Raw genomic sequence first — 57315 nt, forward strand, 5'->3', positions numbered from 1 at the left:
CACTCCTTCTGCTTGCGCAGTTTCTAGTGTGTTGCATCCACCGGTTGAATTCGCAAGGCGCCTTTAGCTATTTAGCCGCGCTGCGCTCGACCACCTTGTTGATCCACCATTGCTGTGCAATCGACAGGATGTTGTTGACCACCCAGTAGAGCACCAGGCCGGCCGGGAAGAACACGAACATGACGGTAAACATTACCGGCATGATCATCATGATCTTGGCCTGCATCGGGTCCATCGGCTGCGGGTTGAGCTTGACCTGCAGCACCGAGGTAATGCCCATGACGATCGGCAGGATATAAAACGGGTCCGGTGCGGTCAGGTCGGTAATCCAGCCCAACCAGGGCGCGCCGCGCATTTCGACTGCCGCGAGCAGCACCCAGTAAAGGGCAATGAAAACCGGGATCTGGATCAGGATGGGCAGACAGCCGCCGAGCGGATTGATTTTCTCGGTCTTGTACATGTCGGCCATGGCCTGATGCAGCTTGGCGCGATCGTCGCCATAGGTGTCTTTCAGCTTCTGCAGACGCGGCGTCAGCGTCTTCATTTTGGCCATCGACTTGTAACCGGCTGCCGAGAGCGGATACAAGGCCAGCTTGAGGAACAGGGTCAGGATGATGATGGCCCAGCCCCAGTTGCCGACGACACGCTCGATTTTATCCAGCGCCCAGAAGATGGGGAAAGCAAGCGGTGTCAGCCAGCCGTAGTCGCGTGCCAGATCCAGTCCAGGCGCGGTTTGTTCGAGCACGGTCTGGGTTTGCGGGCCGGCGTAAAGCGGCACTGTGAATTCCTTCTGCTGGCCCGGCGCGAGCATCCCTTCTGCCAGAATCACCCCGGCCGAATACAGTCCGTCGGATGCGCGTACGTAAAACTCGCGCTTGATGCTGCCCTCGGGCAACCAGGCCGCAACGAAATGGTGCTGCACCATGCCGACCCAGCCGTTGTCAGCAGTTTTTTCGAAATCGGCCTTGCCGTCCGCCATGTCCTTGAAGGCAATTTTCTGGAATTTCTTGGCGTCGGTGTACACCGCCGCGCCGGTATAGGTCGGCAAAAAGAATTGCGACCCACGCGGCGCTTCGCCGTGGCGGGTGAGCTGGTAATAAGGCGTGAGGTCGACAAGCTGCGTACCGCCATTGATGACGCGCGTTTTGACGGCGATGTCGTAGCTGCCGCGCTTGAAAATATAGGTTTTCTCTACGCGCACGCCGCTGGCTGGGTCGTTCCATACCAGCGGAACCTCCAGGCGGGCAGCGCCTTTGGTCAACCGATAGGTGCCAGGATTGAGCTGGAACACGCTGCGGTGCGTCGGCATCCCTTTGCCCACCAAGCCGCTTTGCGCCATGTACGGCGTGGTCTGGTTGTCTTCAAACAGGGTGAAAACCTTGTTGCGATCGTCCGTTTCGCGATAAGGCAGCAATTCCAGCTGGCGCAGGTCGCCGCCGTTGGCGTCGATCACCGCATGCAGCACGTCGGTTTCGACGACGGCGCGCTGTCCCTTGCCAAAGCCGGCCTGGGCCGGCGCCGCTGCAGGCGCGTTCAATGCCTGGGAAGGCGCGGGGGCCGCATTGTGCGCCGACGCACTGACCGCGCTCGGAGCAACCGGTGCGGGCGCATTTTTATCCTGCCAGGCTTCCCACAACAACAACAGCGAAAAGGAAAAGACGATAAATAGAATCAGTCGCTGATTATCCATGGGGCGGAGTAGGCTTTAGGTAGGAAGAGGGTCAGGCGTTGTTTCACCTGCGGGGGCAGGGGCCCATTTTGCCACGGCTCGATGGCCGGCACGTTTAAAGGTGCGCGATAAATCCCGGGCTTCTTCGCCGGGAACCGGTCTGGCGATCAGGCGCACGACGAAATCGCAGGCTGGCAGTTCAGCCATCACCTGGCGGAAACTCTCGCGCACACAACGTTTGACACGATTGCGGTCAACCGCGCGTGCCAACAGACGTTTGGCAACGATCATGCCCAGACGGGGGTGCCCCACCTGGTTCGGGCGCACCATGACCATGACAAAGTCGGTCCGCGCACGCTGATTATCGGCAAAGACCCGATCAAAATCGGCCTTGTTGACCAGCCGTGCGTCATGGAAGCGAATGCTTCCCGCTTTTTCAGGATGCGTGTCGATCAGACTGCCAGGCGTGCGCGGCCTTTGGCGCGACGGGCGTTGATCACCGCACGGCCGGACTTGGTCTTCATGCGGGCACGAAAACCGTGGGTACGCTTGCGGCGGACGGTGGAGGGCTGATAAGTACGTTTCATGGCAGATCCTTTCAAAAGCTGCGCTGACCGCTTCCCGCTTGCCGGGCCGGGTCAAACACAAAAAAATATGTTGAAAAACCGCGCATTAGACCTGCCCATGCAGGGGTATGTCAAGCGTGCCGGGTGTGGCCCTTCGCCACCGGCCTGTGGATAACCTCGTCGAAGGAGAGTAAGATTCGGCCTCGAATCCTATGCCGCTATCCGCTCCCCGCCTTTCTACTATGGATTCCTTCTGGGACCTTTGCCAAGAGCGCTTCCGCGCCAATCTGACCCAGCAGCAATTCAGCACATGGATCAAACCCCTGGTGTTCGATGATGCGAGCGGCGAGGTGCGCATTCTTGCGCCCAACCACTTCGTGCTGGACTGGGTGCGCGAAAAATTCGCCGAACATATCGAAGTCTGGGCGCAGGAGTTTTACCCGGAGCCGGTTTCCATCACCTACGCACTCGGCAAAAAACCGGCCGCAAGCCGCCCGCCGACCGCTTCCGCGCAGGTGGAAACGCGCGCGGCGCCTGCCGATCGTCCTGCCGCGCCGGCGCAATCCGGCATGCGCATCAACCCGGCGTTCAATTTCGATAATTTCGTGTCCGGTCGCGCCAACCAGCTGGCGCGCGCAGCGGCCTTGCAGATTTCCAATAACCCTGGCGTCGCCTACAACCCCCTGTTTGTTTATGGCGGCGTCGGACTGGGCAAAACCCATCTGTTGCAGGCCATCGGCAACACGGTGCGGCAGGCCAACCCCGATGCCCGCATCAGCTACATCCACGCCAACGATTACGTCGACGATGTGGTCAAAGCCTACTTGAACAAACAATTCGACGACCTCAAGCGGCGCTACATGTCGCTGGATCTGCTGCTGATCGACGATATCCAGTTCCTGGCCAAAAAAGACCGTACCCAGGAAGAGTTCTTTTACGTTTTCAATTCCCTGATCGAAAACAAGAAGCAGATCGTCATCACCTGCGACACCTTCCCCAAGGAAATCAACGGCCTCGATGATCGTCTGAAATCCCGTTTCGCCTGGGGCCTGACGGTCGCAGTCGAGCCGCCCGAACTCGAAATGCGCGTGGCCATCCTGCTGGCCAAGGCCCAGTCTGAAAACACCAAGCTCGATGAAACCGTCGCTTTTTTCATCGCCAAACAGGTGCGCTCCAATGTGCGCGAACTGGAAGGCGCGCTGAAGCGCGTGATCGCTTTTTCCCGCTTCCACGAAAAACCCATCACGCTGGAACTGGTCAAGGAAGCCTTGCGCGATCTCATCGCCTCGACGTCGCGTATTGTTTCGATCGAAAATATCCAGAAAACCGTCGCCGACTTTTACAAGATCAAGGTCGCCGACATGTTTTCCAAGAAGCGCACCCGCAATCTGGCGCGACCGCGGCAAATCGCCATGGCCCTGTCCAAAGAGCTCACCAACCAGAGCCTGCCGGAAATCGGCGAATCGTTTGGCGGACGCGATCACACAACCGTCATTCATGCCTGCCGCAAAGTCGCTGAATTACGGGAAACCGAAGTGGATATCGGGCGGGACTATTTGACCTTGTTACAGATACTGACAGGCTGAGGATGAAATGTGGATAAAGCAGCCCCGATCCATCAGGCATCAAATTTATCCACAATGGGGCAAGCCTGCCAAGGTTTTACCCACAGTGAATTTTGTATAACAAGTTGTTGTTTTAATTAACCAATAAAGCTTACCCCCAGATTTAGGCTGCCTTTATTATTGTTCTCAGGAATATATAAATGCTATTAATACAAAGCGAACGCAACGCACTGCTCGCCTCCCTGTCTGCAGTTGTTGGGGTTGTTGAGCGCCGTCATACCCTACCCATCCTGTCCAACCTGCTGCTGGAAAGGAAAGCAGGCAAGTTGACCCTGCTGGCAACCGATCTCGAATTGCAGATCAGCACCCAGCTCGATGCCCAGCCTGGCGAAGACTTCGCCATCACCATCGCGGCCCGCAAGCTGTTTGACATCGTGCGTGCGCTTCCGGATGCAGCCAAGGTCAAACTGGATACCAAAGACAGTCAGGTCGTGGTGAGCGCAGGCAAATCGCGCTTTACCCTGCAAACCCTGCCGGCTGCCGACTTTCCCCGAGTGGAAACCGGCGCAGGACTGGGCGAAGCGATCAGCCTGCCGCAAAAAACGCTCAAGCGCCTGCTGCAACTGGTGCAGTTCGCCATGGCAAGCCAGGACATCCGTTATTACCTGAACGGCATGTTGCTGGTGCTGGAAGGCAAGCAGCTGCGGGTCGTGGCCACCGACGGTCACCGCCTCAGCTACGCCGAAACCACGCTGGATACCGATAGCGGTTCGCGCGAGATCATCATCCCGCGTAAAACCGTGGTCGAGTTGTCGAAACTGCTGGCCGACGTCGACGATCCCGTAGAACTGCGGATAGGCGCCAACCAGGTCACCATCACCCTGCCCGGTACCGAACTGGTCACCAAGGTGGTGGACGGCAAATTCCCCGATTACCAGCGCGTGATCCCGCTCAATCAGCCACGTCACCTCAAGGCCAACCGGCAGACGGTGATTCAGGCCCTGCAGCGCGCCGCCATCCTGTCGAACGAAAAATTCCGCGGCGTGCGTCTGGTCATGAGCGAAAACACCCTGGGCATCGTCTGCAACAACAACGAACAGGAAGAAGCGGCCGATGAAATCGAAGTCAGCTTCACGGGCGACCCGCTGGATATGGGATTCAACGTCACCTACCTGCTCGACGGCCTGGGTGCGGTCAACAGCGAGGAGATCACCCTGTCGCTGGGCGATGCCAACAGCAGCATGCTGCTGACTAGTGAAGGCGATCCGGGCTTCAAGTATGTCGTGATGCCGATGCGCATTTAAGCCGGCGCAACCTACGTACTTTGCATCCACCAACAGGACTCACCCAAAAGGGTTAAACACGATGAGCGACAAACCCGAGAACACCGCACCCGGCGACGCAAACGGCGGTTACGACGAAGACAGCATCCAGCAGCTCGAAGGTCTGGAAGCCGTGCGCAAGCGCCCCGGCATGTACATCGGCGATACCTCCGACGGCACCGGTTTGCACCACATGGTGTTCGAGGTGCTCGACAACGCCATCGACGAAGCACTGGCGGGTTGGTGCGACGACATCAAGGTGATCATCCATCCCGACAACTCGATTTCGATTTCGGACAACGGCCGCGGCATTCCGGTCGGCGTCAAAATGGACGACAAGCACGAGCCCAAGCGCAGTGCGGCCGAGATCGTGATGACCGTGCTGCACGCCGGCGGCAAGTTCAACCAAAACAGCTACAAGGTATCGGGCGGCCTGCATGGCGTGGGCGTGTCGTGCGTCAACGGCCTGTCGAAGTGGCTCAAGCTGATCGTCCGTCGCGACGGCAAGAAATACGCGATGACCTTCAATCAGGGCAAGGTGCTCGACCGGCCGATCGAAGTGCAGAACGGCGTCGAGGTCTCGCCCATGCAAGTCGTCGGCGATACGCAGAACCGCGGCACCGAAGTGCACTTTCTGGCCGACGAGGAAATTTTCGGTGTCGGTCAGGTCGTGTTCCACTTCGATATCCTCGCCAAGCGCATCCGCGAACTGTCCTTCCTCAACAACGGCGTCAAGATCGAACTGATCGACCACCGCGACGGCAAGACCGAAAACTTTGCCCACTCCGGCGGCGTCAAGGGTTTCGTCGAATACATGAGCCGCCTCAAGAATCCGCTGCATCCCAAAATCTTCACCGCGATCGGCGAGAAGGATGGCATGACCATCGAAGTCGCGATGCAGTGGAACGACAGCTACTCCGAAACCGTACAGTGCTTCACCAACAACATTCCGCAGCGCGACGGCGGCACCCATCTCACCGGCCTGCGCATGGCGATGACCCGGGTGCTGAACAAGTACATCGAAGAAAACGAAGTCGCCAAGAAGGCCAAGGTCGAAACCACCGGCGACGACATGCGCGAAGGCCTCACCTGCGTGCTGTCGGTAAAAGTGCCCGAACCCAAGTTCTCCTCGCAAACCAAGGACAAGCTCGTTTCGAGCGAAGTGCAGCCGGTGGTGCAGGAAGTCGTCGGCCAGAAACTGGCCGAGTTCCTGCTCGAAAACCCCAGCGACGCCAAACTGCTGTGCGCCAAGATCGTCGACGCCGCGCGCGCCCGCGAGGCTGCGCGCAAAGCGCGCGAGATCACGCGTCGCAAGGGCGTCATGGACGGCCTCGGCCTGCCTGGCAAGCTGGCCGATTGCCAGGAAAAAGATCCGTCGCTGTGCGAAATCTATCTGGTCGAGGGTGATTCCGCAGGCGGCTCGGCCAAGCAGGGTCGCGACCGTAAATTCCAGGCGATCCTGCCGCTCAAGGGCAAGATTCTCAACGTCGAACGCGCGCGTTTCGACAAGGTCATCAGCAGCCAGGAAATCGCCACGCTCATCACCGCGCTCGGCACCAGCATCGGCAAGGACGACTACAATCCCGACAAGCTGCGCTATCACCGCATCATCATCATGACCGACGCCGACGTCGACGGCGCCCACATCCGCACCCTGTTGCTGACGTTCTTCTACCGGCAGATGCCGGAGCTGGTCGAGCGCGGCCACATCTACATCGCCCAGCCGCCGCTGTACAAGGTCAAGCACGGCCGCTCCGAGCGCTACCTCAAGGACGAGCATGCAATGAAGGAACACCTCATGGCCGAGGCTATGAAGGAAGCCGAACTCATCCCGATGGACGGCGCCATGCCCATCGTCGGCGATGCGCTCGAGTCCCTGGCGCGTGAATATTTTCTGGCCGAAGCCGTGTGCGATCGTTTGGCACGCCTGCTGCCCAGCGACGTGCTGCAGGCCCTGATGCGCATCCCGCGTTTGAACCTCGCCGACAGCGGCGCCGCCATGCAAAGCGAAGCCAGCCTGGGCGCCGCACTGGACGCGCAAAAATTCGAAGTCGCGGCTGAGTACATCAGTGAATCCGACAGCCATCGGCTGCGCATCACCCGCTATGCGCACGGCAACACGCACGTCAATTTCCTCGAAGCCGACCTGCTGGAATCGGGCGACTACGGCCAGCTGGTCAAAGTGGGCGATTTGCTGCGCGATCTGATCGGCCTGGGCGCGCGCGCCAAACGCGGCGAGAAGGAAGCGCCGGTGCAAAGTTTCCGCGAGGCCATGGACTGGCTGCTGGCCGAAGTGAAACGCGGCATGAGCATCCAGCGCTACAAGGGTCTGGGCGAAATGAACCCGGAGCAGTTGTGGGAAACCACCATGGACCCCAAGGTGCGCCGCCTGATGAAAGTGCAGATCGACGACGCCATTTCAGCCGACCAGATTTTCACCACGCTGATGGGCGACGAAGTCGAGCCGCGGCGTAATTTCATCGAGACCAACGCGCTCGGAGTACGCAACCTGGACGTATAAATTTTAGGATCCCATTGAAATCTAGATTTTTTCCAAATCTTTAGATTTCGTGGGACAAGATGAAAAAGCCAACCCCATCGGTTGGCTTTTATTTTTAATAGAAATGTTTAGTCGGATTAAAAACGGACGGTCAGCCTATCCATTACAACCGTCCAGTTATCGGCCAAAGGCGACATCGGCCTTTCGATTGACCGCGTCCGCTGTCCTCGCAAGACCGGTCGTTGGCTCGCCTTTCGATCCTGAACGACAGTATTCGTTTCAGCGTCCGGTTCCTGACCCATAGCGATCAGTCAGGCTAAGTTCGTCCAAGTAAGGTGAACGCCGCAACCAGTCCGGATAGATCAGAATCAAACGAGGAAAGTTGTGTATTCAAAGGTAAGTTAGATATCCCCCAATACGACGAACGCATTTGGCTGGCACTTCGTGAACTCCATGATTAAGGCGTGGCAAAACAAACGCAATGTTTCAGTTTTATGAATGACATCATTGGCCGGCTGCAGGCAATCGAATATTGAATAGGTAAGATTGTCCCCAAATTCTGTGGATAACTGTGTTTAAAACAGCCTTAAATATAAACGACGTATACCGTATATTCTGTTGCCTAAATTGTGGGCGCGACTGTCGGTTTCAACGATAGGAGTTCGGACCAGAACGGACACTGGGAATGCGTCGTGGGGACTGACCCAAGTCCCGTAGACAAACTAAGGCCTCACGCCGACCCCTTTCAAAAGCCTCGGCACTGACATTACCTAGATGGCTGAGACGGCGGTTTCGATTGTACAAATATCCTTTTGCCATGCTCGACAGTGCTCACAATATTGCAGAGCGTATTACTGGAATCGATTGATACGTCCGCTGTCGGGTGGTGTTGAGGGTTTTGGTTTTAGCTGAGCAGGAAGTTCCCGATCGGCATGATCGGGCGGCGCCAAATTAAACTGCGTGATCTGTCGTATTCTGCTTTGAACTGCATAATCAAGCGGCGCGAATTCGATGCCTACAAAAGATTGTCCGGTGTGCGCAATGGCGCCGTTTACCTGGAATAGTATGTCCTCCTTCAAACTTAACACCCGCAGCACGCATCGGGTCCCGGGCACCGCATTCCCGACGGACGAGGCGTGGAACAGCGCCCCGTAGATCGAGATATCGATCAGCGTTCCAGGATAGGTTATCTCAGGGCAAATCATCCGAGCTTTCGAGAGAAAGGGATAGCGGGGGTGAGCGCGGCGTTCAAGGGTGAGCATGGCGTTCTGCTTTGAAGAGATGCAGGGGTTGATACTCTACCTTCCCCTCATTGCAGTCTGTTGTCAGTTAGGGTGAGCAACCACTCTACACATCGTGTCAGAGTTGCCTCCATCCGGGTAATGTCAAATTAGCGCCAAAATTGCAAAACAAGACTTCAAACCGTCACAAAAATGACCAAGGGTTTCGACATCATATGGGCATGAATTCTCACGATCATTCGTACTGTCAAGACTGCGCCTTCTATCGGCCTCAGGAAGAAAACAAGGGATCCTGTCACCGATTCCCCCCAGGTTTTGCTGGCGTCACCTCTCCAATAGATGCCCACCACTGGAAATTTCCCCTGGTGCTGTCCCACAGTTGGTGCGGTGAATTTCAAGCGGCAACCATCTCTGGTTTGGAATGACCCATCGGTGCTTGGCAACTCTACCCGCTTGTATTGATGTTCGCGGTTTCCGCCTCGTTAATGATCAGCAGGGCATTGCACATTCCGAAACGGTGAGATCTTTGCCGGACATAGGTGGGAAATCTCGCCAAACGGCAGATTTCTGAATTCCCAACGGTAAGGCGCGATAGCGGCCGCATGTCTCCAAGAGTCATAATCATTTAATAAGCTGGTGGCGAACCACCTGTTCAAAAAGCATGGATGCGGTAAGACCTAATGGACTCCCTGAAAGTCTGGAAAGCCCACGACGGTACTGTGCTGACATTGCGTCAGCTGAATGAACTGGACACCCAAAGGCTGATTGCTTTCGTCAAGGGCCTGTCCGTTTCCGCACGCTACTTCCGTTTCGGACAAGGTGACTATGATCCCGGGCTGGACGATGCCCTGCTGGTATGCAGGCTTGATCCGGAGCAGGGAGTGCATCTCATCGTTGTGACACCCGTGGACGCTGGAGAGACCGTGGTGGGATCCGCGCGGTATGTGATCCAGCCAGACCGATCAAGCTGCGAGTTCGCCGTCGTGGTGGCGGACAAATGGAATCACCACGGCATCGGGCATCAACTGATGAATACCCTGCTCAGTTGCGCAAAAAGCCAGGGCCTGCAAAAAATGTACGGACGCGTCCTGGGAAGTAATCTCGACATGCTCCAGTTCGTCAAGGCATGCGGGTTCGAGATTTCCGATAGCCCTGAAGGCTCTTGGCTAAAAATTGCCCGCATCGATCTTCAACCACTAACATAAGCGAGTGGTTGAATTGAAAGAAAGCACGGCGTCTATTTAGAACCTTTGGCAGGTCGCCCTGTCTTGATCACATCAAGTCGACGGACAGCTGCAAGCAGCGGGGTATCGCTCAATTTCACCAGATTGGCGACTGCCGCACGCAGGATTTCGCTTTTTTTCACCGAAATTCCGGCATCCAGGCAACGCTTCTTAAGCACCGCGATCTGTGCGTACTCAAGTTCGGGCATGGTGAAGCTGTCGCGAACCAGCTTGGCCTTTTTCGCTTTGGCGGTCTTTTCTCCCTTGCTGTTCTTGACTGCAAAAGGTGCAGGCTCATGGACGACTATCTTTGCCGGAGCCGGTTTCCTGGCTGCAGATCGTGTAACGGGTTTCTTTGCCGGGGATGTGACGGCCTTGGCAACAGTAACTGTCCTTTTTCTGGCGGGCTTCGCGGCCGCTGGCGCAGCAGGCTTGACTGGCCGTGGCCGCGGGGCTGGCTTGGCTGTTGGCGATAAGGAACGGGCTGCAGCGGCCGGGGTTACGGCGGGAGCCGCTGATTCAGTTGTGGCGGGCTTGTTGGTGTCATCAATCATGGTCATTCCCTTATTCCGTATAAACAGAATAAACAGTATATGTAATTAAAGGCGAAATTCAAGAATGCTGCACTTTGGCGTTTTGATAACGTGCGCGCATGGAATATCGATACGCTCGCACCTGTGTCATAAATATTTAATGAGATAGCCGTATCTTTTTTATATGACAGAAAAAACCAGAATTCTGGATTCGCTTAACGAACAGGCCTTGTTGTTGCCAAGCCTGGTCAATCGGGCATTGGCCGCCAATGACCGGGTCAAATACCGTTTCACTCTGCTGCAGGCTGCCCAGGCACATGCCGAGCGTCCAGATGCCGTGACATCAAGCTTGCGCGCCGAGCGGTTGGCTGCGGGGGTGCAGGATGGCGATTTGGACCGTGTGGTCGGGGATTCCGAACGGGTGGGCAAGGGGCGTTACCGCATACCGGATTCCGCGCGCATCGTCAGGGATGCCTTGTCCGATGTGGCCGAAATGCTGGATCCGCTTCGCGCCGCCGAGACCACCGAAAGTGCTGCGTTCGCGCAACGGCTGCAGGCGTTTGCCGTTCCCGAACCGAGCGACGACGAACTGGCAGCCGACACTATCCAGGTCATCACCTCGGGCGACCGTGCGGGCGGCGACAGCCTCCACCTGCTGGTGATGGACATGCACCGCGCCCTGAATGCACTGCAGGCGAATCTTGCCAGCGAGACCATCAGCGGCTGCCGCGCCTACGGCATCCGCGATGCCGACCGCGCGCTGATCGCCGCATTCATGGACGGCATCAACCGTACCGCGCCGCTCAAGTTCGACCATCCCGGACTGTCTGCCACGGCAACCCGGGTAGGTGACAAGCTGGTGCTGCAGAACGACATCGGCACGACCGATGCGCATGTGCTGGTGATCCATGTCACGGGCCGAACCGTGACCGTCACCTACACCGATGTCCACCTGCCGCGCCTGCTGTTTTTCCAGAGCCTGTTCGAAGGCTACGAGGTTCAGTGGCAGGACACGCGTTCGCGCAAGGACGCGGGCATGGAAGACGGCGTCTACCACCTCTGCGTCGGCAGCTACACGGCGCGCAGCAACGCCCAGTTGCGCGACTATCTCGGCCACCTCGGCTCGCGGCTGGTGTTTCTCATCGACTGGAACCGCGCGCGCAAGCGCCTGCGATTGTTCGTTCCGCGCAAGGCTGCCATCGACCTGCTCAAGTGGGCGGCCGACGGCAACATCGGTCACATGGCCTGGCTCAAGGCCGGCGGCGAGCAACTGATTTTTGATGCCATGAGTTTTGCTTACGGCGGGCAGCTCAGGCCGGGCGACCGGCTGGATGATCTGCTGAGCGAAAGCCGCGCGGTGCAGTTTCTGCGCTTCAACCTCAAGCAGGCGCTCGAAGGGCTGACGCAGGGCCGGCCGGCCTCGCTGGTGGCGGACGAGGTTCGCACCGAACTGGCGTCGCAGGTGCGCTCCACCGAAGACGCCCTGCTGGATACGGCGCTCGAACACGCTGGACTGATTGTCGAGTTGGCGGATACGGTGCGCGCCGCGCTGGAAGCGGCGCAGGCGGGACGTCAGAACGAAGTTGCGGCGATGGCGGAGCGGGCCAAGGATTGGGAGACGGCCGCCGACCGCGAATTGAACAGTGCCCGCGGCACCCTGCTGGAGGGCGACAACTTCATGCTGCAACTGATGAGCAAGGCCGACGACATCGCGGATGATCTGGAAGAGGCAGTGTTCCACATCACGCTTTCGCCCAATGCACACGCCGCCAGCCTTGCCGCGCTCGGCAAGCTGGTCGATCCGGTTGCCAACGCCAGCCGCGAACTGGTCAAGGCCCTGGCCGCATCGCGGCATGCGCGGCGCGGCGTGCCACGCGAGGACATGGACGATTTCCTGCAGGCGGTTCATGCCATTCGCACCATGGAGCACGCGAGCGATTTGGCCGAGCGTGAAGTCAAGCGCACCCTGGCGGGCGACCCGCGTCCTTTCGCTGATGTGTTCGGCGTCGTCGAGGCCGCACGCAATCTCGAAGAGGCCGCAGATGGGCTGATGCATGTCGCGCTGCTGCTGCGCGATCACGTGATGGGTAGGGTGATTCATGCCTAAGGCAAAACACAAATCCGCCGTGCGGCTTCCCATCTTCGACCTGACCGGCCGCGATGGCGTGCCGGAAGCGCAACTCGCCGGTTTCAAGGCTCACAACCTGATCCGCATGGCCGCCATGGGCCTGCCGGTGCCGCAGGGGTTTGTCATGGGCACGGACTGGTGCAGCGCCGTCCGCAATGGAGACAGCGTGAAGGCGCACTTGTCGGGCGCGCTGCAATCCGGCATCCGCGAACTGGAACGCACCAGTGGCCTGGGATTCGGCAGCGCGCGCCGCCCGCTGCTGGTATCGGTGCGCTCGGGGGCACCGGTTTCCATGCCCGGCATGATGGACACCGTGCTCAACGTCGGGCTCAACGACGTTTCGCTGGCCGGATTGTTGCGGCTCACCGGCGACCACCGGCTGGCATGGGATTCGTATCGCCGCCTGATCCAGGCCTTTGCCGAGATTGTTGCCGGCGTGCCGGCCGCGCCGTTCGAGGCGGCGCTGGATGCCACCCTGCACCGCACCGGCACCGACATCGCCCGGCAACTCGATTTTCGTGCGCTACGTGAACTTGCGCACACCTACCTTGTGCTGTATCGCGACCACACCAGCCAGGATTTTCCGCAGGACCCGTTCGAGCAACTGGCCGCCGCTACCCATGCCGTGTTTGCCTCCTGGATGTCGGACAAGGCGGTGGAATACCGGCGCCTGAATGCGCTGGCGGACGATCTGGGCACGGCGGTGACCGTGCAGCGCATGGTGTTCGGCAATGCCGGCGGCAACTCGGGCGCGGGGGTCGGCTTCACCCGCGATCCGTCAAATGGGGAAAACCGGCTGTATATCGACTGGCTGCAGCAGGCTCAGGGCGAAGACATCGTCTCGGGACGCCGCCGGGTAACCGCCGAAAACGATGTCCCCCATTGGCTCATGCAAAAGCTCGCCCAGGTCGGCGAATCCCTGGAGCAAAATTTTCGTGACGCCCAGGAGTTCGAATTCACCGTCGAAAACGGCGAACTGTTCATGCTGCAAACCCGCACCGCCAAGCGCACCGCGCTTGCCTCGCTGCGGATGGCGGTCGACCAGGTCGACAGCGGGCTCATCACCCCGGAAGAGGCGCTCGGCCGATTGTCCGGCATCGATGTCGACGCCATCACCATCCGGCGCGTCAAGTCCAGCAAGCCGCCCCTGGGGCAGGCCATCCCCGCCGGTACAGGTGTGGCCCAGGGGCCGGCTGCCTTCTCGGTCAAAGCCGCCCAGGCCTTTACCGAGCGCGGCACGCCCGCCATCCTGGTGCGTAACGATGTCGCCACCAGCGATATCGCCGGCATCGCGGTCGTCAGCGGCGTGCTCACTGCCAGCGGCGGGCGCACCTCGCATGCCGCCGTGGTCGCGCGCCAGATGGGCAAGGTCTGTCTCGTTGGCTGCGCCGACCTGCGCATCGATGAAAACGCCAAACAGGCCACGCTGGGACAAACCCACATCGCCGAAGGCGACCCCCTTTGTCTCGACGGCGATGCCGGCACGATCTATGCTGATTCCCCGAAGATCACCAGCGAACGCCCAGAGGCACTGATTGCCCGGGTCAGGGAATGGCGAGCGAACGTGCTCGGCAATCAGTAGTTGCGTGCACACCCTTTAAAATAAGATATCGTTGTCTATAATATCTTTCCGATAGTGGTTTGTGCGCGGATTCTCATGACAACTTCAACTCACATCGAACTGGAGCCACAACATCTCAGTGTCATCCAGGCGCTGGCTAACGAAACGCATCGGCCGGTGGTCGACGTCAACAGGATTTACGTTGAGACATTCGAAAGGCTGAATTCGGATGCGCGAATCAAGGATTATCTGGTCCTGCTTACGTCCAAAACTGTACGAGACGCGTTACGCCATTCAGGAACGGATGCGTAGCTTTCGAGTCGACAGGAATCCAGGGTACCCCCGATAAAAGGGAAGCAATTCCCTGATACTCCGGACAGCACAGCAGCGAACAGACAGTGGGCGTCTGCTTTTGCATCAAGATAATCTACATTCATCAGTGGTGCCGGCTTGATCGGCCTATCCAGTCTCCCGGAGGTGCACAGTGGGCAGGCACATTCTCTTGATTCAGGGCCATCCGGATGCCAGCCAACGTCATTTATGCCACGCGCTGGAGGATGCTTACGCCCAGGGGGCAAACGCAGCCGGTCATGAGGTCCAACGCATCAATGTGGCGACGCTGGATTTTCCAATATTGCGAAGTCAACTCGAATGGGAGCAGGGTGAGTTGCCACCCGGTTTGTCCCCTGCACAGGATGCCATCAAATGGGCTGAGCACATGGTGCTGTTCTTTCCACTTTGGTTGGGCGACATGCCCGCGCTGCTCAAGGGCTTTCTTGAGCAAGTGGCACGCCCGGGTTTCGCTTTTTCGCGTAATGGCAAGAATCCGCTGGCAGTAAAGGGCCTGACTGGCCGGTCGGCGCGCGTGGTCGTTACCATGGGGATGCCTGCGACGGTCTATCGCTGGTACTTTCGGGCGCACAGCATCAAGTCGCTCGAACGAAATATTCTCGGCTTTGTGGGGATTGCGCCGGTGCACGAAACCTTGGTCGGTTTGGTCGGGAATATGGACTCCGGGCTTGCCGACAAGTGGCTGGCAAAGCTGGAAAAGCTGGGTAAGCGCGGCGATTGAATTGGGAAGCCGACGCTGGCGCCACCACGCTGAGACAGCGCGGCCTGTCTCATGCCAAGCGTCCGCCGACAGCAATAAAACTGTCACATAACTGCAATATGCTGGCGCAGTTTGAATCCCCCGGGTATGCCCAGTCCTCTGTCCATCAAGATCACCCGTGCCTTGGAGAAGCTGCGCCTGAATCCGTGGCTGCTGCTCAAGGCCAGTCTGATCGTTCTCTCCGCGCTACTGCTGGTCAGCATCTGGAGCTTTACCCTGGTTCGCCTCAAGCACGAGGAAAAACTGGTGGTCGAGCACACCCAGGTGAGCCAGCAGAATCTCGCGCATATCGTCGCGGAAAACCTGCGCCAGGTGCTGGATCGCGGCGCCCTGTACGCGCTGGTGGCGAGCGGCCGGTTCAACACCAGTCCGCTGCCTGCGGAAGCCAAGCTGTCGGCCATGCTGACGGGTGATCGCGCCTACAACCGCATCGCCCTGTTCGACCTGCAGGGCCGGCAGTTGTATGCCTCCTCTGCCGCGCCCCTGCACGACGAGATGGCAACGGCCATCCGTCAGTTCATCGCGCAAAGCCGGGGCCGGTCATCTCCCGTTCTGCGCCTCGGGCCGCTTTCCCGCTCGTATGGCGAAGCCTGGCAAGTCCCTCTGCTGCTGCCGGTCAAAACTGCCGCCCATGCGCTGGACGGCGTATTGGTGCTGCACCTCGACCTTGGGTATCTGCTGCGGCTCTACCAGGACATCAATATCGGCCGCAGCGGCGTCATCCAGATCCTGGAAAACCAGGGCAGCGAACTGGCGCGCGCGCGCCGTGGGGGCCTGGAAATCGGCGACCCGGCCAGCGCCGTCAATCCGCTGCCGCCTGACGGTTCGCTGCGGGGTACCCGGATCTCGCCGCTGTTCGACGATGCCCAGCCTTACCTGATCAGCTTCCATCGCCTGGAAGGCTATCCCTTCGCCGTCGCGGTCAACCAGGAGCTGGACGACGCCCAGGCCGAGTTCCATTCGCGCCGGAAAAAGGATCTGATCCTGATGTCGCTGTTGACCGTGATCGCCCTGTTACTGACGACCGGCGCGGTGCTCATGGTCCAGCGGCGACAGTTCTACTTCGAGGCGATCACCCGCTCGGAAACGGAGAAGCAGGCGTTGATCGGGCAACTGGAAGGCGAAAAACGCCGTGCCTACGAACTGGCTTCGCGCGATCACCTCACCGGGCTTGCCAACCGGCGCATGTTCATGGAGCTCGCAGCCAGCCATCTGGCGCGTGCGCGACGCAGCCGGCAGCACTACGCCCTGATGTTCATCGACCTGGATCGCTTCAAGGTCATCAACGACACCCTGGGCCACCGGGTGGGCGACCTGCTGTTGCAGATTGTCAGCCAGCGGCTGCAGGAGGCACTGCGGGAATCCGACGTCATCGCCCGCTTCGGCGGCGACGAATTCGTCATCCTGCTGACCGGCATGGAGTATGAAACCGATGTCGTTGCGGTCGCCGAAAAACTGGTGGAAAGCATCGGCCGGCCCTGCTGCAATCTGGACGGCCATGACGTGCAGATCAGCCCGAGCATCGGCGTGGCGCTCTACCCGCGCGACGGCCAGATAATCGACACCCTCATTCGCCATGCCGATGCCGCCATGTACCAGAGCAAGAAGGCCAGCCGCGGCACCTTCACCTTTTTCGATCCGGTGCTCAACGTCAATACCGCGCACGATTTCGAGTTGGAGCAGCGCCTGCCGCGAGCCATCGCCGACGACGAGTTCGTCCTCTACTATCAGCCCAAGGTCGAGCTGGAGAATTTCCGCACCGTCGGCTTCGAAGCGCTGGTGCGCTGGCAGCATCCGGAGCATGGCCTGATTTTCCCCAACGACTTCATCCCGCTCGCCGAGGGCACCGGGCATATCGTCGCGCTGGGCAACTGGGTGATCGAGGCAGCCTGCCGGCAGCTCGTCGCCTGGCGCGCAGAGGGTCTGCCGATCCTGCCGATCGCGATCAACATTTCCGCCCGCCAGCTCAGGGATACCTTACTGCCCGAGCGCATCGTGGGTACGCTTGCCCGGCACGGCCTCAGTCCGGACCTGCTGCAGATCGAAGTGACCGAAAGCAGCCTGGTCGAAAACATCGAGATCGCCGGCGCCATCCTGAGTGAGCTGGTGGCGGCCGGCATCGGCGTGGCGCTGGACGATTTCGGCAATGGCTTTTCCAGCCTCGGCTACATCAAGACCCTGCCGATCGACACCATCAAGATCGACCGCAGCTTCATCCGGGACATCCTGAACAGCCCGGGCGACGCCATCATCGTCGAGTCGACCATCATCCTCGCCCACAACCTCGGCCTGCGCGTGGTCGCCGAGGGCATCGAGAGCCGCGACCAACTGATACACGTGAAAACGGCCGGCTGCGACGAAGTGCAGGGCTACTATTTCAGCCGCCCCGTCACCCACGATCAGGCGCACGAGATGCTGCTCAACCCGACAAGGATTCCGGCATGAACCGAATGACCCGTCTACTGGCTGGCCTGTTCCTGGGCCTGCATGCCGCGCTCGCCCATGCGGCGGCACCGGCCTGCGACGACCCGACTCCGCTGCGCTTCTCGCTGATTCCGCGCACCGACCTGGCCCAGCAGCTGGAAGACCATCGGCCGCTCCTGCAGCATCTGGAGCGGGCTCTCGGCCGCAAGATCATGGTGGTCCAGCCGTCCTCCTACAGCACGGTGATTGAGGGCCTGCTCGCCGGCACGATCGACCTCGCCTCGATGGGGCCGGCCTCCTACTCCATCGCGAAAAACCGCGACCCCTCGATCACCGCCTTCGTGACCTGGACCATGCAGGGCGGCACGTTCGTCAAGGCCGGCGCCCACACCTACCGCTCGCTGCTGATCGTGCGCCGCGACAGCGGCCTCAAGGACATCGCCGACCTCCAGGGACGCAGCGTCAGCCTGACCGATCCGGCCAGCACCTCGGGCGCGGTAATTCCGAGCGGCGAGTTCGGCGGACAGGTCGGCAAGCGCCTGAAAAACTATTTCGGGCGCGTGACCTTTTCCGGCTCGCACGACCGCTCCATCGAAGTGGTGAAGAAGGGCTATGCCGATGCCGCCTTCGTCGCCAGCGAACACCTCGACGAAGCCATCCACCAGGGCCGCATCAACGCGCGCGAAATCCGCGTGCTGTGGCAGTCCCGCCCGATCCCCCACGATCCCATCGTGTTTCGCGGCAAGCTCTGCCCCGAGCTGAGAAAGCGGATTAGCCAGGCCTTCCTCGCCGACAGCCCGGACGTCCGCGCCATGCTGGCGAACGTCAGGGGCGAGCGCTTCATTCCGGTCACCGATGCGGATTACCAGCATCTGCGGGACCTGCTCACCCGGGAACAGTAGTCGGAGAGGTAGCGCGGCCGGAACAACTGCCGTGCGGTTGCTTTAAACTGATCAAGAACAAGCCTTGGAGGGCCGCCCTTCAGAGTCGACAAAAGTTAGTGCATCTGTGTCCGGTAGCTCGGGCCTGACGTTGAGGTTGATTGATTACCATGAGCATCCGGTCATCGTCGAGTGCAACAGTCCCAAGGGCAATCAGAAAGCTGCCGCTCAGTGATTATTTTGGCCTACGTCCGGTAACGAATCCATAGCGGAAGTCGTAACCTCATATATCCAGGGGCCGCTTCGGCCGATAACCGGAAGCTCGTGGTGATAACTGTGTCCGTCCGCTCTTGTCCGGATCTCAGCCATTGGCAAATGGGTGAATTCAGGTTGTTTAGAATGGCGTAGGGATTACTCTGATACGATTTCTGAGCACCTACAAAATTCACCCATAGTTTCGAAGCAATTCATTCAGGAGCCGCACCATGACTCGTCGCCAAGTCGCTGTGTTCACAGCCCTTGTTTCATCCACCTCATGGACGGGCGTGCACGCAGCGCCAGCACCCGTGCCGCTGAATCCGCCCGCGGAATCGACGATTCCGGCAGGTCCGGAAGGCGACGCCATCAAGCTCGGCAAGCTGCTCATCACCGATACCCGCAAGCGCTTGCCGAACAATGTCGGCAATGGCCTCAACTGTTCCAATTGCCACCTGAGCGCCGGGACCGTGGCCTATTCCGGACCCTACGTCGGCTTGTGGGGCATGTTTCCTGAATACCGTACGCGCGGCGCCAATATCAATTCGCTGCAGGATCGCATCAACGACTGCTTTCAACGCTCGATGAACGGCAAGGCCATCGCCTACGATTCGAAGGAAATGAACGCCATGCTGATGTACATACGCTGGCTGTCGACCGGCGTGCCTACCGGGATACCGGTTGTAGGGCGCGGCATGGGCAAGGTCGATACGGCGTTGAAGCCCGACCCCATACACGGCAAACAGATCTACACGCAAAAGTGTGCGAGCTGTCATGGTGCCCAGGGTGAAGGACTCAAGAACGAAACGGGCTATGTCTTTCCGCCGGTCTGGGGCGATGCCTCGTTCAACATCGGTGCCGGCATGGCGCGCACCTACACGGCGGCAGCCTTCATCAAGCACAACATGCCGCTGGGCCAGGGCAATTCGCTGAGCGAGCAGGATGCGGTCGACGTGGCGGAGTTTGTGACGCATCAGCCGCGACCGCTGTATGCGCCGGCGAAAAACGATTACGCCAAGGGCAACAAGCCGAAGGACGCGCGCAACTAGTCTCCTGCTAGTGCAAACGCCGTCGCAGCGTGGCTTCCCAATCGGCCGGCGGTGCTGCGTGGCCCAGTTTCACGATCCGGCCGACCTCGTTTTCATACCAGCCGTCGTGTTGTTTGTTGGGCTCGGCTTCGTAGCCCCATAGCGCACCATCGGCATCCTGCGCCAGCCAGTTCACCCAGTCGGGAAATGCATCCGCGTTCATGGTTGCGGTGCGACGGCTGCGGGCAGGTCGTGCCACACCCATTCCAGCAGTTGTTGCTGCGCATCGAGCGCCCGCTTGGCGTGCTCATGATTCACCAGCATGACGAAGGCGATGCGCCGCCCGCGGGCGCTGTAGACGTAGCCGGCCAGCGCGCTTACATCGCGCAGGGTGCCGGTTTTGAGGTGGGCGTTGCCGACCAGCGGGCTGCCGTTGAAGCGGCGCTTGAGGGTGCCGTCGATGGCGACGATGGGCAGTGCCGATTCGAACTCGGAAAACAGCGGGCTGGCATAGGCGGCTTGCAGCAGCTGGCTCAGGCTGCGGGCGCTGATCCGTTCGATGCGCGACAGGCCTGCGCCGTTTTCCAGCACCAGTTTGTCGGTGGCGATGCCCTGCGCGTCCAGCGTGGCCCGCACGGCACGATGGCCCTTGTCCAGCGTGGCGGGGGGGCCGAAGCGTGCTGCACCCAGGGTCAGGAACAGGTTGCGCGTCATCAGGTTGTTGGAATACTTGTTGAGGCTGGTCAGGGCATCGGTCAGCGGAGGCGATTCCACCCGCAGCAGGGGTGGCGATGCGGGCGCCATGCCGGGCAGCGTCTGTCCGGCAAGCGTGCCGCCCGACTCTGCCCACAGGCCGCGAAAAATGAAATCGAAGGTCGCCGCCGGCTCGAACAGGTTCAGGGACAAGGCCTGTTCGCCGCAGCCACGCGGGTATTGACCGCTGAGCACCAGTTCGCGGCGGGTGGGATCGGGAATGGCGGGCGTCACCGTCTCTTTCCAGCCGTTACATCCGGCGGCGGATGTCAGGACGACTTCCGCCCGCATCGTCACGCCCGGCAAGGCAATCTCGGGGACGATTTGCAGGGAGTCGCCCTCAGGCTTGAGGCGCAGGGTGGTGGCGTTGAAATTGGCCACCAGCGCACCCGGCGCGGCGTTGTACAGGGCCAGCGGCTCGCCGTCGAAGGCGCCCGGGTCCAGCGGCGGCAGCTCGAAGTGGCTGGTATCCAGCAGCAGATTGCCCCGAATATGCCGGATGCCGTGCGCCCGCAATTCGCGCTGCAGCAGCCATACGCGCTCCAGCGTCAGGCTGGGGTCGCCGTAGCCCTTGACGATCAGATCGCCCTCCAGCACGCCGTCGCGGACCGGGCCGTCCGCCCACACCTCGGTAGGCCAGCTGAAGCGCGGGCCGAGTTGATGCAGCGCCGCATAACTCGTCACCAGCTTCATCACCGATGCCGGGTTCATGGCGGCATCGGCGTTATGGGAAACGAGGGCGGTTGCGGCATCCAGCGGCTGGACCACGACCGCGACGTGATCGAGGGGAATGCCGGCCTGTCTGAGCGCATCGGTGAAGGCCGCCGGAAGCTCGGCGGCACGCGCGGCCATAGCCAGGTGGGCAAGCAGCAGCGCGGCCGCCAGTCGGAGAAAAGTCTGCTTGATACGCATCGCAGCATTATCCCGGAAACCGCAGTTGGACGCGGCCGAAGCTGCGTCGGATCGCGCGGCGGCTACCCGGACGCAACAGGCTGTCCGGAGACAAGCGACGCGGAACACCGAGACCTATACTTCGTATTGAAATGCAAACCCCGACGGAGAGACGCAAAATGAAAACCCGATTGATGGCACAACCGATTCAAACGCTGCGGCCGCTGCTGGTGGCCGCAGCGCTGCTGGCTTTGGGAGGGTGCGCCAGCGGCCCCGATATCCGCGCGGATTTCGATCCATCGACCAACTTTGCGCAATACAAGACATTTGCTTTTGTCCAGCCGCTCGGCACCGATCGCGATGGCTACCAGAGCATCGTGTCGCAACGTCTGAAGGCAGCGACGCAACGCGAAATGGAAGCGCGCGGCATGCGCCTGGAAGCCGACCATCCGCACCTGCTGGTCAACTTCAACGCTACGCTGACTGAAAAAATGCGCGTGAGTCCCGCGCCTTCCGTCATGGTTGGTGTGGGCGCGGGCGGGTATTACGGCTATCGCATGGGCATGTACGGCGCGTGGCCGCTGTACTACGACCAGACCACGGTGACGCCCTACCAGGAAGGCACGCTCAACATCGATGTGGTCGATGCCGCACGCAAACAGCTGGTGTGGGAAGGCGTGGTCACCGACATCGTGACCCAGGAAATGCTGGACAACCTGCAGGCCAGTATCGATGCCGCGGTGGCCGCTGCGTTCAGCAAATATCCGGTGGCCGTCCCTGTGCCGGCGCCCGCCGCCAAGTAAGCGTCACTCGGGTGAACGGTCCTACAGAGACTGCCGGATGGCGAGCACAGCCTGGTTGCGCAGCGATTTCAGCAGGGACAGTTCCCGTTCCGGGATGGCGATCTCGCCGGGATTTTCGCGATCGGCGTAGATCAGGCCGATCGGCTTGCCTTTCACGGAAATCGGAAACAGCACGAAGGTGCGCGCCGCGACATGCTGGCGGTACCAGTCCGGGATGCGGGTTGCGATGTTCGGCTCGTCGATGTCGGTAATGAGAATGTCGGCATTGTTCTGCAGCGCGACGAGAAACACATCGGGCGGCGCCGTCATCGAAAAGGCAAAGGCCTTGACCCGCTCCTGCACCGCGTCGCCGAAGCCGAACTTGCCGCACATCGTGTTGTGGCGGCCATCCTTGATACACAGCACCACATGCGCGAAGCCCATGCCGGTATACATGGTTTCCAGAATCATGCGCAGGATGTCGTTGAGCGAGACCTTGTCGTCGATCAGCGAATTGCTCACATCCTGCAGGCCGGAGGTGAGCACGGACTGGATCTGCTCGGGCGTGCGTGGCGCGCCGTCGTGGGTGTCATCCGGGCTGGCGAGTATTGCCGCGTGCTCATGCAGCACCGCCGCGTCAAGCGCCATCTGGGAGGCCGCTTCGTCCGGTAGCGGAACGGCGGCGGGCTCGCTTGTTTCCGCCGCGATCCCCAGCCATTTCGAGGCCTGTTGCGCGAACGCGCTCTGTTTCAGATTCACGTTCACCGCCAGCGCGAACTGGCCGATTTCGCGCAGGGAGTGTTCCATCAGGCCGGACAACTGCTTTTGCGTGAGCGGCAGGCAGTCGCCGAAGCGCGCGGTGAGTTTGGCCAGCGCCCGGCTGCGCTCGGCATCGGGGGTGTTGAGCATGACATCGCACAGCTCGTTGGAAAACCCTGCAAGCGCACGCAGGCGTTCGGCGGGGACGCTGCTTTTACGGATCTTGTCGTCCGCCAGCGCCTTCATGCTCTGCACCAGTTGATCGGGAAAGCCCCAGTTGCGGGCGATGCCCATCCCCAGCTGCTCGAACGACAATCCCAGCACCTCGGTCGCGGCGCGGGCTTCGCCGAGCCCGTCGTTCTCCACCCGTTGCGCAATTGCCGCCGTTTCGGCCGGCAGGTAAAACATGGTCAGCAGGCGCCCCAGGCGGTGCAGCATGGCGCTGATGAACGCCTCCTCGCCATCGGCTGCCTGCAGCTGATTCGCCATTTCGCGCGCCAGCATGCCGGCGTACAGCACCTTGACGAACTCTTCTTTCAGCAATTGCGCGTGCGCGCGGTTTTTCAGGTTGTCGAACAGGATCAGGCTGAGCGCGATCGAGCGCACCGCATCGAAACCCAGAATCATCACGGCACGGGAGATCGTGCTGATCGAGCCGCCGCCGACCTGGTTGTAGTAGGCGACGTTGACCAGCTTCAGCAGCTTGCTGGTCAGCGCGAAGTCCTTGAGGATCTGGTTGGACAGCGCATTCACGCCCTCGCGGTCGGAAGCGGCGATGCGGTTGATGGCGCCGATGGCTTCGGACAGTGCGGGCAGGTCGCCCTCGGTCTGCATGCGCTGCAGCAGCGCGCCCAGCGAATGCTCGCTTGTCGTCATCGGCGCGGGCGTTAGCGCAAGTCCGCTACATACCAGTCCATCGCCTCGGCCAGGCCTTCGCCGATGCGATGCGTGGGCGCATAGCCGAGCCGGGTCTGCGCCTTGGAAATATCGGCCAGCGAATGCCGCACGTCGCCCGCGCGGAAATCACGATAGACGGGTTTGGCGTCGGCCAGGTGCGGGAAGTGCGGCGCCAGGTTGGCGCGGATTGCTTCATACAACTGGTTCAGCGTGGTGCGGTCGCCGACGGCGACGTTGTAGACCTGATTCGCTGCCTCGGCGTGCTGGCTGGTGGCGGCGAGCAGGTTGGCCTGGATGACGTTGTCGATGTAGCAGAAGTCGCGGCTGGTTTCGCCGTCGCCGTTGATGTAGACCGGCTCGTTGTGGATCATGCTCGACACCCACTTCGGCACCACGGCGGCGTAGGCGCCGTTGGGGTCCTGGCGGCGGCCGAAGATGTTGAAGTAGCGCAGGCCGATCGACTCGGTGCCGTAGCAGCGGCCGAACACGTCGGCGTACAGCTCGTTGACCAGCTTGGTCACGGCGTAGGGCGACAAGGGCTTGCCGATCACGTCTTCCACCTTGGGCAGGCCGGGATGGTCGCCGTAGGTGGAGGAGGACGCCGCGTAGACGAAGCGTTTGACCTGGGCGTCGCGCGCGGCGACCAGCATGTTGATGAAGCCGGTGTTGTTGGCGGCGTGGGTGGTGAGCGGATCTTCCAGCGAGCGCGGCACCGAACCGAGCGCGGCCTGATGCAGCACGTAATCCACGCCGCGGCAGGCCGTCTGGCAGGTGTCCGGGTCGCGAATGTCGCCGAGGGTAAAGTGGAAACGCGCCCAGCGTTCAGCGCCAACCCGGGCCTGCACCTGATCGAGGTTTTTCTGGTGGCCGGTGGCGAAGTTGTCGAGGCCGACGACTTTCTGGTCGAGCAGCAGCAGGGCTTCGGCCAGATTGCTGCCGATGAACCCCGCCACGCCGGTAACCAGCCAGGTTTTGGGTTCGCTGGCGAGCTGCGTCTTCAGCGCGTCGAACGCGACCATTACAGCCTCCAGAGCGTAAAGCCGGTGGCTTTCACCACTGCCGGGTCGTAAGCCGATTTGACGTCGGTGAACGCGCCGCCCTTGTTCAATTTGGCGGTCAGTTCGGCGAAGGGTTTTTCCATGTAGGCCGAGTGCGAAACCGCGGCGACCATGGCGTCGCAGGCGGGCAAGTCGTCCCATGCGGTGAGCGTGATGCCGTATTCGTGCTCGGCTTCCTTCGCTTCGCCGAGCGGATCGTGCACGCGCACATCGCAGCCGAAGGACTGCAGTTCGCGGATGACGTCGACGACCTTGGAGTTGCGCAGGTCGGGGCAGTTTTCCTTGAAGGTGAGGCCGAGCACGTTGACCTTGGCGCCCTTAACCTGCACGCCGTTGGCGATCATGTTCTTCACCGTTTCCTGCGCGACGTAGGCGCCCATGCCGTCGTTGATGCGACGGCCGGCGAGGATGACCTGCGGGTGGTAGCCGAGCATGTCGGCCTTGTGGGTGAGGTAGTAGGGGTCGACGCCGATGCAGTGGCCGCCGACCAGGCCCGGGCGGAAGGGCAGGAAGTTCCACTTGGTGCCTGCGGCTTTCAATACTTCGAGGGTGTCGATGCCGATGCGGTGGAAGATCAGCGAGAGTTCGTTCATCAGCGCGATGTTCAAATCGCGCTGGGTGTTCTCGATCACCTTGGCGGCTTCGGCCACCTTGATCGAACTGGCGCGGTGGACGCCGGCGGTGATGACGCTGCTGTAGAGATCGGCCACTTTATCCAGCGTGACGGCATCGTCGCCGGAAACGACTTTGACGATTTTGGTGATGGTGCGTTCCTTGTCGCCGGGGTTGACGCGCTCGGGCGAGTAGCCAACGTGGAAGTCCTGCAGCCATTTCATGCCCGACAGTTTTTCCAGGATCGGGATACAGACCTCTTCGGTGGCGCCGGGGTAGACTGTGGATTCGTAGATGACCGTCGCGCCTTTCTTCATGTATTTGCCGACGGTGGTGCTGGAGCCGACCAGCGGCGAGAAATCGGGGATGTGCGCTGCGTCGACCGGGGTGGGCACGGCGACGATGATGAAGTCGGCTTTGGCCAGGTCGGCGGGGTCGGTGGTCACCGTCAGCTGGGTCGCGGCCTTGAGGTCGTCCGTTGAAACTTCGCCGGTAGGGTCGCAGAATCGACGGTAGTGCTCGATTTTTTCAACCGACAGGTCATAGCCGATGGTGGTCATCTTCTTGCCGAATTCCACTGCCAGCGGCAGACCCACGTAGCCCAGCCCAACAACCGCAACAACGCTCATGCTTGGATTCCCTTATGAATAGTCAGTCTATGCTTCGGTCCGGATTGTATCGAATTTGTGCGGCATTGCCCGCCAGCATCCGGCCGCGCGCTGTGATGGACATTAGCAAGCGGCATACCACGCTGCCGCGCCGGGTCATTTTTCGCTTCGCGGTGGTGGCGTGGCTGGCCTGCGCCGGCACACTGCCGGCGCAGGCCGACGTAGCCGACATGCTGCTCAATGTGAAGCCGGCTGTCGTCGGCGTGGGCACGTACAGCCCCACCGGGCGGCCGCGTGCCAATCTCAAAGGTACCGGGTTTGCAGTGCTGGACGGCAGCTATGTGGTGACGTGTGCGCATATCTTTGCCAAGCCGATCGACACTGAAAAGAACGAAACCGTCGCCGTGTTTCTTGGCCGCGACCGCGAAATGAGCGCGCGCGTGTCACAGCTGGTTGCCGTCGACAAGGCGCACGACCTCGCCCTGTTGAAAGTCTCCGGCTCGCCGCTGGCGACGCTGAAGCTGGGCGACTCGACCCGGGCGCGCGAAGGCTGGCAGCTGTATTTCACCGGCTATCCGATCGGCTCGGTGCTGGGCCTGAATCCGTCCACCCACCGTGCCGGGCTGGCTGCGATCATCCCCATTTTCACTCCGGTTGCCAGCGCAGCCCAGCTCAACGTGCGCGCGCTCAGGCAGGCGGGCGACGCCTACGAAGTGTTCGAACTGGACGCCATCGCCTACCCCGGCAACAGTGGCAGCCCGGTGTGGCACCCCGACACCGGCGAAGTGCTGGGCGTGCTCAACTCGGTGTATGTGAAAGGCGCGAAGGAAACGGCGCTGTCCACGCCCAGCGGCATCAGCTATGCCATTCCGGCGAAATACGTACGCGCCCTGCTGGAGCAGGCGCAGGCCAAAAAACCGTAGCCCGCCTACATGCCTTCGGTCAGGCTGATGCCGATGCCGAAGGTTTGCTGGTTGTGGTTGTAGTCGATCAGCGATTCGCCATAGCCGTTGAAATACTGCACATAGCCTTTCAGGCGACCGTATAGCGGAAAGTTCCAGCCCAGCTCGACCGCCTTCTTGCGCAGCAACAGGGAATAGGTACTGCGTTCATCGTGATAAATCGCCATCAGATCGCCGTACCCCATGTAATCGACGATGTCGGGGTTGTCGTCCTCGCTGTCGCTTTCGGGAAGACGGTACCAGGGGCGGATCAGCAGGGTCAGGTTGTCGCGCTCGAAGCCGAACTGCGCGTAGAGCCGGTTCCAGCTGCGCGACAGGGCTTCCGAACGGCCGTTCGACTGGTGCACCGCACCGAGGTTGATCAGGCGCCCGCGAAATCCGGCGATCTCATAGTCGGTGCGCAACACCAGCATGGCTTCCGGTTCGTAATCGGTCTCGCGGAACGGCGAGGAAATGTCGTCGTTGTAGGCCTGCCAGAACGAGGTTGCGGTGTAGCCAAACCACAGGTCGGCGTTGTCGTACCCGAACACGCCCTCCATCGCCTTGATCTTGAAGCTCAGCTGCAACTCGGTCTCGACCGGATCGAGGTTCTGGTCGGGCTGGATCAGCGAGCCCTGAAACGGCGTGTTGTTCGGCTGGTTGCTGGCCTTGAGCGGCAGCAGATAGTTGAGGTGGTGCGGGCGGAACAGGAAAGCGCCCTGCTTGGCTTCATCGTCCAGCTCCCAGTGGCGCGACAGCGTCGACAGCAGTTTGGGATCGGGCTCGGCTGCAACGGCGGCGACTTGCGCGGCGGGCGGCTCGCCGGCGTCGGCCGCAGGTGGCAGCGGCGCCGGCTCGGGTTGTGCGCGTCCCGACACCTTGTCGTAACACGCCAGGCGATCGACATCGGCCGCAATCGCGCTGCAGCCTTCCCAGTCGGCCATCGAGGCGGCCCGCAGCGAACCTGGCAGGGCCATGCTTAACAAGGCCAGCAGAAGGGCGCCGCCCAGGGGGCGTTGAACTATTTTCATCAGGCAGTCTAATCGAGAATGACGCTGAACCCCGGCGTCGGTGCCACCGCGTTCCAGCCGAATTGCGTGCGCAGCGTGTCGGCAAAACCGGCCGCCACGGTGTCTTCGCCATGCACCACAAACACTTGGCGCGGCTTGCTGCGGAAGTGGCCGAGCCAGCCCAGCAGGGCCGTGCGGTCGGCGTGCGCCGACAGCCCGCCCAGGGTGTAGAGATCGGCGCGCACCGGAATGTCCTCGCCGAGCAGGCGCACGCGGCGGGCGCCGTCGACCAGGCGGCGGCCAAAGGTGCCGGCAGCCTGGAAGCCGGTGATCAGCACGGTGGATTCGCGGCGCGGCAGGTTGGTGCGCAGGTGGAACTTGATGCGCCCGGCCTCGCACATGCCGCTGGCCGAAATGATGACGGCGCCGCCGCGAATGCGGTCGAGCGACTTCGATTCCTCGACGTCTTCGACGAATTCGAGCTTGCGGAAATACGCCGCGCCGCCGTGGCGCCCCATCAGCGCGTGGGTTTCGGCATCGAGCAGTTCCATGTGCTTGTAGGTGATCTCGGTGGCGGCGGTGGCCATCGGCGAATCGACGAACACGGTCAGCTTGGGGATGCGCGCCTGCCGCGTCAGGTCGGCCAGCAGGTACAGCATGTCCTGCGTGCGGCCCACCGCGAAGGCCGGAATGATGACGTTGCCGCCCTTGCGCTCGATCGTATCGGTGATCGCCTCCACCAGTTCGTCCAGCGTCGCCTCCATGCTCTTGTGCTCGCGGTTACCGTAGGTCGACTCGACCACCAGGTAGTCCGCGTCGTGGATAGGCGTGGGGTCGCGCAGCAGCGGCCGCGCGGGCTGGCCGAGGTCGCCGGAGAACACGAGCTTGCGGCGCTGCGCGCCCTCGCCCATCCACACCTCGACGATGGCCGAACCGAGAATGTGGCCGGCGTCGCGGAAGGTGCAGCGCACCTGCGGGTGCGGCGCGATTTCCAGATCGTAGTCGACCGGATTCAATTGCTTCAGCGAAGCCTGCGCCTGCGCCACGGTATACAGTGGCGCGGTGTCGCGCGGCGGCATTCCCTGCGCCGCTTCGCGCTTGGCCATGCGCTGGCGGAAGCGGTTGAGGTTGGCGTACTCGGCTTCCTTTTCCTGGATGTGCGCCGAATCCGGCAGCATCACCGCCAGCAGGTCGCAGGTGGCGCGGGTGGTGTGGATGGTGCCCCGGAAACCAAGCGCGACCAGGCGCGGCAGCAGGCCGGAATGGTCGATGTGGGCATGGGTGAGGATGACGAAATCGATGCTGCGCGGGTCGAAATTAAAGGCGCGGTAGTTTTTGGCGCGCGTCTCGCGGCCGCCCTGGAACATGCCGCAATCCACCAGAAAGCGCACGCCGTCGGCTTCCACCAGATAACTGGAACCCGTCACCTCGCGTGCTGCACCAAGAAAAGTCAGTTTCATAGCGGTCTCCCTTCGCCTGTTTCTTCGTACGTCCTGCCGTCGCGGATATGGTAAATGCGCTTGAAAGTCGGAATGATTTTTTCGTCGTGGGTGACGACGATGATGGCGATGCGGAATGCCTGCGCCAGCTGGTTGAGGATTTTCACCACGGTGAGCGCGCGCACGCTGTCGAGCGCAGCGGTCGGTTCGTCGGCCAGGATGATGGGCGGCTTGTTGGCGAGCGCGCGGGCAATCGCCACGCGCTGCTGCTCGCCGCCGGAAAGCGCGGAAATACGCGCCTGTGCGCGGTGCTGCATGTCGAGCGCGGTAAGCATGTCGAGCGCGATCCTGCGGGCTTCGTCATTCGCCACCCCGGCCAGCATCGGCAGCAGCGCGACGTTGTCGGTGGTGTCGAGGAAGGGGATCAAATAGGCCGCCTGGAACACGAAGCCGATGCGGTCGCGCCGCAGCGCGCGCAGGTCGCCGGTTTTCCAGCCGTTGTCGTAGATGACTTCGCCGCCGAGGGTGAACTTGCCGGCGCTGGGCTCGATCACCGCGCCCAGGCATTTCAGCAGGGTGGTCTTGCCGGAGCCGGACGGCCCGATCAGGCCGACCACTTCGCCTGGATAAACCGTCATGTCGACGCCCTTCAGCGCATCGACCGCGGTGCTGCCGCTGCCATAGCGCTTGGTGATGCCTTCGATGAGGATCGCCGGTTTGCCCGAGTCCACGTCAGCCACCGATCGCCTCCGCCGGGTCGATTTTGAGTGCGGCGCGGATCGCCAGCAGCGAAGCCAGTGCGCACACGATCAAGGTCAGGATAAACGCGCGCCCGGCATCGCCGGTTTCCAGCAGCACGTATTTTGGGAACGCGGGCGCCCACAGCGTGGCGGCGAATTTGCCGACGAAAAACCCGATCACCCCCAGCCCGAGCGCCTCCTGCAGGATCATCGCGGCAATGGTGCGGTCGCGGGTGCCGATGAGTTTGAGCACGGCGATCTCCTTGATCTTGCCAAGCGTCATCGTATAGATGATGAAGGCGACGATGGCCGCGCTCACCACTGCCAGGATGACCAGGAACAGGCCGATCTGTTTGGCGGCGGTGGCGATCAGCTTGGCCACCAGGATCTCTTCCATGTCATCGCGCGTGTAGGCCGTGAAACGCTGCCAGCGCGCAATGGTGTCGGCCAGCGCGCGCGCGTCAAAGCCCGGCTGCAGCCGCAGCAGCACGGCGTTGACCTTGTGGCTGGAGGTCTGGATCGCCTGCACCGCGTCGAGCACGCCAGACTGGCCGGGACGGTTGAGCGCCGGGTTGGCGGCGAGCCGCTGGCGGTCCTCGACGATGGCATCGTTGTCTTTGAGGAACTGGGCGGCCTGCGCATCTTTCAGCGGAATGAACAGCATCGGATCGCCGCCCGACGACACCATGCGCCGGGTCAGTCCGATCACGGTGTAATCGTTGCGGCGGATGCGCACGATATCGCCGACCTGGAAGCCGGTTTTGACATCGGCCACCGCTTCGTAGTGGGCGCGGCTGATCGGCCGGCCTGCCATCAGGAATGCCGGGCCGCCCGGCTTGCCTTGCTCGTAGCCGGCCACCATCACGCGCTGCGATTGCCCGTGATGCGACACCTGCATGGTGAGGTAGGCGACGTTGCCGGCTTGCGCCACGCCCGCCAGCCCCAGCAGCGCGCGATACAGATCGTCCGGCACGCTCGACGGTTCGGCGAACGGGCCGAGGGTGTTTTGCTGCACCACCCAGATGTCGGCGTCGACTGCGCGCAGCAGCACCTTGGCGTCGTCGACCATGCCGCGATAGACCCCCGCCATCGTCAGCGTGACCCCGATCAGCAAGCCCAGGCCGAGCCCGGTCAGCAGGTAGCTTTTCAGGTGGTGGGCAATGTCGCGCCCGGCTAGATTAATCATGGCCTTGGTTGATCATTGCCCAGGTTGATCATGGCTGGCCCAGCTGTTCTTCGCGCACCCGCATGTCGTCGTCGAGCTGCTTCGCGCTGTAGACGATGACTTTTTCACCGGCATCGAGGCCGGACACGATCTGGCTGCGTTCCGCGCTCTGCAGACCGATCCGCACCGGCCTGAAGCGGGCGCGTCCGTTCACCGCCTGCCACACGCCGGTCTGGCTGTTGACCCGGGCAAGCGCGGCGCGCGGCACGCTCAGCACCCCGCGTGCGCCGGGCTGGCGGATCGTCACCTCGGCCAGCTCGCCCAGATAGAGCTGCGCAGGCGCGGGATCGAACACCACGCTCACCAGCCGTTCTTCGGTCACCGCATCGCTTTGCAGCTCGATGCGTGCGACCTTGCCGGGCAGCGCCACGCCGGGCGCGGAACGCAACACGATATCCGCCGCCTGACCGACCGCAATGCCCCGCGCCCGCGCCTGGTCGACGCGCGCGCGCACCCACAGGGCGGCAGGATCAACCAGCCGCAGCACCGCCTGCCCGGCCACCACGGTGGTGCCCGGTTCGGCTTCGCGCGCGGTCACCACGCCGTCGATCGGGCTCAGCAACTTGAGGCTGTCGCGGACCTGGTCGATGCCCTGCAGCTCGGCTTCGGCGCGGCCGATGTCGCGTTGCGCACCGGCCGCGCTGGCGCGCGCCGCCGCCAGCGCGGCATTTGCCGCAGCGGCCTCGTGATGGCGGCTGTCTGCCATTTCCTGGGCGATGAATTTTTGATTGACCAGCATCTGGTAACGCGCACTGTTTGCTTCGGCCAGGCGCGCGCGGCTCTCCGCCTCGGCCACTTGCGCCTGCGCCGCCAGCGCGGTCTGGCGTGCGCGCGCCACGGCGCTCGCCGCCGCCTCGCCGCGCTGACGCAAATCCACCGGGTCCATTTCGGCCAGCAACTGGCCGGCGCGTACCCGGTCGCCCTGATCCACCTGCACCCGCAACAACCGCCCCGCCTGGATCGGCCCCACTGCGTAGGCGTGCCGCGCTTCCACCGTGCCGATGCCGTACACGCCGGGATCGAGGTCTTCCTGTGTAACCGTGACGATCTCCACTCCAACCGGCGCCAGCGGCCCGCGCGTGGTCAACAGCCAGACGAAGGCGGCGATAAAAGCCAGCGCGCCGAGCGCGAGGGTGAGCGTGCGTGGGCTGATTTTCAGGGTGCCAGGCTTCATGTGGATCAGTGAGTGTCGTTGGGTGCGGGCGTTTGGATCTGATAGGTCGTGTGGCAACTCACGCATTTTTTCAGCGTGTCAGACAGCTGGTTCAGGCTGTGGCTCACGTCCTTCAGGCTGTCGGCATCCAGCGCGATCTGGTCGAATTCGCGATGGACCGAAAACCCGAGTTGGCGGAATTCCTGCGGCAGCTTGGCGCGCAGCGCGGGCGGTACTTCGTGCACCATTTTTTGTCCCAGGCCGCGCGCGGCATCCGCGACGGCGGGCATGTCCGGCTTGGCCAGCGCGCCGGTCATTTTTTGCACGCCGTCGAGAAACAGGCGCATTTCTTCCAGGATCATCGCGCGTTCGGTGGGCGTGAGTTCCAGCACAACACGCGTATCTACAGCGACGCCGTACGCGTGATGGGTTTCCGCCGCGCTGGCACCATTAAAAACCAGGCACAGCAACGCGCCGCCAATGGATATGCCTGATTGCTTCATGGTGCTTTTCCTTTTGTGATGGCGGGACAATTAACAGGTCGGGCTTGGCCTGCGACCCTCGATCCTAAAGGATCAAGTGCGTTTCCCAACAAACAAAAGGCGCCGCAAATGCGGCGCCTTTCATGCTTACGTATCAAATCCCAAGCGCGAGTCAACGACCGCCGCCGCCAGAGCCGCCGCCGCCCGGTCCCATGCCGCCCATCCCGCCACCGGGCCCCATGCCACCGCCCATGCCTTTCGCAGGAGGCTCATCCGGCAGGGTGACGCCTTGTTGCTTGGCACGTACCTGCATTTCCTTGTGGTGTTGCGCGCGGATTTGTTCGCGTTCCTCGTTGGTTTTGGCAGAACGCATCTTGGTCTGATGCGCAGTGCGTTCCTGCGGGGTCATCAGCTGGCTGCCGTAGATTTGTTCCTGCGCTTGTACGGGCGGATCTGCGGCAAAGCCTGGATTGAAGGCAAACAGCAGGCTGCCCATCAGGGTCGAAATCAACAACGGTTTTTTGAACATTTTCGTGCTCCTTAACCAATGGGATTGTCAGAAATGATCCGCGCTGCCGCAATCCCATCGGCGAACGCTAATGAGCTCAATAATAGACTTTTCTCGTTGTGGAAATCAGCGCTACTGACTGCATTGCTCCATTGGGTTGTGCAGAACGGTATCGACTTCGTCCTGTGTGATGACCAGCGCCGTATAGGGCTGGCTGGTCAGGGATTCGAGGTTGCGGGCGAAAGCACGCAGGTGATTGCGTGAGCCGCACAGCAGATTTTCATAGGTGGCGTCGATATCCGCGTTGTCGCTACGATCGATTGCGCCCGCCAGATCGCGCATGTCGGTCTCTTCGATGATACCGCCGACTTGCAGTGCATCCAGTGCGCTGAGACGGCCTTTTTCCATCAGCGTGTCGTAGAGCGACTGCAGGTCCGGATTGGTGAATTCGCCGATCGCCTTCCCGCCAGCCGGGTCGGGCAGGCGGTAAGTGCGCAGCAGCTTGAGCACGGCGTCCATGTGGCTTTGCTCGGAACTGGCAATGTTGCTGAATACCGCCAGCCCCCAGGTTTCGTATAGCGTCAGGTAAACATCGCGCGCCAGCTTTTCTTCCTCGCGCATGAAGAGCAGGTCGGATTTTTCAACTTGGGAGAGACTCGATAGCGCGGTGCTGGCAGTGCTCGAATGGCTGGCGGCATAAACCGGCGTGCTGATGGCCACGGCCCAGGCCAGCGCGAATGCAGAGACCGATTTCTTGAACATGTTTAACCTTCCATCAGGATAAAAAACAGAGTGCTTGAAAGCCCAGTGATGGTTCAACGTCCACGATCATCACGCTCGATGCGCTCCGGCCGTTCAATACGTTCGGGGCGCTCAAGACGTTCCACGCGATCGACCCGCTCGCTTCGAGCCCCCGCAGCATCGATCCCATGGCGGGCCTCGTAGCCGACGCCGTAGCGGCTCCCGCTGCCCTTCACCTTGGTGTTTCCGCGCAGCTGCGGTTTGGCAGCGGGCGCAGACACGACCGGACCTTTGCCCGGCGCGGGTGGTTCCTTGGGCGCAGCCTGAACCGCTGTGACGAACAGCAGGGAAGCCAACAAGAAAGAGGGTCTGGACTGGAGCCACATGGCGTTTCGATCCGTTGCAATAGTTAAAGTATCCGGCACAGGTGCTTCCTGATGTTTTCGCAGGTGTTACAGGTTGTTTCACGATCAGATAGCCGTGGCCGGCAGGCATGCCCACCGGCCACGCTGGATACCAGGCTTATTGCGCGGCCATCATGCCGTCGGCTTGCACGGTTTGCCGGGTCTGATACTGCTCCTGGTTCATCGCGCGGCGTTGTGCCATGTCTTGCTGCATGTCCGGCGTGCGGCTCTGCGACTGCGTGCGTGTTTGGGTCTGGGTCTGCTCACGTGTCCGGGTGCGCTCGCGCGTCATCTCGCCGCTGCCCTGGCCGCGTTGCTGTTGATACATGCCCTGGCCGCTGTGCTGGCTCAGGCCTTGGCCGCCTATGCCGCCCATCTGGGCCGAGCCTTGGCTGTGCATTTGTCCCATGCCACCGCCCTGGCCCCCACCCATGCCGCCGCCTTTACCGCCGGCTTGAGCATCAACTGTCGCGCCAAGTGCGATGAGGGCGGCAAAAACGGCTATCGTGGATTTTGATTTGGATTGCGTCATGATTCTGTTCCTTAGCTTGTGAATGGATGAGTGGTAATGACCACCAAGGATTCGTTTCCGCTGGCAGTGGACGCAGTATCCCGGGCAGGGGTTTCCGGGTTCTTTCGCATACGCTACAGCTTGTTACAGGTTGTTTCGCGGCGGTCAGTCGCAGAATGCTTGCCGGTAAGATGGCGTCATGCTGCCGTATCCCGGCGCAGTGGAGTGGAGGCACATGAGCGAAAACGCGACGCAACGGATACTGATGGTGGACGACGATGCTGAACTGCGCGAGTTGGTGACGTCTTATCTCGGCAGCAGCGGTTATCAGGTGGAGGGCGTGGGCGACGGCGTTGCATTTCGGGCCAGCATGGCGGCGCACGTGCCCGATCTGGTGGTGCTCGATCTGATGTTGCCGGGCGAGGATGGCCTGAGCCTGCTCAAATGGCTGCGTGCCGATGGCGGGCCGCCGGTCATCATCGTGTCCGCGCGCGGTGAAGAGGTGGATCGGGTGGTGGGGCTGGAAGTGGGCGCCGACGACTATCTGGCCAAGCCCTTCGGTCCGCGTGAACTGCTTGCCCGCGTGCGCGCCGTGCTGCGGCGCGGCAGCGGCAGAGCCGAAGCCAAAGAGGCCGACACCGACGCGCTCGCCTTCGGTCCGTTTCGTCTGGACCTTGCCAGCCATGTCCTGACGCGCGATGGCAGCGAAATAAGCCTGACTTCGGGTGAGTTCACCCTGCTGCGAATTTTCCTCGAACACCCCAACCAGGTGCTGACGCGCGACCATCTCATCACCCTGGTCAAGGGTTACGAACGCGCGCCGTTCGATCGCAGCGTCGACGTGCGGGTGACGCGCCTGCGCCGCAAGATCGAGCCCAATCCCGAGGCGCCGGTCTACCTGCGCACCATCTGGGGCGAGGGCTATCTGTTCTCGCCGCGCGGCGAGGTCGCGGCGTGACGCGGTTCGGCGAGAAACTGCGCAGCTCGCTGTTTCGCCGCACCGCGCTGACCGTCGCGGCGGGCCTGATCGTGTTTCAGCTCGCCTCGGGCACGGCGATCTTCTTCAATATCCTGCTGCCGCTGGCACATCGATCTGCCGACGATCTGGCCGCCCTGCTGGTGCTGTCCGCGCGCACCTGGGTGGAACTGCCCGCTGCCACACGCCCGGATTTCGAAGCGGAGCTTAAATTGAGCCATGGCCTGGATCTGACCGAGGCCCCCGTGTCTGCCGGCGACGAGGCTGGGCATCACCCCTATCTCAATTTCCTGCGGGCGGCACTCGCTGTCCGACTTGATTCCGCATCCACGCTTCGCGTGTCAGAAACAGCGGATGGGGTTTTCCATGCGGATATCCCGATGGCAAACCGGGTGCTGCGTTTCAGCTTTTCCCGGGACTTGCTGCCGCAGCGCCCCGCTTACGCGCTGGCCTGGAGTTTTGCCGCCGGCCTGCTGGTGACCCTGGTGCTGGCCTGGCTGCTCGCGCGGCGGATCACCGCGCCGGTCGCGCGGCTGGCGGAAGCCGCCCGCCAGATCGGCAGCGGTGAGCGCCCGCCGCGGCTGCCGGAGTCGGGCGAACGCGAGCTGGCCGGGCTGGCGCAGATTTTCAACCAGACGGCCAGCCAGCTCGCGGCGCGTCGCGAGAATCAGAGCACCCTGCTGGCCGGCGTGTCGCACGACCTGCGCAGCCCGCTCGGCCGCATCAAGATGGCGCTGGGCATGCTCGACGACGCTTGCGCCTCGCCCCTGATCGCGCGGATGGAACGCGACGTCGCGGAAATGGAAGCCCTCATCGGCGCGCAACTGGAGCTCGCCCGCGCCGAGGAGCGCGAGGTGGCGCAAGCCACCGACATCGACACCTTGCTGGCCGAGCTGATCGAGGCGGCGGAAGCACAGTCGCCCGGACACACCCGGCTGCGTGCCGATCCGCCAGCGTGCCATGCCGAGATCGCCGCGCTGGCGCTCAAGCGTATCCTCGCCAACCTGCTGGACAACGCGCTGCGCTATGCCGGTCCCGGGCGGCTGGAACTGGTGCGGCGGCGCTATTCGTGGGGGCTGCTGATCGGCGTGCGCGACCGCGGCCCCGGTATCCCCGCCGCGCAGCGCGAAGCGGTGTTCCGTCCCTTCTTCCGCCTCGACCCCTCGCGCAACCGCGCCACCGGCGGCAGCGGCCTGGGTCTGGCCATCGCGCGCCAGCTCGCCACCACGCAAGGCTGGAACATCGCCGTCAAGTCGCGCGTCGGCGGCGGCGCCAGCGTCTGGCTGGCGATTCCGCTGTAAGCGCGGGCGCTACGCCGACAGGGCCAGCAGGATCGCTGCGGCCAGCATCGCCATCTCGTCCGCTGTACTTACGTACGGCGGCATCACGTACACGGTGTGGCCGATCGGGCGGATGAACACTCCCTGCGCCAGCGCCTGCAGGTGGAAGCGGGTGGCGAATCCGGGCGTGGCATCTGCGACATCGAACGCCCAGATCATCCCGCGATGGCGAAAATGGCGCACCCGTGGGTGAGCGGCCACTTCCGCCAGAAGCTTGGTGAACTCAGCCGCCTTGCTGCGGTTGGCGGCAATGACTGCGTCGGATTCAAAGATGTCCAGCACCGCCAGCGCCGCCCGGCAGGCGAGCGGATTGCCGGTGTAGGAATGCGAATGCAGGAAGCCGCGCGCGGTGGCGTCGCCGTAGAACATGGCGTAGACCGCATCGGTGGTCAGCACCGCCGACAAGGGCAGATAGCCCCCGGTGATGCCTTTCGACAGACAGATGAAGTCCGGTTTGATCCCGGCTTGTTCGCAGGCGAACAGCGTGCCGGTGCGGCCGAAACCCACCGCGATCTCGTCGGCGATCAGATGCACCTGGTACTGATCGCATAATTCCCGGGCCCGGGTGAGATAAACCGGGTGATACATCGCCATCCCCGCCGCACCCTGCACCAGCGGTTCGACGATGAACGCGGCGGTGGTGGCGGCGTGTTCGGCCAGATGCGCTTCCAGCGCGTCGGCACAGCGCAGGGCGAAGGCTTCGGCTGTTTCGCCGGGTTCGGCCAGGCGCGCATCCGGAGTAGGCACCTGGACACTGTGGCGCAACAGCGGCGCGTAGGTGTCCTTGAACAGCGGAATGTCGGTCACCGACAGCGCGCCGACGGTTTCGCCGTGGTAGCCGTTCTGCAGGCTGATGAAGCCGTTCTTTTCCGCCTGGCCTGCGTTGCGCCAGAAGTGAGCGCTCATTTTCAACGCGATTTCGGTGGCCGATGCACCGTCCGAGCCGTAGAACGCGTGGCCGAGCCCGGTGAGTTTGCCCAGCCGTTCCGACAACTCCACCACCGGCGCATGGGTCGCGCCCGCCAGCATCACATGCTCGATTTTGCCGAGCTGGTCGGTGATCGCGGCGTTGATGCGTGGGTTGCAGTGGCCGAACAGATTCACCCACCAGCTCGAAATGGCGTCGAAATAGCGCCGCCCGTCGGTGTCGATCAGCCACGGCCCTTCGCCGCGCGCGATCGCCAGCGGCGGCACGGCTTCCAGTTGCTTCATCTGGGTACAGGGGTGCCAGACGGCCGCGCGGCTGCGTGCGACCCAGTCATCCGCCCCAACATTCTGCGTGCGCTCCGGCATTTAAATCGTCTCCGCCCTTGAAATTGTCATCTTGCGCCCCTACTATTAGCACTCGCCGGCGATGAGTGCTAACACAGCTCACTCGCCGCTATCTTTTTGTCGGCGGCTATTCCCCGCCCGTTACGCAACGCAATGGAGACTTTGTAATGAAAATCCGTCCTCTGCACGACCGAGTGATTGTCAAACGCATGGAAGAAGAGCGCAAGACCGCTTCCGGCATCGTGATCCCCGATTCCGCCACCGAAAAGCCCGACCAGGGCGAAATCATCGCCGTGGGCACGGGCAAGAAAGACGACCAGGGCAAGATCATTCCGCTGGATGTGAAAGTCGGCGACCGCGTGCTGTTCGGCAAATACGCCGGCCAGACCGTCAAGGTCGAAGGCGACGAGCTGCTGGTGATGCGCGAAGAAGACATCATGGGTGTGGTCGAGAAGTAATCGCTTCAACGCAAGCAAGTGCTCGCAACACGACCCAATCTCATTCAAATTCAGGAGTAAAACATGGCTGCAAAAGACGTACGTTTTGGCGATTCCGCCCGTCACCGCATGGTGGCAGGCGTCAACATTCTGGCTGATGCCGTAAAAGTGACCCTGGGCCCGAAAGGCCGCAACGTGGTGCTGGACCGTTCCTACGGCGCACCGACCGTGACCAAGGACGGTGTGTCGGTCGCCAAGGAAATCGAACTGAAGGACAAGCTCGAGAACATGGGCGCGCAGATGGTCAAGGAAGTTGCTTCCAAGACCTCCGACATCGCCGGTGACGGCACCACCACCGCCACCGTGCTGGCCCAGTCCATCGTCAACGAAGGCATGAAGTTCGTCGCCGCCGGCATGAACCCGATGGACCTCAAGCGCGGCATCGACAAGGCCGTCATCGCCATCGTCGCCGAACTGAAGAAAATGTCGGTGCCCTGCACCAGCAGCAAGGAAATCGCCCAGGTCGGCTCGATCTCGGCCAACTCCGATTCCTCGATCGGCGACATCATCGCCGGTGCGATGGACAAGGTCGGCAAGGAAGGCGTCATCACCGTTGAAGACAGCTCGGGTCTGGAAAACGAACTCGACGTCGTCGAAGGCATGCAGTTCGACCGCGGCTACCTCAGCCCCTACTTCATCAACAACCCCGACAAGCAGATGGCGCTGCTGGAAGATCCCTTCATCCTGCTGTTCGACAAGAAGATCTCCAACATCCGCGACCTGCTGCCCGTACTGGAGCAAGTCGCCAAGGCCGGCAAGCCGCTGATGATCGTCGCTGAAGACGTCGACGGCGAAGCGCTCGCCACCCTGGTGGTCAACAACATCCGCGGCATCCTCAAGACCTGCGCCGTCAAGGCACCGGGCTTCGGCGACCGTCGCAAGGCGATGCTGGAAGACATGGCCATCCTCACCGGCGGCACCGTGATCGCCGAAGAAGTCGGCCTGTCGCTGGAAAAAGCCACCCTGCAGGACCTGGGTCGCGCCAAGCGCATCGAAGTCGGCAAGGAAAACACCATCGTCATCGATGGCGCCGGCAACGCCGACATGATCAAGGGCCGTATCGCCCAGATCAACAAGCAGATCGACGAAGTCAGCAGCGATTACGACCGCGAGAAGCTGCAGGAGCGCAAGGCCAAACTGGCTGGCGGCGTCGCAGTGATCAAGGTTGGCGCAGCCACCGAAGTCGAAATGAAAGAGAAGAAAGCCCGTGTCGAAGACGCGCTGCACGCCACCCGTGCTGCCGTTGAAGAAGGCATCGTTCCCGGCGGCGGCGTTGCACTGCTGCGCGCCAAGGCTGCCGCTGCTGCAATCAAGGGCGACAACCACGACCAGGACGCCGGCGTGAAAATCGTGCTGCGCGCCATCGAAGAGCCGCTGCGCCAGATCGTCAAGAACTGCGGCGAAGAGCCTTCAGTCGTCGTCAACAAAGTGCTGGAAGGCACCGGCAACTACGGCTACAACGCCGGCACCAGCGAGTACGGCGACATGGTGGCGATGGGCGTGCTCGACCCCACCAAGGTGACCCGCACCGCGCTGCAGAACGCCGCGTCGATCGCCGGTCTGATGCTGACCACCGACTGCATGGTTTCGGACCTGCCGGATGACAAGCAAAGCGCTCCGATGGGCGGCGGCGACATGGGCGGTATGGGTGGCATGGGCGGCATGATGTAAGTTTGCCGGTTCCGTAGTGGATACCCGCGAGGGTGTTCAGCGGCCCCTAAGCCCCGCTTCGGCGGGGCTTTTTCATGGGCGCTCCGCTATCATCCTGCCATCCGTTCCGGGTGTGTCCATCGTGATCTGGCTCTTTTCCCGTCCTCGCCCCGTCTTGCCGCCCGCGCTTGCCGCGCGCTGCAACGCGCTCGCGCTTGAGCCAGTCCGCGATCAGGCGCTGGACGGCAGCTGGGTGGTGGTCGACGTCGAAACCGGCGGCCTCGACCCGCGTGCCGATCCGCTGCTGGCGATCGGCGCGGTCCGGGTGGCCGGCCTGGCCATCGACATGGTACCCAGTTGCGAGGTGTACCTGCGGCAGCGCGAGGCAACTGCGACCGACAATATCCTGCTGCACGGCATCACCACCGGGCAGCAACTCAACGCGCAGGAACCGGCTGCGGCCCTGCTGGACTGGCTGTCGTTTGCCGGTGGCCAGCCACGGCTGGCCTACCATGCGGCGTTCGACCGGATGGCGCTGGCACGCGCGAGCGAAGCCTGTCTGGGTTTGAAAGAGCGGGCGACCTGGCTCGATCTGGCGGTGCTGGCGCCGCTGCTGGTGAAGGACGGGCCGGGCTTCGACCGGCCGCTGGACGACTGGCTCGCCCATTTCCGAATTCCGGTTTATCAGCGCCACGGCGCCTTGTCCGATGCCTACGCCACCGCACAGCTGTGGCTGGCGCTGCTGCCGGCCGCGCGCGCGCACAAACTCACCCGGCTGCGGCAGCTCGACCGTTTCAGCCGCCAGGCGCACTGGTTCCGTTCATCTCAAAGCTGACGGTCGGGCATGAAAAAGCCCCCGGCTGTGACCCCGGGGGCTGAATCAGGCAACAAGTCTGTTTAATGGGCGCTGGCGGCCTCCGCGTTGATGCCGGTGTTCTGGCGCACGTAGAGCTCTTCCCACATTTCTTCCGCGCGCTTGTCGCGGAACAGCAGCGAGCCGAGGATCACCATCAGGAAACCCAGCGGGATGGAAATGAGGCCGGGGTTCTTCAACAGGAAGAACGGCTTCTCCAGCCCCGCCATGCTGGTGGTCTGGCCTTCCATTTTCTTCAGCGTCCCTTCGGCCTTGGCGATGTCCTTCTCCAGCTTGGCGATGTCCTTCTGCGCCGCTTCGATCGCCTGGGTGTCGGTCAGGCTTGGCAATGACGCCTGCAGGCTTGCCAGCTTCTCCGGCGCGCCCGGTTTGGCCGGTTTTTCCAGTGCGGCAGGCTTGGCCGGTTCGGACTTGACGCAGCCGTCCAGCGCAAACAGTTCGCACGCAAAGCTGCTGGCCTCGACCGCCGCCACCGCCGGTTTGGCAGGCTGCGCCGGTTCGCCCTGCAGCACCTTCTGGGCGTCCTTGATCGCGGTCTTGGGGTAAGTCATGTTGGGCGACACCAGCACCAGCGCGATGGCGGAAATCGCGCCTACCAGCATGCCCAGCACGATGCCGTAGGTGTTGGCGCGCTTCCAGTACAGTGTGAGGAACACCGCCGGCAGGTTGCTCGATGCCGCCACCGCAAACGCCAGCGCCACCAGGTGGGCCACGTTCTGCCCCTCGGCGGCAATACCGACGATGATCGCGAGCACCCCGACAATGACGGACGACACCCGCGCGGCAATCACCTGCTCCTGCGGCGAGGCATGGTCGCCCTTGATGACGCCGACATAAATGTCGTGCGCCATCGCCGACGCTGCCGCCAGCACCAGGCCGGCCACCACGGCAACGATGGTGGCGAAGGCCACCGCCGCCACGAAGGCGAGGAACAGGTTGCCCAGCACCGAATCGGCGCCGCCGCCAGCGTATTGCGCCAGCAGGGGGGCGGCCATGTTGCCGCCCGGGTCCATATTCGAAATGACGCCGGAGCCGACGTTGATCGCCGCGCCCATGCCGAGGAACAGGGTCAGCACGTAGAAGCCGCCGATGATGCCCATCGCCCACAGCACCGAGGTACGCGCAGCCTGCGCTGTCGGCACGGTGAAGAAGCGCATCAGGATGTGCGGCATGCCGGCGGTCCCCAGCACCAGCGCCATGCCGAGCGAGATCTGGTCGATCGGGCTCTTGAGGAACAGGCCGGGTTCGAGGAAGCGCTGGCCGAGTTCCTGCGGCGTCATCGTGGTGGCGGCATCGCCGACCAGCTTGGCGACCTGCGCCTGCACCTTGGGATCATCGACCACCGCCTGCAGGAAGCCGGGCAGCGAAAAGCCATACTGGCTCCAGGTCAGCAGCACCAGCAGGATGGAGGCGGTGACCAGCAGCACGGCCTTGATGATCTGCACCCAGGTGGTGGCCTTCATGCCGCCGAACACCACATAGGCCAGCATCAGCACGCCGACCCCGATCACTGAAATGTAGTAGTCGATGCCGATCAGCGTCTTGATCAGCACGCCGCCACCGACCATTTGCGCGGTCAGGTAAAAGGTCGACACGGTGATGGTGGACAGCGCGGCCACCGTCTTGGAGGCCTTCGGGTGGTTGCGGAAGGCGAGGATGTCGCCCAGCGTGTATTTGCCGATGTTGCGGCACGGCTCGGCGATCACCAGCAGCACGGTGATGTAGGCCACCAGCCAGCCGACCGAGTACATGAAGCCGTCGTAGCCGTACAGCGAAATCAGGCCGGCAATGCCGAGGAAGGACGCTGCGGAGAGGTAATCGCCCGCAATCGCCCAGCCATTCTGCAGGCCGGTCACCGAACGTCCGGCCGCGTAGAACTCCGACGTCGTATGCGTCTGTTTGGCTGCCCAGAAGGTGATGTACATGGTGATGGCGATGATGGCGCCGAACACCGCGAAGGTCATCCACTTGTACTCGTCGGCCACTGCGCCGGTGCTGGCACAGGCGATACCGGAAGACAGCAGCGCCGCAGCGCCCGCGATCAGGGACGGCGTGCGGCGGATCATTCTGCACCTCCGATCGAGCGGGCATCGCGCACGATTTCTGCAGCCATGGCGTCGTATTCGCGATTGGCGCGGCGGGCGTAAATCCCGGCGATGGTCCAGGCCACGATGAATTCGGACAGGGCGAACAGAATGCCCACGTTGACCGGGCCCCACACCTTGATTTTGAACAGATCCTGGAAGTAGGCCGCGCCCACCGGCAGCAAAAAGTAATAGGCGGTGGAAAACAGCATCAGTCCCCACAGGAACGTGGTTTTCTTCTTGTGCAGTGCCTGAAACCGCGGATCCTGATCGATCGCGGCCCAATCCGGTTGTGCGCTTGACATGGGAAGCCTCCTGGCTGGTTGATAGGTGTTGTTATCGGTCCACGCCCCGATCCTGCCAGGGCGGGATTTCGCACCTTAGCCCAAAAACCGTATGCGGAGTAGGTACAAAGCACCCAGTGCCCGATCCCGCGCGATGTGGCGGACTCAGAACTCGAAATAGCGTTCCATCACGCCCTGCAGTTTGCGGCCCTGCCGGAAAGCCTCTTTCAGGATGCGGCGATCCAGTGCATTGAGCGCATCGGGGTCGATGCGGTTGCCGACGGCCTCTCCCCGGGTTTGCTGCGCGTGCTGGTGGCGCAGGCGCAGCAACTGGATGAAATGAAACGCCGCCACCCAGGATTCCACTGTGTCCGCCGCGAGGTTCCAGCGCTGCGCCGCCGCCCGCAGCCGGGCGGCCGTGCCGGTTGCGTCGACACCGGCGTACAGCGCGAAAATCCGTGCGGCATCGACAAACGGTGTGATGCCATTGAGTTTGAGGTCGAGGGCGGGCGCCTCGCCGCCGTCCGACGACAGCACGAAATCGCGCACCAGCCCGAGCGGCGGCCGATGGGCGAGCGCGTTTTCCACCATGTGCCGGAGGAACAGCCGCTGATTCTGGATGCTGCCGTTGAGCCATGCGCGCAGTTCGTCGCTCAGTTCACGCGTGCCGTACAGCGGCCGGAAGTCGAAGAAAATGCTGGCATGCAGCAGCGCCGGCGCGTCGCCGCGATGGATCCAGTTGGCAAAGGTGGCGCGCCAGTCTTCCGCGCTCAGGCACCAGGCCGGATTGCTGGCCATGATGCCGCCCTTGCACAGCGGAAACCCGCAGGCCGCCAGCCGCTGGTTGACCCGTTCGGCAAACGCCAGCAGGGCAGCACGCTCGGTCGCCGTGGCGTGGCGGTAGATCAGCGCGTTGTCCTGGTCGGTGGCGAGGGTCTGCTCCATGCGCCCTTCCGAGCCCAGCGCGAGCCAGCACCAGGGCACATCGGGCAGCGGCGCGGCACGGGCTTCCAGTTCGATCACCCGCTGCGTCAAGCGGTCGTTGAGGCCCGACAGGATGGCCGTCAGGTTTTCCGCATCCATGCCCTGCGCCAGCAGGCTGTGCGCCAGCGCACCGATCGACTGCGCCAGCGCCGGCAGGCTGGCCGGGTCCCCGGCACGCGCGATGGCCCCGCCGATGCCCTGCATCGACAGCCGGCGCAGCGCAAACACATCTTTTTCCGAGATCACCCCGATCAGCCGGCCGTCTTCCACCAGCGGCACATGGTGGATGCCGTGGCGGGCCATCAGCAGCAAGGCCTCCGCCACCGTCGCCGTGCTGGCCAGCGTCGCCGGAGCGGCCGACATCACCGCAGCGATCGGCGCGTCCAGCGACACGCCGGCCAGCGTCACCCGCCTCAACACATCCTTCAAAGTCAGAATGCCCAGCGGCCGGCCAGCGTCGTCGCACACCACCACCGAGCCCACCTGCGCGGCATCCATCGCCGCCAGCGCATCGCCCAGCCGCGTCGCGGGCTCCGCGGTCAGCGGCGGCTGCTGAACCAGGCTGCGCACCGGACGCGAAAAGCGGCGCTCATCGTCCTGCGCCAGCGCGTATTCGGATTGCACCGCTCGCTGCGAGTGCTCCAGCAGGCTTGCGATACGGCGCGTGCAGAAATCGCTGAACGTCCGGCTTCGCTCGAGCAGCGCATGAAAATCGGCCGTTGCCAGCCGAAAGCAGAAACAGTCGCTGGCCGCTACATACCGGTTCGCCACCGCCCGTCCCGCCAGCAGCGCCCCCAGCGGAAACAGCTCGCCCGCGTTCAGCTGTAGCAAGCGGGTGTCGCCCTGCCCCGGCGCCTCGGCTTCGATCGCCCCCTGCCTGACGATGAAAAGACCGTCCGGCGCGCCGCCGGCGTCCAGCAGTGTCATCTCCTGAGGAAAATAGACCAGCGACAGGCGCTCCACCATCCAGGCCAGATCGGCCTGCGTCATGTCGCTGAAAGGGGCATGCACGCGTAACGCGTCGAGCGTGGCTTGCTGCATGCTGTTGGCGAAGGAATCCGTTGCGACCATGCAGCCATGTTAGTTGATCCCGACGCGGACGTGCCGTGCGCATTCGGGTTGGCGAAACCTGTCCGGTTGCGGTGTGAGCAGGTGAACCGGCCGTGGAAACTGGCTGGGCACGCCGTTTTTCCTTGACGCGCCGGGCTCAATCCGGTTAAATTGCGCCCTCTTTTGGCCAGTTAGCTCAGTTGGTAGAGCAGCGGATTGAAAATCCGCGTGTCCTTGGTTCGATTCCGAGACTGGCCACCAGCATTCTGTTTACTGCCTGTCTTTTGGGCAGAAAATGTAAAAAACCCCGCAAGCTTGCTTGCGGGGTTTTTTACATTCCAACCCTCGATGCGGCTGCGTACTCAGCCTGTAGCCAGGCTGTCGTGATGGGCAAAGCCGCGCATGCTGCGACTGAGCAGTTCAGAAGACTCGTGGGCGGAAATCGGCGGGCTGTAGTAATAGCCCTGAATTTCGTTGCATTGCATTTCTTGCAGGCGCAGCAGCTGCGCTTCGCTTTCCACGCCTTCTGCGATGACGTTGAGGTGCATGCCGCGCCCCATGGCAACCATGGCGTTGACGATGGAGACGTTTTCTTCGCGGTCGAGTTCCTGAATGAAGGACTGGTCGATTTTAAGGGTGTGGATGGGGAAGCGCGACAGATACTTGAACGAGCTGTAGCCAGTGCCGAAATCGTCGATGGCCAACCGGATGCCGGCGGCCGACAGCCGGCCAAGCTTGATGGCGTTGGCCTCGAAATCGCGCATCAGCAGGCTTTCGGTGATTTCCAGTTCGAGCTGCTTGCCGTCGAGCGAATACACCTGCAGCGCGCGCATGACGTTTTCGACGAAGTCGGGGGTTTCGAGCTGGCGCGCCGAGATGTTGACGGACAGCCGCACCGGCGGCAGGCCGGCGGCGCGCCAGGCGGCGATCTGCGCACAGGTCTGGCTGAGCACCCAGTCGCCGATCGGGACGATGATGCCGGCTTCTTCGGCCACCGGAATGAATTCGCCGGGCGTGAGCAGGCCGCGTTGCGGATGCCACCAGCGCAGCAGGGCTTCGAAGCCGCGCACTTCGCCGCTCAGGGTGTCGACCTGGGGCTGGTAGAACATGACGAATTCGTTGTGCACCAGGGCGCGGCGCAGGTCGGCCTCGATCTGCATGCGCTCCGAATACGGCGCCTGCATGCCGGATTCCCAGAACTGCAGGCGGCTGCGGCCGAGGGACTTGGCCTGGTACATGGCGATTTCGGCCTGGCGGATCAGGCTGTCGATGAGGTCGCCGTCTTCCGGGGTCACGCAGGCGCCGATGCTGACCGAAATATAGACTTCGTGGCCTTTGACGTGCACCGGCTTGGACAGCACCTGGGTGATCTTGCGGCAGATGTGTTCGACGTCGCTGCGCGAAACCAGGGTCGGCAGCAGCACGGCGAATTCGTCGCCGCCCAGCCGCGCCAGGGTGTCGCCTTCGCGCAGGCACTGGCGCAGTCGCGCGCTGACGGCGAGCAGCAGTTCGTCGCCGACGGTGTGGCCGAGCGAATCGTTGATGACCTTGAAGTGGTCGAGATCGAGGCTCAGGACGGCCAGGGGCTGCTGGTTGCGTTTGGCTTGCGCCAGCATGAGGCCGAGGTGGTCGCGGAACAATGCGCGGTTGGGCAGGCCGGTCAGCAGGTCGTGGTAGGCCTGGTAGTGCACGGTTTCCTCGGCCTGCTTGCGTTCGGTGACGTCTTTGGCGACGCCGTAGCTGCCGATGAAACGCTGTTCGAAGGCGCTGGCCTTTTCGTCGTACATGCCGGTGGCGGTGAGCTCGACCGATTTGCACAGGCCGTTCATCAGGCGCGGGCGGCGCATGCCGGGATTGCACTTGAGGCGGATTTCGGTGTTGCGCGCGCTGCGGTCGCCGGCGCGGCGTTCGTTGAAAATATGTTCGGCGCGGGCGAAGTCGTCTTCGTGCACCACCATGCTGTAGTGCTGGCCCAGCAGTTCTTCGCGGCGGTAGCCGAGCAGGCTTTCGACGCGGTCGTTGACGAAGGAGAAGCGGCCTTCGACGTCCAGGGTGTAGATGAAATCGGGCGAGCTGTTGACCAGGAAGCGATGCCACTTTTCCGACTGCTGCAGGCGCTGCAGGATGTGGTTGTTTTCGCGTTCCAGGCGGCGTTGCGTCAGCGTGTTGTCGATGCGGCGCAGCAGTTCTTCGGGTTCGTAGGGCTTGCGTACGAAGTCGGTCGCGCCGCCGCGCAGGGCGCGGATGGCGGCGTCGATGGCGCTTTCGCCGGACACCACGATCACCGGCGTGTCGATGGCGCGGTCGGCAATGAAGCGCAGCACTTCGTTGCCGTTGAGATCCGGCATGCCGAGATCGAGCAGGATCACGTCGAACTGCTGCTTGCCGATCGCGACCAGGGCTGCGCGTCCGCCGTCGGCCGTCACCACGTCGTAGTTGCGGGCGCTCAGCAGGCGCGACAGGCCTTCCAGAATCAGCGGCTCGTCATCGACCAGCAGCAGGCGGGAGCGTACCGGGAAGGTGCTGACTGTACTGGACAGGGAAGGATCGATAGGGCTGTTGGACATTGAGTTCTCCTGGCGTGGGTTACATAGACCCGTAACGCGTTGTCGTGAGAGTGGTTTGCCCGTTGTGCAGCGTGGGCAGATGGATAAAGAAATGGGTGCCTTGCGGACTGCTTTGGCAGCTGAGCTGGCCGTTCATGCGTTCGATCAGGCTGTGGCTGATGTTGAGTCCGAGGCCGGCGTGTTCGCCGCCTTTTTCGCTGACCAGCGGCTCGAACAGATGGTCGACCACCGAGGCGGGCAGCCCGGGGCCGGTATCGGCCACTTCGATTTCGATTTCGCGCTGGCCGCCGGCCTCGATCAGACGCGTGGTGAATTTCAGGTGGCCGCCTGCAGCCATGGCTTCCACCGCGTTTTTGGCGAGGTTGAACAGCACCTGCTTGAGCAGGTCCTTTTGCAGCGGCAGCGGCGGCACTTCCGGATTGAGATCGATCTGCACGCTGACGTTGTTCGGCGTGAACAGGGTGCCGAGCGACATCCGCACCAGCTCGGACACGATGGCGTTGACCGATACCAGTTCAAGGTCGCCAACCGGCGCGAGCGATGGGGATTCTTCGCTGGCGGTGATGCCGCGCACGATGCGCCCGACCCGCTCGATTTCGTCGCTGATGATGCTGAGGTCGCGCTGCACGGACGAATCCGCGCCCAGCTTGTCGGACAGCAGGTTGACATAGTTGCGCATGATGGTGAGCGGGTTGGCCACCTCGTGCACGGCGCGGCGGGCGCGCTCGCGAGGAATGTCGTCGCTGGCCGCAGGCCGTATGGCGGGGACGGCTTGCGGCGGGATGATGGCTGCGGGGGCGACTGTCACAGGCGCGGCGCGGGGGCGCAGGGTCTCGGCGTATTCGGCCAGGGTGAAGCGCCACAGCGGGGACATGCCGAGTCCCGGATTCGCATCGCCGGCCACCAGCACGCCGGTCTGGCCGTCGGGCAGCGGCAGCGGCTGGCAGAGCAGTTGCGACACCCCCAGCAGTCGGGCGATTTGTTCGTCGACCAGCGCCCCGTCCGCCGCGCCGCATTCGAACTGCTGTGGCGCGCTGCGCACCAGCGAACGCGGCAGCGCCGAATGGCCGTCGTCTAGCGGTATCGCCAGGGCGCTCAGGCCGGGTGCGCTCGCGAGCCAGACGCTTGCGCGCAAGTAGCCATCGGCAGCGGGGGTAAACAGACAGGCGCGCTCGATGCCGAACAACGCCCGCAGCGTGTCCTGCAACAGGGTGAACGGCTGGGCGTCTTTGCTGGCCTGGCGAAAATGGCTGTTCAACGCCGACTGCGCGGCTTGGCCGGCATACAGCCGGGCCAGCCGGTCGAAGCCGGCGCTATGGCTGGTCGCGCCCGCGTCGAGCAGGCCGAAGCGCAGTGCCAGCTGGCGCACCTGAACCTGGGTGTCGGCCAGCAGCTGGGCCGCCTCGCCCGCGCCCATCTGCAAGGCGGCGAGCGCCGCGCGCACGTCCACGCTGTCCACCGCGTCGGCGCGGGCGACCAGTTGATAGGCCAGTTGCACGATGCGCACCAGCGGATGCGCCGCGCGGCCGCGCGCCAGCGGCTCGGCGTGAAAGCGCGCTGCGTCGCTCAACCAGCCATTCGGGTCGAGTTCAGCCAGGTAATCGGCGGAATGCGCGGGCGGGGAGCGATTGGGCGTGAGCGGACTGGCGGTCGGCGTGCCGGGTTCAAGATAATTTGCAAGGTTGTGGGCGAGTCCCGCGGTCCAGGCCGCCTCGGCATCGACGACGCCGGCGCGCAGGGCCAGCGCTTGCGCCAGATGCGCCACGCTGATGGATTGCCGCCAGCTGGACGCATAAGGCATCTGCGCCGCACCCGTCGCAACCGGCGCAGCAAGCAGCACTGCCCGCAGCAAATCCGGCTGGGCAGCAAAATCGGCGGGCAGCAGCCGCAGGCGTAGCGCGAGCACGGGGTCGCAGCGTATGCAGGCGGCAAACTCGGTCTGCGCGATGTCGCCGCGCATCAAGTGCTCCAGCGCCTCGGCAACGATGCCGGGGGCGCAAAGACAGACCGTTAGCTCCGATTTTTTTAGTAAGTTATTCGGAAGTTCTCGCATGTGGTTGCTTTATATATTGATTTTTGCTAAACCGTCAATCCATGAGTTAGGATATTTACGTGTGCCCCGGGAACTGTTGTTTTCAAGTTTCGGGGCTAATGTCCGTATTGATACACTGGCGCGAATTCACCGCCGCACTCTATTGAAGCGGATGCATATGAAAACTGTACTTGCCGGATTGATTTTGTTGGGCGCACACGCCGGTGCCGCCGCGTTCGATGGCCAGGCTTCCCTGCAGTGGAGCCCATCGGGGGCTGCGGTCGTGTCGGCGGCGCCCCGCATCGAGTCCGATTACTACACGGACATGCCGGAGCTTTCCGCGCAGTCGGTGCTGGTCTTCGACCAGGCCAGCGGGCAGCCCTTGCTGGCAAAAAACGCCAGCATGCAAACGCCGATTGCCTCGATCACCAAGCTGATGACGGCGATGCTGGTGCTGGATGCCGGCTTGCCGATGGATGAATCCATTGCCCTGACCAATGAGGATCGCGACACGCTGAAGGGCACCGGCTCGCGCCTCGCCGTGGGCGCCAGCTATACGCGCGGCCAGTTGCTGCACCTGGCGCTGATCGCGTCGGACAACCGTGCCGCGCACGCGCTTGGTCGCACCTATCCGGGCGGACTGGAGCGTTTCGTCGCCACCATGAACCGCATGGCGCACGTGCTGGGCATGCACGACACGGTGTATGTCGAGCCCACCGGCCTGTCGAGCGACAACCGTTCGACCGCGTTGGACCTCGCCAAGCTGGCCGATTATGCGTACCAGAACTTCCCGGAAATCCGCCATATCAGCACCTCCGGGCATTACACCCTCGATGGCCAGCGCGTGGTGGTGCAGAAGAAGCGCAAGCAGCCCAAGGTCTATTACCGCAGCGTGGCGTTCAACAACACCAACCGGCTGACGCGCATGGACGACTGGAACATCGGCCTGTCCAAAACCGGCTTCATCAACGAAGCCGGGCATTGCCTGGTGATGCAGGCGCAGGTCGCTCAGCGCGACGTCATCATCGTGCTGCTGGACGCAACCGGTTCCAACCGCCGTGCGGGCGATGCCGCGCGGATCAAGCAGTGGCTCGAATCGAGCAGCCCGGCGCACCGCGCAGACAACCGTCACACGCCCGCTTCACGTACCTGAACTCTCCTTACCCCGGTTGCGGCGTCCGTCCGCAGCCGGCCGGCGGCGTTATGATGAGCGCCCCCCCTTGCTGCCTGTTTTCCGCATGTCCCCCGATCTTGCGCAGCAACTGCTGCTGAAAACCCTGCTGCCGCTGGCTTTGCTGATTGCAGCGGGCGGCATCTGGCCGCGCTGGCAAAGCGGCATTTCCATCGTCGGCCTGCGTGGCGAAATCAACCGGCTGGTGCTGAATTTTTTTGCACCCATGCTGTTTTTTGCAGCGGGCGCGGCGGCCACGGTCGACCTGAGCCTGCTGCAGGTGCCGCTGATTCTGGGGCTGGCCACGCTGGCGGGCCTCGGTCTGGCCGCACTGGCGTTGTACGCCACCCCGCTCGGGCGCGATCTGTCGCGCCCCGCGCGCGGCACCATCATGCTGACCGCAGGCTTCGGCAATGTGCTGTTTTTCGGCTACCCCCTGCTCACCACGGTGTTCGGCGAGCCCGGCGCACGCTATCCGTTTTTTGCCGACATGCTGGCCGCCACGCCGCTGGCGTGGTCGATCGGCGTATGGATCGCCTTTCGCTGCGGCAAGCACACCGAGCACGCGTCGTTTCTGTCGATGTGGCTCAGATTGCCGCCGGTATGGGGCTTTGCCGCCGGGCTGGCGGTCAACCTGTCCGGCCTGCCGCTGACGCCGCTGATCGAGGCGGCGCGCTGGGCCGGCAGCCCGACCATTCCGCTGATGCTGTTCGTGCTGGGACTGACCATTCCGTGGCATGACCTGCGGCCGCAAAAAGCCGTGTATGTGTCGCTGACCATCAAGCTCGCGCTGATGCCGCTGCTGGCGCTGGGCATCGCGCTGGCATTGCCGGGCAAGCTGACCGAGCCGGCCGAGGCCGGGGTGCTGGAAGCCGCCATGCCGACCATGGTGATGGTCATCGCGCTGGCTGATCGCTTCGGCCTGGACACCCGTCTGGCCGGGCTGATCATGGGCTGGTCAACGCTGGCCGGATTGGTTACGCTGCCATTCTGGTTGGTCGTCGTGAAAGGACTCGCATCATGAAAATCGGATTTATCGGCAGCGGCATCATGGGGCGTCCGATGGCGCTCAACCTGCTGCGCGCGGGTCATCAATTGTTTGTGTACGGGCGCCGTTTCGATCGGCTCGAGCCGATGCTGGTCGCCGGTGCGCTCGGCAAGGGCACGCCGATGGAAGTCGCGGCCGAGGCGGACATCAGCTTCACCGTCGTGTCCGACACCACCGATGTCGAGCAGATCATTTTCGGTGACCGCGGCCTGGTGCACGGCGCCAAACCCGGCCACACCATCGTCGACATGAGCACCGTGGCACCCGCTGCCACCCGCCGCATCGCCGCAACGCTGGCCGAACGCGGCGTGCACATGCTCGACGCGCCGGTGTCGGGCGGCGAAGTCGCCGCGCGCGACGGCACGCTGTCGATCATGGTCGGCGGCGACGCGCCGATTTTTGAGAAAGTGCTGCCCTTGTTCGACGTGCTGGGCAAGAACATCGTCCACGTCGGCGGTCACGGCGCGGGCCAGGTCGTCAAATGCTGCAACCAGATCGTGGTCGGCCTCACCTTTGAAGGCGTCGCCGAGGCGATTCTTCTGGCGCGGCGCAACGGCGTCGATCCGGTCAAGATGCGCGAGGCGCTGATGGGCGGCTTCGCCGGCAGCCGCATCCTCGAAGTGCATGGCCAGCGCATGCTCGACTCCAATTACAAGCCGGGCTTCAAGGTCAAGCTGCACCACAAGGACATGGCCATTGTCATGGACAACGCGCAGGAAACCGCCACCCCGCTGCCCGGCGCTGCGCTGATCGCGCAGCAGATGAACGCGCTGATGGGTGCCGGCGACAGCGAACTCGATTCGTCGGCCCTCATGCGCGCCCTCGAACGCCTGGTCGGCAGCCCACTCGGCAACGGCAAATGAGCGGTCGCGCCTGATGAGTAGCAAGGAGCGCGTCGTCTTCCTCGACCGCGCCGCCTTCACCGCGGACGAGCTGCCGATCCCGGGCTTCGAACACAACTGGAGCGAATACCCGGACAGCGAAACGGCCGATATCGTGCCGCGGCTGTTCTGGGCCACCACCGCGATCACCCATGCGTGCGCGCTCGATGCCGAAGCGATCGGTCAGTTGCACAAGCTCGTCCGCATCATCGTCACCGGGCCCGCGCTGGTTGATGCGGATGCGTGCGCTGCGCGCGGAATCGTCGTGCAGCCCCTGCCCGAGCATGAAACCGCACGCGCTGCAGCAGGTCGAAAGTTGATCGATCTCCTGGAAGCGCTCGTAGACGCGGCCCGGCAAACGCGCTAGCCGTCCCGCTGCTACGCTTCCTGCGGGTCTTGCGCCTGAAGGGAAAGCCATGCCGCGAACCCGAAGACTGACGTTACTGCTCCTGGCGCTGCTGGCCGCGCCGGCCTGGGCCGCGACCTACCGGCTCGATCCCGGCCACACCACCCCGCAATTTGCGCTCGACCATCTCTGGTTCTTCACCGAGCGCGGCCGCTTCACGCGCGTCGAGGGCAGCCTCGAATACGATGCCGGGCAAGCCAGCGGACGCCTCGAAGTCGTCATCGATGCCCGCTCGCTCGACACGGACAACGAGGAGCGCGACGCCATCCTCAAGGGGCCAGACTGGTTTGATGTCGAGCGCTATCCGAGCATCGTCTTTCGCAGCCAGCGCTTCCTGTTCGAGCAGGGTCGACTGGCCGCGATCGAGGGCAGCCTGACGATGCTGGGTGTGGCCCAGCCGATGCGGCTGGAGATCGCCCGCATTCAATGTGGCTCGACGCCGGCTTCCGCAAAACAGACCTGCTCGGCCGAAGCACACGGCACCCTCCGGCGTTCCCGCTTTGGCATGCACAGCGGCCTGCCTTTCATTGGCGATGAAGTCCGGCTGCGCATCCAGGCGAGGACTTTTCCGCAAGACTGAATACCGGCGGGACCCGCCCGGGCTCGGGCACAATACGTGTTGTCTTGCGCACAACAGGGGGGCACCATGCTGAAACTCACCGACCCGTCATTGCTCAGGCAACAGGCGCTGATTGGCGGCGAATGGTGCGATGCCAGCGACGGCGCACACTTCGCCATACACAACCCGGCCAACGCCGAAATTGTCGGCCATGCGCCACGCTGCACGTCCAGAGACGTCGAACGTGCAATCGAGGCTGCGCACGCGGCATTTGCCGGCTGGCGCGGCCAGACCGCCAAGGCCCGCGCGCAGCTGCTGCGCCGCTGGTTCGAGCTGATGCTCGTTCACCGCGACGATCTCGCCGCGATCATGGTGAGCGAGCAAGGCAAGCCGCTCGCCGAGGCGCGCGGCGAGATCGACTACGCGGCGAGCTTCATCGAGTGGTTCGCCGAGGAAGCGCGGCGGGTGTACGGTGACGTGGTGCCGTCGCCGTGGGCGGACCGCCGCATGTTCACCCTGAAGCAGCCGCTCGGTGTGGCGGCCTTGATCACGCCATGGAATTTCCCCGCCGCGATGCTGACGCGCAAGGCTGGCGCAGCGCTCGCCGCCGGCTGCACGGTGGTGGCCAAGCCCGCTTCACAGACGCCGTTCACTGCACTGGCGCTGGCCGAACTGGCACAGCGCGCGGGCCTGCCGCCGGGCGTGCTGAACGTCGTCAGCGGCGACGCGAAAGCCATCGGCCGTGTGCTGACTTTGCACTCTCTGGTGCGTAAGGTTTCGTTCACCGGCTCGACCGCGGTGGGCAAGCAGCTGCTGGCGCAGAGCGCTGGCACCCTCAAGCACGTGTCGCTCGAGCTCGGCGGCAACGCGCCCTTCATCGTGTTCGACGATGCCGACCTCGACGCCGCGGTGGCCGGCGCGCTTGCCAGCAAGTACCGCAACAGCGGGCAGACGTGCGTGTGCGCCAATCGCGTGTTCGTGCAGGACGCGATTTACGCGGCCTTCGCCGAAAAATTCGCCGCCGCGGTGGCGCAACTGAAGGTGGGCGACGGCTTCACGTCCGGCGTGGAAACCGGCCCGCTGATCAATTCCGCTGCGCTGGAGAAAGTCGAGAGGCACATCGCCGACGCCTTGGCGCACGGCGCGACGCTACTCACTGGCGGCCACCGTCATGCGCTCGGCGGGCAGTTTTTTCAGCCGACCGTGTTGAGTCATTGCACGCCGGCCATGCAGATCTGCCGTGACGAAACCTTCGGCCCGGTGGCGCCGCTGATCCGCTTCGGCGACGAGGCCGAAGTCGTCCGCATGGCCAACGACACCGCGTTTGGGCTGGCTGCCTATGCCTACACGCGGGACCTTGGGCGTGCCTGGCGTCTGACGGAGCAGCTCGACTACGGCATGGTCGGCATCAACGCCGGGCTGATTTCCACCGCTGAGGCGGCGTTCGGCGGCGTCAAGCAATCGGGTCTGGGGCGCGAGGGTGGGCGCAGCGGCATCGACGCATACCTGGAAAGCAAATACGTGAACCTCGGCGGGCTGGGATAAGCCGCCGCGCCTGCTAGGCTGACAGCATGAAGCCGGCCCCTGATTCCTCCCCACGCAGCATCATCGTCATCGGCGCCGCCAGTGGCGCCGGCGCGCCCGATCCGGCTACCGCCGAGGGTCCGGACGCGCTGCGTCATTACCGGGTATTTCACGACACGCCGCTGCAGCACGTGGAATGGGATGCGATCCTGCGCGTGCCGCGTGCAGCGCGCGATACCCCGCTGCACGCGGTGGCGGCGTTGAGCGCCCGGCTGGCTGCCGAAGTGGCGACGGTGCTCGCGGCGGGGCATTTTCCGCTGGTGGTGGGCGGCGATCATTCCTGCGCCATCGGCACCTGGAGTGGTGTGCATCGCGCGCTCGCCGGGCGGGGGCCGATCGGCCTGATCTGGATCGACGCCCACATGGACAGCCACACCTTCGACACCACGCCGAGCGGACAGATCCACGGCATGCCACTGGCCTGTCTGCTCGGTCATGGCGAAACAGCACTCACCGCGATCGAGGGGACGGAAGCCAAGTTGCGCCCCGAGCACGTGTGCCTGATCGGTGTGCGCAGTTACGAGGCGGGCGAAGC

Annotated in this window: 51 protein-coding genes and 1 tRNA gene (1 of these 52 only partly in view); 26 read left to right on the top strand and 26 right to left on the bottom strand. The window is 62.9% G+C overall.

The window, feature by feature from the left end:
* Window positions 1–67: 67 nt before the first annotated feature.
* From yidC to rpmH, 3 genes are read right to left on the bottom strand one after another with little or no spacing between them, the layout of a single operon-like run.
* The gene (yidC, locus tag IV098_RS00510) at window positions 68–1690 is read right to left on the bottom strand and encodes a membrane protein insertase YidC (protein ID WP_296885365.1); all 1623 of its coding nucleotides are present in this window, start codon (window positions 1688–1690) and stop codon (window positions 68–70) included.
* 15 nt (window positions 1691–1705) lie between these two features.
* The gene (gene rnpA / locus IV098_RS00515) at window positions 1706–2125 is read right to left on the bottom strand and encodes a ribonuclease P protein component (protein WP_296886313.1); all 420 of its coding nucleotides are present in this window, start codon (window positions 2123–2125) and stop codon (window positions 1706–1708) included.
* The gene (gene rpmH / locus IV098_RS00520; RefSeq protein WP_296885367.1) at window positions 2122–2256 is read right to left on the bottom strand and encodes a 50S ribosomal protein L34; all 135 of its coding nucleotides are present in this window, start codon (window positions 2254–2256) and stop codon (window positions 2122–2124) included. The genes rnpA and rpmH overlap by 4 nt, the downstream gene beginning before the upstream one ends.
* Window positions 2257–2477: 221 nt before the next feature.
* Between rpmH and dnaA the strand changes: the two genes are divergently transcribed.
* The 3 genes from dnaA (at window position 2478) to gyrB (ending at window position 7643) form a co-directional block, all read left to right on the top strand.
* Window positions 2478–3821 carry a chromosomal replication initiator protein DnaA gene (dnaA, locus tag IV098_RS00525; RefSeq protein WP_296885369.1) on the top strand — a complete coding sequence of 448 codons (1344 nt, stop codon included), beginning with the start codon at window positions 2478–2480 and terminating at the stop codon, window positions 3819–3821.
* A gap of 179 nt (window positions 3822–4000) precedes the next feature.
* Entirely contained in the window at window positions 4001–5104 is a 1104-nt protein-coding gene (dnaN, locus tag IV098_RS00530; protein ID WP_296885371.1) for a DNA polymerase III subunit beta, read from the top strand.
* Between the two features lie 61 nt (window positions 5105–5165).
* Window positions 5166–7643 carry a DNA topoisomerase (ATP-hydrolyzing) subunit B gene (gene gyrB, locus IV098_RS00535; RefSeq protein WP_296885373.1) on the top strand — a complete coding sequence of 826 codons (2478 nt, stop codon included), beginning with the start codon at window positions 5166–5168 and terminating at the stop codon, window positions 7641–7643.
* A gap of 830 nt (window positions 7644–8473) precedes the next feature.
* Here gyrB and IV098_RS00540 read toward each other — a convergent pair.
* Window positions 8474–8884 carry a PilZ domain-containing protein gene (locus tag IV098_RS00540; RefSeq protein ID WP_296885375.1) on the bottom strand — a complete coding sequence of 137 codons (411 nt, stop codon included), beginning with the start codon at window positions 8882–8884 and terminating at the stop codon, window positions 8474–8476.
* 659 nt (window positions 8885–9543) lie between these two features.
* Between IV098_RS00540 and IV098_RS00545 the strand changes: the two genes are divergently transcribed.
* Complete coding sequence (locus IV098_RS00545; protein ID WP_296885377.1) at window positions 9544–10068, top strand: GNAT family N-acetyltransferase; 525 nt, start codon at window positions 9544–9546, stop codon at window positions 10066–10068.
* 32 nt (window positions 10069–10100) lie between these two features.
* On the opposite strand, the gene IV098_RS00550 is transcribed toward IV098_RS00545, so the two are convergent.
* A complete protein-coding gene (locus IV098_RS00550; RefSeq protein ID WP_296885379.1) occupies window positions 10101–10646 on the bottom strand; it encodes a hypothetical protein in 546 nt (181 codons plus the stop codon).
* A 157-nt stretch (window positions 10647–10803) separates the two neighbouring features.
* Between IV098_RS00550 and IV098_RS00555 the strand changes: the two genes are divergently transcribed.
* From IV098_RS00555 to IV098_RS00580, 7 genes are all read left to right on the top strand, one after another.
* Window positions 10804–12726, top strand: a complete 1923-nt coding sequence (locus IV098_RS00555) for a hypothetical protein (protein WP_296885381.1) — start codon at window positions 10804–10806, stop codon at window positions 12724–12726.
* Window positions 12719–14329, top strand: coding sequence for a PEP/pyruvate-binding domain-containing protein (locus tag IV098_RS00560; protein WP_296885383.1), 1611 nt, complete (start codon window positions 12719–12721; stop codon window positions 14327–14329). The genes IV098_RS00555 and IV098_RS00560 overlap by 8 nt, the downstream gene beginning before the upstream one ends.
* 75 nt (window positions 14330–14404) lie before the next feature.
* Complete coding sequence (locus IV098_RS16325) at window positions 14405–14620, top strand: DUF3562 domain-containing protein (protein WP_367114161.1); 216 nt, start codon at window positions 14405–14407, stop codon at window positions 14618–14620.
* Between the two features lie 190 nt (window positions 14621–14810).
* Entirely contained in the window at window positions 14811–15380 is a 570-nt protein-coding gene (locus IV098_RS00565) for an NAD(P)H-dependent oxidoreductase (protein WP_296885385.1), read from the top strand.
* A 126-nt stretch (window positions 15381–15506) separates the two neighbouring features.
* Window positions 15507–17864 carry an EAL domain-containing protein gene (locus IV098_RS00570; RefSeq protein WP_296885387.1) on the top strand — a complete coding sequence of 786 codons (2358 nt, stop codon included), beginning with the start codon at window positions 15507–15509 and terminating at the stop codon, window positions 17862–17864.
* On the top strand, window positions 17861–18745 hold the full coding sequence (locus tag IV098_RS00575) for a phosphate/phosphite/phosphonate ABC transporter substrate-binding protein (RefSeq protein ID WP_296885390.1): 885 nt from the start codon (window positions 17861–17863) through the stop codon (window positions 18743–18745). The genes IV098_RS00570 and IV098_RS00575 overlap by 4 nt, the downstream gene beginning before the upstream one ends.
* A gap of 464 nt (window positions 18746–19209) precedes the next feature.
* Window positions 19210–20028: a c-type cytochrome gene (locus tag IV098_RS00580; RefSeq protein ID WP_296885392.1), complete on the top strand. Its 819-nt coding sequence runs from the start codon at window positions 19210–19212 to the stop codon at window positions 20026–20028.
* A 7-nt stretch (window positions 20029–20035) separates the two neighbouring features.
* Here IV098_RS00580 and IV098_RS00585 read toward each other — a convergent pair whose 3' ends face one another.
* A complete protein-coding gene (locus tag IV098_RS00585) occupies window positions 20036–20230 on the bottom strand; it encodes a hypothetical protein (protein ID WP_296885394.1) in 195 nt (64 codons plus the stop codon).
* On the bottom strand, window positions 20227–21672 hold the full coding sequence (gene dacB, locus IV098_RS00590; protein WP_296885396.1) for a D-alanyl-D-alanine carboxypeptidase/D-alanyl-D-alanine-endopeptidase: 1446 nt from the start codon (window positions 21670–21672) through the stop codon (window positions 20227–20229). Before dacB ends, IV098_RS00585 begins: the two co-directional genes overlap by 4 nt.
* A gap of 158 nt (window positions 21673–21830) precedes the next feature.
* Between dacB and IV098_RS00595 the strand changes: the two genes are divergently transcribed.
* Window positions 21831–22454, top strand: coding sequence for a DUF4136 domain-containing protein (locus IV098_RS00595; protein WP_296885398.1), 624 nt, complete (start codon window positions 21831–21833; stop codon window positions 22452–22454).
* A gap of 21 nt (window positions 22455–22475) precedes the next feature.
* Here the strand turns inward: IV098_RS00595 and IV098_RS00600 are convergent, their stop codons facing one another.
* Genes IV098_RS00600 through IV098_RS00610 form a run of 3 tightly spaced genes read right to left on the bottom strand, consistent with a single transcriptional unit; the run spans window position 22476 to window position 26388 of the window.
* Complete coding sequence (locus tag IV098_RS00600) at window positions 22476–24068, bottom strand: HDOD domain-containing protein (protein WP_296885401.1); 1593 nt, start codon at window positions 24066–24068, stop codon at window positions 22476–22478.
* 11 nt (window positions 24069–24079) lie between these two features.
* Window positions 24080–25108, bottom strand: coding sequence for an NAD-dependent epimerase/dehydratase family protein (locus IV098_RS00605; protein WP_296885402.1), 1029 nt, complete (start codon window positions 25106–25108; stop codon window positions 24080–24082).
* Window positions 25108–26388, bottom strand: coding sequence for a nucleotide sugar dehydrogenase (locus IV098_RS00610; protein ID WP_296885404.1), 1281 nt, complete (start codon window positions 26386–26388; stop codon window positions 25108–25110). Before IV098_RS00610 ends, IV098_RS00605 begins: the two co-directional genes overlap by 1 nt.
* 95 nt (window positions 26389–26483) lie before the next feature.
* On the opposite strand from IV098_RS00610, the gene IV098_RS00615 reads away from it, so the two are divergent.
* Window positions 26484–27290, top strand: coding sequence for a serine protease (locus IV098_RS00615; RefSeq protein ID WP_296885406.1), 807 nt, complete (start codon window positions 26484–26486; stop codon window positions 27288–27290).
* 5 nt (window positions 27291–27295) lie between these two features.
* Here IV098_RS00615 and IV098_RS00620 read toward each other — a convergent pair whose 3' ends face one another.
* The 10 genes from IV098_RS00620 to IV098_RS00665 all read right to left on the bottom strand — a co-directional run bounded on the left by IV098_RS00620 (window position 27296) and on the right by IV098_RS00665 (window position 35542).
* Window positions 27296–28339 carry a phospholipase A gene (locus tag IV098_RS00620; RefSeq protein WP_296885408.1) on the bottom strand — a complete coding sequence of 348 codons (1044 nt, stop codon included), beginning with the start codon at window positions 28337–28339 and terminating at the stop codon, window positions 27296–27298.
* A gap of 8 nt (window positions 28340–28347) precedes the next feature.
* Entirely contained in the window at window positions 28348–29778 is a 1431-nt protein-coding gene (locus IV098_RS00625) for an MBL fold metallo-hydrolase (protein WP_296885410.1), read from the bottom strand.
* Entirely contained in the window at window positions 29775–30497 is a 723-nt protein-coding gene (locus IV098_RS00630; RefSeq protein WP_296885412.1) for an ABC transporter ATP-binding protein, read from the bottom strand. Before IV098_RS00630 ends, IV098_RS00625 begins: the two co-directional genes overlap by 4 nt.
* Window positions 30490–31683 carry an ABC transporter permease gene (locus IV098_RS00635; protein ID WP_296885414.1) on the bottom strand — a complete coding sequence of 398 codons (1194 nt, stop codon included), beginning with the start codon at window positions 31681–31683 and terminating at the stop codon, window positions 30490–30492. Before IV098_RS00635 ends, IV098_RS00630 begins: the two co-directional genes overlap by 8 nt.
* Before the next feature lie 28 nt (window positions 31684–31711).
* The gene (locus IV098_RS00640; RefSeq protein ID WP_296885416.1) at window positions 31712–32896 is read right to left on the bottom strand and encodes an efflux RND transporter periplasmic adaptor subunit; all 1185 of its coding nucleotides are present in this window, start codon (window positions 32894–32896) and stop codon (window positions 31712–31714) included.
* Between the two features lie 5 nt (window positions 32897–32901).
* Window positions 32902–33378 (bottom strand): hypothetical protein, encoded by a 477-nt coding sequence (locus IV098_RS00645; protein ID WP_296885418.1) that lies wholly within the window; start codon window positions 33376–33378, stop codon window positions 32902–32904.
* 151 nt (window positions 33379–33529) lie between these two features.
* A complete protein-coding gene (locus tag IV098_RS00650; RefSeq protein WP_296885420.1) occupies window positions 33530–33886 on the bottom strand; it encodes a hypothetical protein in 357 nt (118 codons plus the stop codon).
* Between the two features lie 111 nt (window positions 33887–33997).
* Window positions 33998–34627, bottom strand: coding sequence for a DUF2202 domain-containing protein (locus tag IV098_RS00655; protein ID WP_296885422.1), 630 nt, complete (start codon window positions 34625–34627; stop codon window positions 33998–34000).
* Between the two features lie 53 nt (window positions 34628–34680).
* Entirely contained in the window at window positions 34681–34992 is a 312-nt protein-coding gene (locus IV098_RS00660; protein WP_296885424.1) for a hypothetical protein, read from the bottom strand.
* A 136-nt stretch (window positions 34993–35128) separates the two neighbouring features.
* Window positions 35129–35542: a hypothetical protein gene (locus IV098_RS00665; protein WP_296885426.1), complete on the bottom strand. Its 414-nt coding sequence runs from the start codon at window positions 35540–35542 to the stop codon at window positions 35129–35131.
* 214 nt (window positions 35543–35756) lie between these two features.
* Here IV098_RS00665 and IV098_RS00670 point away from each other — a divergent pair, with 214 nt between their 5' ends.
* Window positions 35757–36479 (top strand): response regulator, encoded by a 723-nt coding sequence (locus tag IV098_RS00670; RefSeq protein WP_296885428.1) that lies wholly within the window; start codon window positions 35757–35759, stop codon window positions 36477–36479.
* On the top strand, window positions 36476–37798 hold the full coding sequence (locus tag IV098_RS00675) for an ATP-binding protein (RefSeq protein WP_296885430.1): 1323 nt from the start codon (window positions 36476–36478) through the stop codon (window positions 37796–37798). The genes IV098_RS00670 and IV098_RS00675 overlap by 4 nt, the downstream gene beginning before the upstream one ends.
* 9 nt (window positions 37799–37807) lie before the next feature.
* Here the strand turns inward: IV098_RS00675 and bioA are convergent, their stop codons facing one another.
* On the bottom strand, window positions 37808–39130 hold the full coding sequence (gene bioA, locus IV098_RS00680; RefSeq protein WP_296885431.1) for an adenosylmethionine--8-amino-7-oxononanoate transaminase: 1323 nt from the start codon (window positions 39128–39130) through the stop codon (window positions 37808–37810).
* 146 nt (window positions 39131–39276) lie between these two features.
* Here bioA and groES point away from each other — a divergent pair, with 146 nt between their 5' ends.
* From groES to IV098_RS00695, 3 genes are all read left to right on the top strand, one after another.
* Window positions 39277–39567 carry a co-chaperone GroES gene (gene groES / locus IV098_RS00685; RefSeq protein WP_296885433.1) on the top strand — a complete coding sequence of 97 codons (291 nt, stop codon included), beginning with the start codon at window positions 39277–39279 and terminating at the stop codon, window positions 39565–39567.
* A 63-nt stretch (window positions 39568–39630) separates the two neighbouring features.
* A complete protein-coding gene (gene groL / locus IV098_RS00690) occupies window positions 39631–41277 on the top strand; it encodes a chaperonin GroEL (RefSeq protein ID WP_296885435.1) in 1647 nt (548 codons plus the stop codon).
* 121 nt (window positions 41278–41398) lie between these two features.
* Window positions 41399–42091, top strand: coding sequence for a 3'-5' exonuclease (locus IV098_RS00695; RefSeq protein WP_296885438.1), 693 nt, complete (start codon window positions 41399–41401; stop codon window positions 42089–42091).
* 62 nt (window positions 42092–42153) lie between these two features.
* Here IV098_RS00695 and IV098_RS00700 read toward each other — a convergent pair whose 3' ends face one another.
* From IV098_RS00700 to IV098_RS00710, 3 genes are all read right to left on the bottom strand, one after another.
* On the bottom strand, window positions 42154–44196 hold the full coding sequence (locus IV098_RS00700; protein WP_296885440.1) for a cation acetate symporter: 2043 nt from the start codon (window positions 44194–44196) through the stop codon (window positions 42154–42156).
* Complete coding sequence (locus IV098_RS00705; protein ID WP_296885442.1) at window positions 44193–44519, bottom strand: DUF485 domain-containing protein; 327 nt, start codon at window positions 44517–44519, stop codon at window positions 44193–44195. The genes IV098_RS00700 and IV098_RS00705 overlap by 4 nt, the downstream gene beginning before the upstream one ends.
* Before the next feature lie 144 nt (window positions 44520–44663).
* Window positions 44664–46553: a DUF294 nucleotidyltransferase-like domain-containing protein gene (locus IV098_RS00710; protein ID WP_296885444.1), complete on the bottom strand. Its 1890-nt coding sequence runs from the start codon at window positions 46551–46553 to the stop codon at window positions 44664–44666.
* Between the two features lie 164 nt (window positions 46554–46717).
* On the opposite strand from IV098_RS00710, the gene IV098_RS00715 reads away from it, so the two are divergent.
* Window positions 46718–46793: transfer RNA gene (locus IV098_RS00715), tRNA-Phe, on the top strand.
* A gap of 101 nt (window positions 46794–46894) precedes the next feature.
* On the opposite strand, the gene IV098_RS00720 is transcribed toward IV098_RS00715, so the two are convergent.
* Window positions 46895–49099 carry an EAL domain-containing protein gene (locus IV098_RS00720; RefSeq protein WP_296885446.1) on the bottom strand — a complete coding sequence of 735 codons (2205 nt, stop codon included), beginning with the start codon at window positions 49097–49099 and terminating at the stop codon, window positions 46895–46897.
* Between the two features lie 19 nt (window positions 49100–49118).
* A complete protein-coding gene (locus IV098_RS00725) occupies window positions 49119–51059 on the bottom strand; it encodes an ATP-binding protein (RefSeq protein WP_296885447.1) in 1941 nt (646 codons plus the stop codon).
* A 250-nt stretch (window positions 51060–51309) separates the two neighbouring features.
* Here IV098_RS00725 and IV098_RS00730 point away from each other — a divergent pair, with 250 nt between their 5' ends.
* From IV098_RS00730 to IV098_RS00760, 7 genes are all read left to right on the top strand, one after another.
* Window positions 51310–52284 (top strand): D-alanyl-D-alanine carboxypeptidase family protein, encoded by a 975-nt coding sequence (locus tag IV098_RS00730; protein ID WP_296885449.1) that lies wholly within the window; start codon window positions 51310–51312, stop codon window positions 52282–52284.
* 85 nt (window positions 52285–52369) lie between these two features.
* Window positions 52370–53326, top strand: coding sequence for an AEC family transporter (locus IV098_RS00735; protein WP_296885451.1), 957 nt, complete (start codon window positions 52370–52372; stop codon window positions 53324–53326).
* Complete coding sequence (locus IV098_RS00740; RefSeq protein ID WP_296885454.1) at window positions 53323–54213, top strand: 2-hydroxy-3-oxopropionate reductase; 891 nt, start codon at window positions 53323–53325, stop codon at window positions 54211–54213. Before IV098_RS00735 ends, IV098_RS00740 begins: the two co-directional genes overlap by 4 nt.
* 13 nt (window positions 54214–54226) lie before the next feature.
* Window positions 54227–54598: a hypothetical protein gene (locus IV098_RS00745; RefSeq protein WP_296885456.1), complete on the top strand. Its 372-nt coding sequence runs from the start codon at window positions 54227–54229 to the stop codon at window positions 54596–54598.
* A 49-nt stretch (window positions 54599–54647) separates the two neighbouring features.
* Entirely contained in the window at window positions 54648–55217 is a 570-nt protein-coding gene (locus IV098_RS00750; RefSeq protein WP_296885458.1) for a YceI family protein, read from the top strand.
* Between the two features lie 69 nt (window positions 55218–55286).
* A complete protein-coding gene (locus IV098_RS00755; RefSeq protein ID WP_367114166.1) occupies window positions 55287–56741 on the top strand; it encodes an NAD-dependent succinate-semialdehyde dehydrogenase in 1455 nt (484 codons plus the stop codon).
* Between the two features lie 26 nt (window positions 56742–56767).
* Window positions 56768–57315, top strand: partial view of an arginase gene (locus IV098_RS00760; RefSeq protein ID WP_296885462.1) — the 5' portion only. Its footprint extends 352 nt past the window's final position; only the first 548 of its 900 coding nucleotides appear in the window; the start codon lies at window positions 56768–56770; the stop codon falls past the right edge of the window.

The organism is Thiobacillus sp. (assembly GCF_018780105.1).
GTDB lineage: Bacteria > Pseudomonadota > Gammaproteobacteria > Burkholderiales > Thiobacillaceae > Thiobacillus.

Bases quoted from the DNA above. Each gene is read 5' to 3' on its own strand.
- IV098_RS00580 (WP_296885392.1), top strand. From the start codon at position 19,210: ATGACTCGTCGCCAAGTCGCTGTGTTCACAGCCCTTGTTTCATCCACC.
- IV098_RS00600 (WP_296885401.1), bottom strand. From the start codon at position 24,068: ATGACGACAAGCGAGCATTCGCTGGGCGCGCTGCTGCAGCGCATGCAG.
- IV098_RS00605 (WP_296885402.1), bottom strand. From the start codon at position 25,108: ATGGTCGCGTTCGACGCGCTGAAGACGCAGCTCGCCAGCGAACCCAAA.
- gyrB (WP_296885373.1), top strand. From the start codon at position 5,166: ATGAGCGACAAACCCGAGAACACCGCACCCGGCGACGCAAACGGCGGT.
- IV098_RS00700 (WP_296885440.1), bottom strand. From the start codon at position 44,196: ATGATCCGCCGCACGCCGTCCCTGATCGCGGGCGCTGCGGCGCTGCTG.
- IV098_RS00575 (WP_296885390.1), top strand. From the start codon at position 17,861: ATGAACCGAATGACCCGTCTACTGGCTGGCCTGTTCCTGGGCCTGCAT.
- groES (WP_296885433.1), top strand. From the start codon at position 39,277: ATGAAAATCCGTCCTCTGCACGACCGAGTGATTGTCAAACGCATGGAA.
- IV098_RS00720 (WP_296885446.1), bottom strand. From the start codon at position 49,099: ATGTCCAACAGCCCTATCGATCCTTCCCTGTCCAGTACAGTCAGCACC.
- bioA (WP_296885431.1), bottom strand. From the start codon at position 39,130: ATGCCGGAGCGCACGCAGAATGTTGGGGCGGATGACTGGGTCGCACGC.
- IV098_RS00705 (WP_296885442.1), bottom strand. From the start codon at position 44,519: ATGTCAAGCGCACAACCGGATTGGGCCGCGATCGATCAGGATCCGCGG.
- IV098_RS00655 (WP_296885422.1), bottom strand. From the start codon at position 34,627: ATGTTCAAGAAATCGGTCTCTGCATTCGCGCTGGCCTGGGCCGTGGCC.
- IV098_RS00635 (WP_296885414.1), bottom strand. From the start codon at position 31,683: ATGATTAATCTAGCCGGGCGCGACATTGCCCACCACCTGAAAAGCTAC.
- IV098_RS00540 (WP_296885375.1), bottom strand. From the start codon at position 8,884: ATGCTCACCCTTGAACGCCGCGCTCACCCCCGCTATCCCTTTCTCTCG.
- IV098_RS00570 (WP_296885387.1), top strand. From the start codon at position 15,507: ATGCCCAGTCCTCTGTCCATCAAGATCACCCGTGCCTTGGAGAAGCTG.
- IV098_RS00710 (WP_296885444.1), bottom strand. From the start codon at position 46,553: ATGGTCGCAACGGATTCCTTCGCCAACAGCATGCAGCAAGCCACGCTC.
- IV098_RS00735 (WP_296885451.1), top strand. From the start codon at position 52,370: ATGTCCCCCGATCTTGCGCAGCAACTGCTGCTGAAAACCCTGCTGCCG.
- IV098_RS00545 (WP_296885377.1), top strand. From the start codon at position 9,544: ATGGACTCCCTGAAAGTCTGGAAAGCCCACGACGGTACTGTGCTGACA.
- IV098_RS00665 (WP_296885426.1), bottom strand. From the start codon at position 35,542: ATGACGCAATCCAAATCAAAATCCACGATAGCCGTTTTTGCCGCCCTC.
- IV098_RS00555 (WP_296885381.1), top strand. From the start codon at position 10,804: ATGACAGAAAAAACCAGAATTCTGGATTCGCTTAACGAACAGGCCTTG.
- dnaN (WP_296885371.1), top strand. From the start codon at position 4,001: ATGCTATTAATACAAAGCGAACGCAACGCACTGCTCGCCTCCCTGTCT.
- groL (WP_296885435.1), top strand. From the start codon at position 39,631: ATGGCTGCAAAAGACGTACGTTTTGGCGATTCCGCCCGTCACCGCATG.
- dacB (WP_296885396.1), bottom strand. From the start codon at position 21,672: ATGCGTATCAAGCAGACTTTTCTCCGACTGGCGGCCGCGCTGCTGCTT.
- IV098_RS00585 (WP_296885394.1), bottom strand. From the start codon at position 20,230: ATGAACGCGGATGCATTTCCCGACTGGGTGAACTGGCTGGCGCAGGAT.
- IV098_RS00595 (WP_296885398.1), top strand. From the start codon at position 21,831: ATGAAAACCCGATTGATGGCACAACCGATTCAAACGCTGCGGCCGCTG.
- IV098_RS00615 (WP_296885406.1), top strand. From the start codon at position 26,484: ATGGACATTAGCAAGCGGCATACCACGCTGCCGCGCCGGGTCATTTTT.
- IV098_RS00725 (WP_296885447.1), bottom strand. From the start codon at position 51,059: ATGCGCGGCGACATCGCGCAGACCGAGTTTGCCGCCTGCATACGCTGC.
- IV098_RS00740 (WP_296885454.1), top strand. From the start codon at position 53,323: ATGAAAATCGGATTTATCGGCAGCGGCATCATGGGGCGTCCGATGGCG.
- IV098_RS00560 (WP_296885383.1), top strand. From the start codon at position 12,719: ATGCCTAAGGCAAAACACAAATCCGCCGTGCGGCTTCCCATCTTCGAC.
- IV098_RS00620 (WP_296885408.1), bottom strand. From the start codon at position 28,339: ATGAAAATAGTTCAACGCCCCCTGGGCGGCGCCCTTCTGCTGGCCTTG.
- yidC (WP_296885365.1), bottom strand. From the start codon at position 1,690: ATGGATAATCAGCGACTGATTCTATTTATCGTCTTTTCCTTTTCGCTG.
- IV098_RS00745 (WP_296885456.1), top strand. From the start codon at position 54,227: ATGAGTAGCAAGGAGCGCGTCGTCTTCCTCGACCGCGCCGCCTTCACC.
- IV098_RS00550 (WP_296885379.1), bottom strand. From the start codon at position 10,646: ATGACCATGATTGATGACACCAACAAGCCCGCCACAACTGAATCAGCG.
- IV098_RS00660 (WP_296885424.1), bottom strand. From the start codon at position 34,992: ATGTGGCTCCAGTCCAGACCCTCTTTCTTGTTGGCTTCCCTGCTGTTC.
- IV098_RS00730 (WP_296885449.1), top strand. From the start codon at position 51,310: ATGAAAACTGTACTTGCCGGATTGATTTTGTTGGGCGCACACGCCGGT.
- IV098_RS00640 (WP_296885416.1), bottom strand. From the start codon at position 32,896: ATGAAGCCTGGCACCCTGAAAATCAGCCCACGCACGCTCACCCTCGCG.
- IV098_RS00750 (WP_296885458.1), top strand. From the start codon at position 54,648: ATGCCGCGAACCCGAAGACTGACGTTACTGCTCCTGGCGCTGCTGGCC.
- IV098_RS00610 (WP_296885404.1), bottom strand. From the start codon at position 26,388: ATGAGCGTTGTTGCGGTTGTTGGGCTGGGCTACGTGGGTCTGCCGCTG.
- IV098_RS16325 (WP_367114161.1), top strand. From the start codon at position 14,405: ATGACAACTTCAACTCACATCGAACTGGAGCCACAACATCTCAGTGTC.
- dnaA (WP_296885369.1), top strand. From the start codon at position 2,478: ATGGATTCCTTCTGGGACCTTTGCCAAGAGCGCTTCCGCGCCAATCTG.
- IV098_RS00625 (WP_296885410.1), bottom strand. From the start codon at position 29,778: ATGAAACTGACTTTTCTTGGTGCAGCACGCGAGGTGACGGGTTCCAGT.
- rpmH (WP_296885367.1), bottom strand. From the start codon at position 2,256: ATGAAACGTACTTATCAGCCCTCCACCGTCCGCCGCAAGCGTACCCAC.
- IV098_RS00650 (WP_296885420.1), bottom strand. From the start codon at position 33,886: ATGTTCAAAAAACCGTTGTTGATTTCGACCCTGATGGGCAGCCTGCTG.
- IV098_RS00670 (WP_296885428.1), top strand. From the start codon at position 35,757: ATGAGCGAAAACGCGACGCAACGGATACTGATGGTGGACGACGATGCT.
- IV098_RS00645 (WP_296885418.1), bottom strand. From the start codon at position 33,378: ATGAAGCAATCAGGCATATCCATTGGCGGCGCGTTGCTGTGCCTGGTT.